Annotated in this window: 49 protein-coding genes (2 of these 49 running past the window's edge); 38 read left to right on the top strand and 11 right to left on the bottom strand. The window is 52.6% G+C overall.

What is annotated here, in order from left to right; genetic code table 11:
• The 6 genes from SY83_RS09995 to SY83_RS23645 all read left to right on the top strand — a co-directional run.
• On the top strand, positions 1-2 hold a 2-nt sliver of the coding sequence (locus SY83_RS09995) for an NAD-dependent epimerase/dehydratase family protein (protein WP_068606114.1). Its footprint begins 1,048 nt before the window's first position; a 2-nt sliver of its 1,050-nt coding sequence is all that appears in the window; the start codon falls outside the window, past its left edge; its stop codon straddles the left edge of the window (only 2 of its three bases are visible, at positions 1-2).
• Between the two features lie 215 nt (positions 3-217).
• Positions 218-1,426, top strand: coding sequence for a ParM/StbA family protein (locus SY83_RS10000; protein ID WP_068606115.1), 1,209 nt, complete (start codon positions 218-220; stop codon positions 1,424-1,426).
• A gap of 41 nt (positions 1,427-1,467) precedes the next feature.
• Positions 1,468-1,851, top strand: coding sequence for a hypothetical protein (locus SY83_RS10005; protein ID WP_068611025.1), 384 nt, complete (start codon positions 1,468-1,470; stop codon positions 1,849-1,851).
• Between the two features lie 257 nt (positions 1,852-2,108).
• Complete coding sequence (locus SY83_RS10010) at positions 2,109-2,543, top strand: DUF6526 family protein (RefSeq protein ID WP_068606116.1); 435 nt, start codon at positions 2,109-2,111, stop codon at positions 2,541-2,543.
• A gap of 156 nt (positions 2,544-2,699) precedes the next feature.
• Entirely contained in the window at positions 2,700-3,809 is a 1,110-nt protein-coding gene (locus SY83_RS10015; RefSeq protein ID WP_068611026.1) for an ABC transporter ATP-binding protein, read from the top strand.
• 12 nt (positions 3,810-3,821) lie between these two features.
• Entirely contained in the window at positions 3,822-5,390 is a 1,569-nt protein-coding gene (locus tag SY83_RS23645; RefSeq protein ID WP_068606117.1) for a glycine betaine ABC transporter substrate-binding protein, read from the top strand.
• On the opposite strand, the gene SY83_RS10025 is transcribed toward SY83_RS23645, so the two are convergent.
• Entirely contained in the window at positions 5,387-5,935 is a 549-nt protein-coding gene (locus tag SY83_RS10025; RefSeq protein WP_068606118.1) for a hypothetical protein, read from the bottom strand. The genes SY83_RS23645 and SY83_RS10025 overlap by 4 nt on opposite strands.
• Before the next feature lie 95 nt (positions 5,936-6,030).
• Between SY83_RS10025 and SY83_RS10030 the strand changes: the two genes are divergently transcribed.
• A complete protein-coding gene (locus SY83_RS10030; RefSeq protein ID WP_068606119.1) occupies positions 6,031-6,633 on the top strand; it encodes a TetR/AcrR family transcriptional regulator in 603 nt (200 codons plus the stop codon).
• 38 nt (positions 6,634-6,671) lie between these two features.
• Positions 6,672-6,962, top strand: a complete 291-nt coding sequence (locus tag SY83_RS10035) for a hypothetical protein (RefSeq protein ID WP_231891412.1) — start codon at positions 6,672-6,674, stop codon at positions 6,960-6,962.
• A gap of 650 nt (positions 6,963-7,612) precedes the next feature.
• Here SY83_RS10035 and SY83_RS10040 read toward each other — a convergent pair.
• Positions 7,613-9,289, bottom strand: a complete 1,677-nt coding sequence (locus SY83_RS10040) for a PucR family transcriptional regulator (RefSeq protein ID WP_068606120.1) — start codon at positions 9,287-9,289, stop codon at positions 7,613-7,615.
• A 208-nt stretch (positions 9,290-9,497) separates the two neighbouring features.
• On the opposite strand from SY83_RS10040, the gene SY83_RS10045 reads away from it, so the two are divergent.
• The 9 genes from SY83_RS10045 (at position 9,498) to SY83_RS10085 (ending at position 20,483) form a co-directional block, all read left to right on the top strand.
• A complete protein-coding gene (locus SY83_RS10045) occupies positions 9,498-10,778 on the top strand; it encodes an amidohydrolase family protein (RefSeq protein ID WP_068606121.1) in 1,281 nt (426 codons plus the stop codon).
• A 2-nt stretch (positions 10,779-10,780) separates the two neighbouring features.
• Positions 10,781-12,001, top strand: a complete 1,221-nt coding sequence (locus tag SY83_RS10050; protein ID WP_068606123.1) for an ABC transporter substrate-binding protein — start codon at positions 10,781-10,783, stop codon at positions 11,999-12,001.
• Between the two features lie 18 nt (positions 12,002-12,019).
• A complete protein-coding gene (locus SY83_RS10055; RefSeq protein ID WP_068606125.1) occupies positions 12,020-12,895 on the top strand; it encodes a branched-chain amino acid ABC transporter permease in 876 nt (291 codons plus the stop codon).
• Between the two features lie 24 nt (positions 12,896-12,919).
• On the top strand, positions 12,920-14,827 hold the full coding sequence (locus SY83_RS10060) for a branched-chain amino acid ABC transporter ATP-binding protein/permease (RefSeq protein ID WP_068606127.1): 1,908 nt from the start codon (positions 12,920-12,922) through the stop codon (positions 14,825-14,827).
• Positions 14,820-15,623: an ABC transporter ATP-binding protein gene (locus tag SY83_RS10065; RefSeq protein ID WP_068606129.1), complete on the top strand. Its 804-nt coding sequence runs from the start codon at positions 14,820-14,822 to the stop codon at positions 15,621-15,623. Before SY83_RS10060 ends, SY83_RS10065 begins: the two co-directional genes overlap by 8 nt.
• Complete coding sequence (locus tag SY83_RS10070; RefSeq protein WP_231891446.1) at positions 15,592-16,788, top strand: amidohydrolase family protein; 1,197 nt, start codon at positions 15,592-15,594, stop codon at positions 16,786-16,788. The genes SY83_RS10065 and SY83_RS10070 overlap by 32 nt, the downstream gene beginning before the upstream one ends.
• 220 nt (positions 16,789-17,008) lie before the next feature.
• Positions 17,009-17,968, top strand: coding sequence for a lysylphosphatidylglycerol synthase domain-containing protein (locus SY83_RS10075; RefSeq protein ID WP_068606133.1), 960 nt, complete (start codon positions 17,009-17,011; stop codon positions 17,966-17,968).
• Positions 17,958-19,160, top strand: a complete 1,203-nt coding sequence (locus tag SY83_RS10080) for a glycosyltransferase family 4 protein (protein WP_068606135.1) — start codon at positions 17,958-17,960, stop codon at positions 19,158-19,160. The genes SY83_RS10075 and SY83_RS10080 overlap by 11 nt, the downstream gene beginning before the upstream one ends.
• 201 nt (positions 19,161-19,361) lie before the next feature.
• Positions 19,362-20,483 carry an NADH-dependent flavin oxidoreductase gene (locus SY83_RS10085; RefSeq protein WP_068611028.1) on the top strand — a complete coding sequence of 374 codons (1,122 nt, stop codon included), beginning with the start codon at positions 19,362-19,364 and terminating at the stop codon, positions 20,481-20,483.
• A 54-nt stretch (positions 20,484-20,537) separates the two neighbouring features.
• Here the strand turns inward: SY83_RS10085 and SY83_RS10090 are convergent, their stop codons facing one another.
• On the bottom strand, positions 20,538-20,999 hold the full coding sequence (locus SY83_RS10090; RefSeq protein ID WP_068606137.1) for a hypothetical protein: 462 nt from the start codon (positions 20,997-20,999) through the stop codon (positions 20,538-20,540).
• A 215-nt stretch (positions 21,000-21,214) separates the two neighbouring features.
• Between SY83_RS10090 and add the strand changes: the two genes are divergently transcribed.
• Entirely contained in the window at positions 21,215-22,258 is a 1,044-nt protein-coding gene (add, locus tag SY83_RS10095; RefSeq protein ID WP_068606139.1) for an adenosine deaminase, read from the top strand.
• 593 nt (positions 22,259-22,851) lie between these two features.
• On the opposite strand, the gene SY83_RS22705 is transcribed toward add, so the two are convergent.
• Complete coding sequence (locus tag SY83_RS22705; RefSeq protein WP_197480013.1) at positions 22,852-23,766, bottom strand: transposase; 915 nt, start codon at positions 23,764-23,766, stop codon at positions 22,852-22,854.
• 297 nt (positions 23,767-24,063) lie between these two features.
• Here SY83_RS22705 and SY83_RS10110 point away from each other — a divergent pair, with 297 nt between their 5' ends.
• From SY83_RS10110 to SY83_RS10130, 5 genes are all read left to right on the top strand, one after another.
• The gene (locus SY83_RS10110; RefSeq protein ID WP_068606146.1) at positions 24,064-25,059 is read left to right on the top strand and encodes a 2-hydroxyacid dehydrogenase; all 996 of its coding nucleotides are present in this window, start codon (positions 24,064-24,066) and stop codon (positions 25,057-25,059) included.
• Positions 25,056-25,739, top strand: coding sequence for a hypothetical protein (locus SY83_RS10115; RefSeq protein WP_068606148.1), 684 nt, complete (start codon positions 25,056-25,058; stop codon positions 25,737-25,739). Before SY83_RS10110 ends, SY83_RS10115 begins: the two co-directional genes overlap by 4 nt.
• Positions 25,740-25,760: 21 nt before the next feature.
• Complete coding sequence (locus SY83_RS10120) at positions 25,761-26,750, top strand: aldo/keto reductase (RefSeq protein WP_068606149.1); 990 nt, start codon at positions 25,761-25,763, stop codon at positions 26,748-26,750.
• Positions 26,751-26,926: 176 nt separating this feature from the next.
• A complete protein-coding gene (gene cls, locus SY83_RS10125; RefSeq protein ID WP_068606150.1) occupies positions 26,927-28,378 on the top strand; it encodes a cardiolipin synthase in 1,452 nt (483 codons plus the stop codon).
• Between the two features lie 23 nt (positions 28,379-28,401).
• On the top strand, positions 28,402-30,189 hold the full coding sequence (locus tag SY83_RS10130; RefSeq protein WP_068606152.1) for an ABC transporter ATP-binding protein: 1,788 nt from the start codon (positions 28,402-28,404) through the stop codon (positions 30,187-30,189).
• 100 nt (positions 30,190-30,289) lie between these two features.
• Here SY83_RS10130 and SY83_RS10135 read toward each other — a convergent pair whose 3' ends face one another.
• Positions 30,290-31,504, bottom strand: a complete 1,215-nt coding sequence (locus tag SY83_RS10135) for a GAF domain-containing sensor histidine kinase (protein ID WP_068606154.1) — start codon at positions 31,502-31,504, stop codon at positions 30,290-30,292.
• A 212-nt stretch (positions 31,505-31,716) separates the two neighbouring features.
• On the opposite strand from SY83_RS10135, the gene SY83_RS10140 reads away from it, so the two are divergent.
• Both SY83_RS10140 and SY83_RS10145 read left to right on the top strand, forming a co-directional pair.
• Positions 31,717-32,109: a Fur family transcriptional regulator gene (locus SY83_RS10140; protein WP_068606156.1), complete on the top strand. Its 393-nt coding sequence runs from the start codon at positions 31,717-31,719 to the stop codon at positions 32,107-32,109.
• Positions 32,088-32,918 (top strand): winged helix-turn-helix domain-containing protein, encoded by an 831-nt coding sequence (locus tag SY83_RS10145; protein ID WP_082882448.1) that lies wholly within the window; start codon positions 32,088-32,090, stop codon positions 32,916-32,918. Before SY83_RS10140 ends, SY83_RS10145 begins: the two co-directional genes overlap by 22 nt.
• Positions 32,919-32,982: 64 nt before the next feature.
• Here SY83_RS10145 and SY83_RS10150 read toward each other — a convergent pair whose 3' ends face one another.
• Positions 32,983-33,480 (bottom strand): glutathione peroxidase, encoded by a 498-nt coding sequence (locus tag SY83_RS10150; RefSeq protein WP_068606158.1) that lies wholly within the window; start codon positions 33,478-33,480, stop codon positions 32,983-32,985.
• A 192-nt stretch (positions 33,481-33,672) separates the two neighbouring features.
• Between SY83_RS10150 and SY83_RS10155 the strand changes: the two genes are divergently transcribed.
• Positions 33,673-34,125, top strand: coding sequence for a MarR family winged helix-turn-helix transcriptional regulator (locus SY83_RS10155; RefSeq protein WP_068606160.1), 453 nt, complete (start codon positions 33,673-33,675; stop codon positions 34,123-34,125).
• A 62-nt stretch (positions 34,126-34,187) separates the two neighbouring features.
• On the opposite strand, the gene SY83_RS10160 is transcribed toward SY83_RS10155, so the two are convergent.
• Entirely contained in the window at positions 34,188-34,577 is a 390-nt protein-coding gene (locus SY83_RS10160; protein WP_082882449.1) for a VOC family protein, read from the bottom strand.
• A gap of 206 nt (positions 34,578-34,783) precedes the next feature.
• Here SY83_RS10160 and SY83_RS10165 point away from each other — a divergent pair, with 206 nt between their 5' ends.
• From SY83_RS10165 to SY83_RS10180, 4 genes are all read left to right on the top strand, one after another.
• Positions 34,784-35,245 (top strand): MarR family winged helix-turn-helix transcriptional regulator, encoded by a 462-nt coding sequence (locus tag SY83_RS10165; RefSeq protein WP_068606163.1) that lies wholly within the window; start codon positions 34,784-34,786, stop codon positions 35,243-35,245.
• Entirely contained in the window at positions 35,242-38,439 is a 3,198-nt protein-coding gene (locus SY83_RS10170; RefSeq protein WP_068606165.1) for an MMPL family transporter, read from the top strand. The genes SY83_RS10165 and SY83_RS10170 overlap by 4 nt, the downstream gene beginning before the upstream one ends.
• Before the next feature lie 72 nt (positions 38,440-38,511).
• Positions 38,512-38,889 (top strand): PH domain-containing protein, encoded by a 378-nt coding sequence (locus SY83_RS10175; RefSeq protein ID WP_068606167.1) that lies wholly within the window; start codon positions 38,512-38,514, stop codon positions 38,887-38,889.
• A 242-nt stretch (positions 38,890-39,131) separates the two neighbouring features.
• Positions 39,132-40,436: an MFS transporter gene (locus SY83_RS10180; RefSeq protein ID WP_068606169.1), complete on the top strand. Its 1,305-nt coding sequence runs from the start codon at positions 39,132-39,134 to the stop codon at positions 40,434-40,436.
• Here the strand turns inward: SY83_RS10180 and SY83_RS10185 are convergent.
• A complete protein-coding gene (locus tag SY83_RS10185) occupies positions 40,403-40,603 on the bottom strand; it encodes a hypothetical protein (RefSeq protein ID WP_068606171.1) in 201 nt (66 codons plus the stop codon). The genes SY83_RS10180 and SY83_RS10185 overlap by 34 nt on opposite strands.
• Before the next feature lie 189 nt (positions 40,604-40,792).
• Entirely contained in the window at positions 40,793-41,599 is an 807-nt protein-coding gene (locus SY83_RS10190; RefSeq protein WP_068606173.1) for a sialate O-acetylesterase, read from the bottom strand.
• A 130-nt stretch (positions 41,600-41,729) separates the two neighbouring features.
• Between SY83_RS10190 and SY83_RS10195 the strand changes: the two genes are divergently transcribed.
• The 8 genes from SY83_RS10195 to SY83_RS10230 all read left to right on the top strand — a co-directional run bounded on the left by SY83_RS10195 (position 41,730) and on the right by SY83_RS10230 (position 56,500).
• Entirely contained in the window at positions 41,730-43,193 is a 1,464-nt protein-coding gene (locus SY83_RS10195) for a glycoside hydrolase family 5 protein (RefSeq protein ID WP_068606175.1), read from the top strand.
• 139 nt (positions 43,194-43,332) lie between these two features.
• Positions 43,333-45,123, top strand: coding sequence for a sensor histidine kinase (locus SY83_RS10200; RefSeq protein ID WP_197480014.1), 1,791 nt, complete (start codon positions 43,333-43,335; stop codon positions 45,121-45,123).
• Positions 45,116-46,540 carry a response regulator gene (locus SY83_RS10205; protein ID WP_068606177.1) on the top strand — a complete coding sequence of 475 codons (1,425 nt, stop codon included), beginning with the start codon at positions 45,116-45,118 and terminating at the stop codon, positions 46,538-46,540. Before SY83_RS10200 ends, SY83_RS10205 begins: the two co-directional genes overlap by 8 nt.
• Positions 46,541-46,684: 144 nt before the next feature.
• Positions 46,685-48,400: an extracellular solute-binding protein gene (locus SY83_RS10210; RefSeq protein ID WP_068606178.1), complete on the top strand. Its 1,716-nt coding sequence runs from the start codon at positions 46,685-46,687 to the stop codon at positions 48,398-48,400.
• A 79-nt stretch (positions 48,401-48,479) separates the two neighbouring features.
• On the top strand, positions 48,480-49,370 hold the full coding sequence (locus SY83_RS10215) for an ABC transporter permease (RefSeq protein ID WP_068606181.1): 891 nt from the start codon (positions 48,480-48,482) through the stop codon (positions 49,368-49,370).
• An 18-nt stretch (positions 49,371-49,388) separates the two neighbouring features.
• Positions 49,389-50,276: a carbohydrate ABC transporter permease gene (locus SY83_RS10220; protein WP_068606183.1), complete on the top strand. Its 888-nt coding sequence runs from the start codon at positions 49,389-49,391 to the stop codon at positions 50,274-50,276.
• Positions 50,277-50,353: 77 nt separating this feature from the next.
• Complete coding sequence (locus SY83_RS10225; protein ID WP_197480015.1) at positions 50,354-54,280, top strand: carbohydrate binding domain-containing protein; 3,927 nt, start codon at positions 50,354-50,356, stop codon at positions 54,278-54,280.
• A 33-nt stretch (positions 54,281-54,313) separates the two neighbouring features.
• Positions 54,314-56,500, top strand: coding sequence for a hypothetical protein (locus SY83_RS10230; protein WP_068606187.1), 2,187 nt, complete (start codon positions 54,314-54,316; stop codon positions 56,498-56,500).
• A 32-nt stretch (positions 56,501-56,532) separates the two neighbouring features.
• Here the strand turns inward: SY83_RS10230 and SY83_RS10235 are convergent, their stop codons facing one another.
• Complete coding sequence (locus SY83_RS10235) at positions 56,533-57,057, bottom strand: hypothetical protein (RefSeq protein ID WP_068606189.1); 525 nt, start codon at positions 57,055-57,057, stop codon at positions 56,533-56,535.
• Between the two features lie 474 nt (positions 57,058-57,531).
• Positions 57,532-57,671, bottom strand: partial view of a multicopper oxidase family protein gene (locus tag SY83_RS10240; protein ID WP_231891413.1) — the end only. It continues 1,687 nt past the right edge of the window; only the last 140 of its 1,827 coding nucleotides appear in the window; the start codon falls outside the window, past its right edge — the gene reads right to left on this strand; its stop codon occupies positions 57,532-57,534.

The following is a 57,671-nucleotide window of genomic DNA, read 5'->3' on the forward strand; positions in this document are numbered from 1 at the left end:
GAAGCTATTCTCTTAGTGGTATGAACATATATGCCGGCCCCAAGACTTTTATTTCTTCTTTTACAACAAAAACAGCCAAGATTTCGCCTGATTTGACACAGTTTTGGTAACGATTAACACATAAATAGGGACGATGACGGGTTGAATAACCTTACTATGTATGGCAGAGTAATACCGTAACTAGATTTATAGTTGTACATAAAAGGAGGAAGACTTCATGAATTACCACTTTTTCGTAGGAAACGATAACGGAAACAGCGAGCACGATATGATTATTGACGGCCGGTTGGTTCAACAACCGAATGTAAATTGTACGGTGGACGAGCTTCCGTGGAGCGAAGAACAGACACCCGAGAGTTTTATCCGAAACCTGCAGGAACAATTGGTCGTGACCGTCGATTCTCCGGCAGCCCGTCCGGGTATGTATTATGTCGGTACTTTTGCATTAGAAAGCGGAGAGATTCTGGATAACTTGCAGATCGGCATTGATCTGAAATGTGATATGGATTTACCGGTTGTGAACACCCTGGCCCAGATCGCGGCCGTAGCGGTGCAGAAGGCATATGAGGAAGACAAGAAGGTGCCGGATCATATCGAAGTGGAAGTGGACATGGCGACAGCGTTGCCTGTAACCCAACACACGGACGAAACTTCGGCGAAATTCGAGAAGCGGTTCACGTCCGGCACACATCATGTGACGGTACACCTCGGCATCCATCGGGTAGCGGTGAAGATTGTATTCCCGTTTGCCAAAGTGGTGCCGGAAGCGACTCCTGTGATCTTTGCATTACAGAAAGATACCGCAGGTCATTGGAGAGAAGGCGAAATCTTTAAGGAGTTCGCGGAACAGTACGGGTTGGACAAGAAGTTTAACGGTAACTACTTCAAGGACAAGCGCATTCTGCATGTGGATATCGGCGACGGCTCGACAGAGTATCCGATTACGGAAGGCAATAAATTCCTGCGTCAATTCGTGCACGGCAGCCACCACGGGGCAGGTTACGCGATTGAAGAAGCGCTGGGTGATTTCAACCGTTTGATCCATCTGCCGGACAGCCCGCGCCAGTTCTTCAGCGATGTCATCAAGAATCCGAAGCACAAGTACAACGCGCGCGCGTTAAAGACGTTGAAGAGACCGATGGAAAGCCAATCCCGGCAAATTGTGCAAAATGTGAAACGTCAGCTCACCAAAGCCCGCAACGAGATCGATCTGATCTGCGTTTACGGCGGCGGCAGCATCCTCATGCGGTCCATGTTGTATCCGCAGCTGGAAGAGCTTTGTGTGGAGCGCGAGATCCAATTGCTCTACATTCCGGCCGATTACGCGGTGCAATTGAATGCGTTGGGGCTGGACTCCTTCGTCCGCGGCAAGATCTATGAAGCATTGAAAAATAAAGCGACGCTGCCGCAGCCCGTTCAAGCGTAACCGAAAGCGGCTGAGCAGGCGGAAACCGGAAGGTGACACGCGTGAAGAAACAGAAGCAACCCGGCGATAACATTTCTTTGAAGACGAAGAAAACCGAAGATCCCGCGGTCATGAGTTGGATCAATGCGCAGACGAACCTGATGGATTCGCTGCGTTATCTGATCGAGATCGAAGTCGTGCAGAATGGTGTCCGAAATCTGCAGACGTGTATTCCGATGGAACGAAATATTCTCAGTATGCAAGCTGCCGATCAAGAGCTTCGATCCGCTCGTGAAGAGGTTGCGGCGGGACAAGCTTCGGCAGCATCCGGAGGTGTCGACGCAGACGCATCTTCTGAGGATTTAGCCGAAGTTGAACAGGCAGCAACGCCCGAATTGGCGCCTGAAGACGATATTGACGAAGATGATATCGACTCATGGATCTAGCCAAGTCCTTGCGTGGTAAGGGTTTTAAGTGATTGCATCACTTGGTAATACTTTGTATTTCTTTGTCATATTAAAAGTAATGTTATAAAGAATGATGAAGTATTACCTAGTAATTTAATGGTTTATTATGGGAAGTTTGCGAATAGCAGACTTCCTTTTTTACATGTAGGAGGGTTGATTTTCTTTCCCTTTTATCAAGAAATATGTGGTAAACTTTGGGTCGTATGAGATCAGAAATCTAGAGGAGGTCTGTGAAAGTGAGCGGACAAGAGAAGGGAAAATTTTTAAGATTTGACAGCAGATATCATTTTGTAACCGTACCTTTAACGATCATCGTGTCCGTGTTCTCGGTTATACAGTTGGTTGATGCCATCGGAGATGAGAAACCGTTGAGACTGCCTTTGTTGATTTTGGGAATCAGTATATGTCTGGTTTTCGCGGTAGGGCTGATTCGTTATTACGCCACGAAAACACAAGACCGGATTATCCGGATCGAGGAGCAGTTCCGTCATTACCGTTTAACGGGGAAAGAATTGAATCCAAAGCTAACGAAATCACAGATCATCGCCCTGCGTAATGCCGGAGATTCGGAATTCCCGTCTCTGTGCGTACGCGCGGTAACGGAACAATTGGATCCGAAAGCGATTCGCGAAGCCATCCGGCAATGGCGGGAAGATCAGATGAGAATTTAACTTTATACCGCTGTAGAACAGGCTCTCCGCTTAGGGGAGTCTTTTTGTTTCTCAAAGGTTATTCAGATTCACTTCAGTAAATAATGGGTAGAATATGTAGCTAAAGCAACTTAGGAGAGAAGTTCATTCTAATCACTAGTAAACGAGGTGCGCAAGTTGATCCAATTCAAGAATGTTACAAAAAAATATAACGACGGATCCACCGCCCTGAAGGGAATTAATCTGGAGATTAAAGAGGGAGAGCTTGTGACCCTGATCGGACCCAGCGGATGCGGGAAAACGACTACGATGAAGATGATAAACCGGCTTGTTGAACCTTCATCAGGACAAATTTTAGTGGATGGCAAGGATATTTCCACCATCAATCCGGTTGAATTGCGCCGAAGCATCGGCTATGTCATTCAACAGATCGGATTGTTTCCGCATATGACGATTAAGGACAATGTAGCGATCGTGCCCAAGCTGAAGGGTATGAGCAAGCAGGATTACGAACAACGCATTGATGAATTGATGTCGATGGTCGGATTGGATCCGGACATATACCGCGACCGCTATCCTGCGGAGTTAAGCGGGGGGCAGCAGCAACGGATCGGCGTTATCCGGGCGATGGCGGCGGAGCCGTCGATTATACTGATGGACGAGCCGTTCAGCGCGCTGGACCCGATCAGCCGTGAGCAGCTTCAGGATGAACTCATCCGGCTGCAGGAAGAAGTGAAGAAAACGATTGTGTTTGTCTCTCATGATATGGATGAGGCTCTTAAAATCGCGGACCGCATTATTCTCATGAAAGACGGTGAAATTGTTCAGGCGGATACGCCTGACCGTATTTTGCGCAGACCGAAGAATGAATTCGTTCGCTCTTTTATCGGGGAAGGAAGATTGCATGATTCCGAGGTTCTCCATGTGGAGGACGTGATGATCACGAATCCGGTGACGGTATTCTTGTCGCGGGGACTTGCCCACGGGGCTAAGGTGATGAAGCAGAACCGCGTAAACAGTCTGATGGTCACGGACAAGAACCGTGTGCTCAAGGGAATTGTGACGAAGGAGATGCTCGAAGAGCAGTATCGCAACGAAGACTTGTCCGTTCAGGAAATTATGCGGGCTGATATTCAGACGGTCCCGGTGGGAAGCGGCGTAACAGAGGCCGTCGAGATGATGAAGCAATACGGTTTAAGCAATATGCCTGTAGTTAACCCTGAAGGACAATTGGTCGGATTGGTAACAAATTCAAGCTTAGTGGACGCATTGTTGAAGCAGATGTAATTGGAGGTCATCATGAATCTTTGGGAAGTCATTGTAGGTAGACAAGATGAGATTATTCAAGCTACCTTGGAACATATTCAAATTTCATTTATCGCCTTGCTGATCGCGATAGTAATTTCGATTCCGCTTGGCCTTTTATTGACGCGGGCGCCTAGATTGGCAGGTCCGGTCATCGGGGTAACTTCGTTATTCCAAACCATTCCAAGCTTGGCTTTGCTGGGTTTTATGATCCCGATACTGGGCATCGGTATGGCTCCTGCGATTGTGGCGCTTACCGTGTATGCGCTGTTACCGATTCTGAGAAACACGTATACGGGAATTATGAACGTGGACAAGCCGATTAAAGAAGCGGGAACCGGTATGGGGATGACGAGCTTGCAAGTCATGTTTAAAGTGGAGCTTCCGCTGGCGTTAAACGTCATTATGGCGGGCATCCGAACGGCTACCGTCATGCTGATCGGCGTCGCTACGCTTGCTTCGCTGGTAGGGGCCGGAGGCTTAGGGGATCTGATTTTCCGCGGAATCTCCACCGTTAATACGGAGCTGATCCTGGCGGGTACGATTCCGGCGGCCCTGCTTGCGATCGTATTCGATTATATGCTGGCCCGGATGGAGCAAGCGGTCACGCCTAAAGGCATTCGTAAAGGCACGAAGCCTTCCTCGAAATTCCGCAGAGGCGTTGAGCTGGCTTTTATGGCTGTGTTGGGCGTGCTGTTGGTGTTCAGTTTAGCCAAGGGGCTAGTCGGAAGCGGCGGTTCCGGAGAAAATTCGGTTGTCGTTGCAGGCAAAAACTTCTCTGAGCAAGACATTCTGACGCATCTCATGGCATCCCTCATCGAAGAGAAGACCGACCTGGACGTCGTGCGGAAGCCGTTTCTCGGCGGTTCTTCCGTAACCCATGACGCCATTGTAAGAGGCGATGTGGATGTGTATGCGGAGTACACAGGTACAGGATGGACCTCTGTTCTCCAGAAGAAGCCGATTATGGGACCTCCGGAGAAGACATACGATGCGGTAAAATCCGCATATGAGAAAGAATTCGGGGTTACATGGCTGAAGCCGTTAGGGTTCAATAATACCTTTGCGATGGCAATGGGAGAGGAACGAGCCAAGGAGCTGGGAATCGAAACCTTCACGGATTTGGCGAAGGCTGCACCGCAGCTGGTGTTCGGAGGTACACCCGAGTTTCTGGAGCGTTCCGACGGTTTCCAGGGCTTAAAGAAAGTTTACGATATGAACTTCAAGGCAATCAAGGGGCTGGATATCGGTCTCACCTTCAGCGCTGTTTCAGAAGGGACGACGGATGTGCTAAGCGCGAATTCCACCGACGGGCGTATTGCGAAGTTTAATTTAAAAGTTCTGAAGGATGATAAGCAGTTCTTCCCTCCATACTTTGTGGCTCCGATTATTCGTCAGGATACACTTGAGAAACATCCCGAATTGGCGGAGGTTCTTGATCTGTTGGCGAATAAGATCGATGACCGGACCATGGCGGAGTTGAACGGAAAAGTGGATCTGGATGGTCAGGATGCGCGGAAAGTAGCTGAGGATTGGTTGAAAAAAGCAGGCTTGATCTCCTAGGAGACGGCCTGCTTCTTTTCTTTACGAGGAAACAAGGTATAGCTGAAGCTGATGAAGAAATCAATGGCCAAGATGAAGGCCCATCGCTGGGAAGTGACGCCTAACGCTTCCGTGCGTTCCGCGTCGCCGACAAACCAGATCATCAGCAGGAGTAAAGCGCTGCCGATCGTCCAGGCCGCCAAGTGGCGGTACCAGCTGCTGCGCGCATGGCTCGCATGTTCCTTGCCGTGCTTCGGCGGCTTGACCGGAGGCGGACCTCCCACGAACCGATGAGCGAAGCGCTGGTCGGCCCAGGTAATCATCCGGTGTCCGTAGGCAACGGAAACACCGATATAGATGGCGGCTACCCCGTGCATAATATCCGCGGTAGCACCGTTCTTTAGATGAATGACCGTGGCGATCAACAGCACCAGGTCGACCAGCGGGGTACAATACAACAAGGCCGTTCCCAGCTTGCGGTATTGAAGTATATAACGGCAGAACAGACCTGCCAGAACGAACACCCAGAACCCGATCTCACAGGCGATAATGACGGCGGCAATCATAACCGATTTCAGCTCCTTTTAATAACACAGTTGTATTAGAACAAATTTATTATAATACAGTTGTATTGAAAAAACAACTATGGTAGGATGATTTTATGCCAAAAATCGTAGATCATGAACAACGTAAAATTGAATTAGCCCACGCCGCATGGCGAGTTATCCAACGAGAGGGACTTGAGGGAGTTACCGTGCGAAGTGTCGCTACCGAGGCGGGTATTTCCTTGGGTTCCCTGCGTCACTATTTCGATTCGCAGTCTGCGCTTCTTTCTTATTCCATGAATCAAGTATCCGAGCGGGTAAGAGGGAGAGTGGAAGCTTTACCGTTTACCGGGGACCCTAGGCAAGATATGCAGCAATTGTTGGAGGAAATGCTTCCGATGGATGAAGAGCGTTACCAGGAAACGAAGGTGTGGTTTGCCTTTTACGCCAAGACTATGGTAGATCCCGAACTATCCAGGCTGGGAGATGAGCTGCACAACGAGCTGTACAGTAACCTGTATGAATCCTTACAAAAGATAAAACGGGGACTCGGCCAAAGCGCGCCTTGGGATCCGGAAGCGGAAGCGCGTCGATTGCATGCCTTGCTCGACGGCCTGGCGATGCACGGTATTCGCCTTACCCAACCGCTCGAAGCGAATATGATGCGAAAGATTGTTCATCGGCACCTCGATGAAATGTTTAGAATGAATGATGCATAAAACAAGGCGCGCCTTCCCAAATTAAGACAGTTCATCAATTGAAGGAGGCGTTCGTCATATCACCGCATGATACCAGTCTGCAAGATCAGAATCGCGTTTCGCAAGCCCAGAATGCTGTACAGTCGGCGCACAATGCGATTAAACAGGCTCAATCCCATCCGTCCGAACAGATGATCGAGCAAGCGGAGAACGCGTTACAGTCCGCTGACAATGCCATTCATCAAGCGAGCGGCCAACCTTACATGGAACCGATCGAGCGTGCATCCGAGCTGTTGGAAGATGACCGTGAGTCATTGCACTCGTTAACGCCCATGGAAGAACAGAATTAATTGTGAGACAGCAGCCGGCGATTGCCGGCTTTTTTGATATGATAGAAAGTATTTAAAATTAGGGTGTTAACTAGGGATTGAAATGCATTAGGGGGTGTTCATTATTCTTATTTGAACTGGAATGCTGGGTTATCCCTAAAGCTCAGTTTTATGATAGAAAAAGGCAATGAAGTGATTTTTTTGTTTTGGTAAAGTATTTTTTTGAAAAGAACGGATATCATTTTCACCTGATTCTTGGGGATAACCCAGCATTGAAACGAAAATAATGTTCACCTGATTCTTCGGGATAACCCCAGCATTGTCGCTAAAATGGATTTAATACGTGGCAGTTGATCAAGCAACATAATCCAGCCTCGCGCCCACCCCGCGCGCTAACGAATCCTGGTAACGCTATTTGGCTCAAAACACACTAGTTTATTTTCTAAGGAATCCACATCACTCTATTTACCGATTTCTAACTTATATTTGTTCATTATGGTTACATTAGCGTTACCAGGATTCCTTACATATCCAAAGAGGGTGATTATGCGACTTTAGCGTTATGGGGATTCGTTAGAGCGATTTGCCCTTGCATCCCGCACCTCGCCCCCCGCCCCCCTGCTGCTCTGCCCTACAATCTTGATAGCAAGCCCCTCTGCTTCGACTAAAGCCTATGAAGGCTTCACCTTGATCAACGGCTCCAAAGTGAACGCGATTCGGAACCGCAAGCTCTCCATCGGATCCTTCAACCGGCGTCCTGTAAGCTTCTCGCATTTCTCCAGCCTGTAAATCACCGTGTTCCGATGCACATACAATTGCTTCGCCGTCTCCGCCAAAGCGCAGTGATTCTCATAGTAAACGCAGAGTGTGCGCAAGAGCTCGCTGTTCTCCCCATCATGGGAAGAGACTAATTCCCTGAACGTTTCCATATAAAATTGCTTCAGTTCATCATACGGAATCATGCGCAACAGCCGGCTGACCTCATGAATCTGATAGGAATGCACGAAACGGCCTTTGTTCATCCGCACTCCCGTTTGCAAGGCTTTCACGGCTTCCTTGTATGACAGCTCCAAATCCAGCACATTTGTCACCGGATTCCCGATGCCCATGGAGAAGTTAAGCCCGGAATCCGCGTGCATCTGCTCGGTCATGTCTTCCAGGCGTTGCAGCAAACCTTGTTCCTCCCATGCCGGATCCTTCAGAAACGTCAAGATCACGAACACATCATTCTTATTGAACATGACAAAAGGAAGCCCCAGTGCCGAGAATGCCCTCTTGATCATCTCGTAATGCGCATCACGCTCCGAATAAAGACGGTCTTCAGCCAGAGAAGCCCCCAGACGGTGCCGCATCCCCGACGCATCCGGTTCCGCATACTCATCTTGTTTGCATACCAGGATAATCGAGGTATCTTGGTTGTTTAGTCCGTACTTTTTGCCCCGATGAAGCGCTTCTTGCTCCGAAGTAATGTACCCCTCCACCAAATCCAGGAAAAACTCGTTCTTATAGCGGCGCGAGCGCTCCTTTACAGCCTGGCGTTTCGTTAACTCCAAACCGATGACATTAGCGGCTTGTTCCATGGCGAGCAGGGATAGCTTGGAGTCATTCTGCTCCGTGTGATAAGCGATGATATAACCTTCATGACGGTACGTGTGAATAGGGAAGAGCTCCACATGGCGGTTATTCCCAACACCTTCCTGCAGGAGGCACAGCGAAAGCGGCGCAGCAGGTTCAGAGAATAATGTCGGCAAGGTGGACAGGGTGGCAGCTATGAGCGCTTGCATGTCCGGATGATGAAAGTGCTGCGAACGCCCCGTCACCTGAAGCTTGGAATTGACCAGAAGTACCGGCACTGAAACCAGCTGGGTCAGCATGTCGATGATCTCGGAGATGCCCTTGCCGTGCATGATCATGGCCGAGAATTGCTTATGAATGGTCAGGGCGTAGTGGAGCTCGTGGCTTTTATTTTCCAAAATGGTGCTTGTGGACTGTTGAAAGATTTCACCCAGCGAATGCGTAACGGCGGAAAGTTCAATAATGGGAAACTGAAGGCGGTCGGCTTCGTCCAACACATGCCGGGGAATGTCCAGCGAAAAGCGCTTGGTCTTGATGGCAAGACCGGTGCAGCCCATGGCATGCATGTCGGTCATTAGCGTAATGAGCGCGTCCGGGCGATCTTTGACGAAGTATCCGTTCGTGAGCAACAGCTCGTCCTTCTTCAGATAGTTGATAATATCGGGAGCATCCATAATATTGACGGAACCCGCATTCCGGCGGAGCCCATGTTGGCCTGCGAGCACCTCGGCATGCTTAAATATCGGGATCCTCAACAGTTGTTCCAATAGCATGTCATCACATCCCGTCTTCGTTATATGTAAAAGAAGCTAACATAACCAGAAGAACCTGTAAAGAAACTTTGTGTAATTCGTACAAATGAACTGCGATCTTATTGTATAAATCGTACAATGACATTCACATAGCTTGAAATTACAATGAGGGTGACTACAAACAACAATGTCAGGTAAACTAACGCATTAAACGCTTGAGGGGGGTCCTATGCTCCAACTGCTGATTCGCAACTGTGTCATGCAAGGAAAAGTAATGCCCGTGGATGTAGGCGTACAGGGGGGACGCGTGGAATGGATTCTGCCCTCCGGACAGGTTGCAGACGCTCCGGCGGAGAGGACGGTTCACGCGAATGGTCAGTTACTGCTACCCGGGTTCGTTGAGCCGCATATTCACTTGGAAAAGGCGCATTTGTTAGAGCGAATGCAGGCGGAGCCGGCATCGTTGCAGGAAGCCATTCGAATCACGGGGGAGATGAAGCGGCAGTTTACGAAGGAGGATATGCGGGAGCGCAGTATGCGTGTATTGAAGCGGGACGTGGTGAACGGTGTAACACACTTAAGGTGTCATGCCGAGATCGACCCCGTCCTGAAGCTGACTGCCGTCGAAGTCATCCTGGAACTGAAGGAGCAGATGGCGGACGTTCTGGACATTCAGATCGTCGCTTTCCCGCAGGAAGGCATCTTTCAGCAGCCGGGCACCGCGGCGTGGATGGAAGAGGCTTTGCGCATGGGCGTAGATGCGGTCGGAGGCATTCCCTATAACGACAGGGACGCGGAAGAGCATTTGGCTTATGTGTTCGGACTGGCAGAAAAGTATGGTAAACCGTTAGATTTCCATGTCGATTTCTCTGATAATCCGGATGATCGCAACATTGTGCGTATAGCGGACATGACCATAGAGCGGGGACTCCAAGGAAGGGTGTGCGCGGGGCATGTAACCTCGCTTGGCTCGGTAATGTCAAGCGAATTGCCTGCTATAGCGGACCGTATTTCCGAAGCGGGGATCCATATTATCGCGTTACCCGCCACGGACTTGTACCTAGGCGGGAGAGGCGACATGGAAAGGCCCCGCAGAGGGCTGGCACCGGTTAAAACGCTTCTGGAACGGGGGGTGAACGTCATCTTCGGAACGAATAACATCCGGAACGCGTTTACGCCCTTCGGGACGGGAGACCCGCTGGATATGGCGTGGCTGCTGGCCCAGACGGCATACATGGGCACCGGGCAGGAAGCGGAGCAGTTGATTCGCATGGCCACCTATGGCGCGGCTTCGGCGCTGGGCCTGTCCGATTACGGACTTACGCCCGGTTGTCCGGCCGATATGGCCTTGTATCCCGTACGGAACGTGAGGGAAGTGTTACTGGACCGGCCGGAGCGTACGCAGGTTTGGAAGCGGGGAAAGTTGACGGCAGAGACGAGTAAGCGGGAACAGATCTATTGGGATCGTGAACATATCGATTGTGTAACCCATACCAAGGAGGTTAGATGAAGATGAGATTATGGAATCAGAAGTGGAGCGTATTGGTGCTGTCGTTGGTTGTCGGAGCAGGGGTATTGACCGGATGCGGAAAAGAGAATGAGGCGAATACGGTGGCCAAAGCCGAAGCCGAGGCAACATCGCCAATCCTTATCGGAATGTCCACGGAAGCGACGGGGTCCAATGCAGAGACGGCGGAGAACATCTACAAGGGCGCGCAAATTGCTGTTGATTTCGTGAATGAAGGCGGCGGAATTAACGGGCGTCCGGTGGAGCTGGTCGTAAGGGATACGGAGGAGAATCCAACCCGGGGTGTCAGTATCGTACGTGATTTCGGGCAAAAAGAGAAGGTGCTCGCGGCACTGGGCGGCTTTAACAGCACGGTGATGCTCGCGCAATCGCCGATCGTGAAGGAAGAAGGATTCCCCTTCATGATCCTGACATCCAACGTGCCCGCTTCCGTATTGAACGGATTACCGTGGACGTTCGGCGTGCGAATGAACGCGCAGATTACGGCGAAATACGCGTTGGGCTTTATTGAGAAGCATTTTGGCACGAAGAAGATTGCAATTCTCCACGAGAGCGGCGGTTACGGTAAAGGCGCCGTGGATGCCATGACGAAAGCGCTGGACGAAGCAGGCGCGAAGCCGGTGGCGACGGAATCCTTCAACCTGAAGGATCAGGATATGACGGCACAGGTTGCTCGCGCCAAGGAAGCGGGAGCCGAAGTCATCTATTTGTTCGGGATGGGCGCGTCCAACGGCTATGTTCTGAAAGCGATGGAGAAAGCTTCTTGGAAAGTGCCTGTCGTAGGGGAGAACGGGATGGTGTCAAAAGGCATCCTGGAAGTAGGCGGGCCGCTAACCGACGGTACATTCGCCATTCAGACCGCGAATTTCAACGTAGACCAGACCCGAGAACCCGCGAAGAAGTTTATTGAAGCGTTCAAGACGAAGTTTGGCGGGATCCCAACGACTTTTGCCTCCGCGGCTCAAGGCTTTGACGGCGCGATGATTCTCTTCGACGCGATAGGGAAGACCGAACTGACCGGTGACCTGAAGAAAGATCGCGATGCTCTGCGGGAAACGCTGGAGACGGATGCGGGACCTTACAGCGGTGTCATCAAGGACTGGGACACGGTCTATACGAAAGATAATCACGATGCGATTGATGTGAACTCTTATCTGATGAACATGTGGAAAGACGGCTTGTTGGTGCCTTCGGACAAACAATAGGAAAGAGGGGCGCAGCGAATGTCAGACTTCATTCAATTATTGCTTAGCGGTACGGCGATCGGGAGTTTGTACGCCTTAATCGCGCTTGGATACAGCCTTACCTATGTGGTGAACGGCACACTCAACATGTCGCAAGGCCAGCTTGTCATGCTGGGCGGGATGCTGATGTACAGCTTCACGTCCGGCGGCATGCCGTTCATCGCGGCGTTGCTGCTCGCAGGTGCAATTGTCGGTGTCGTTGGAATCGCCATGGAACGTCTTGCGATTCGCAAGTTTGCCAAGGATCCTTCCTCGGTAGGCTGGGTGTTAAGCACCATCGCGGCCGGTATTATCATTCAGGATGTAGCGCAATACTTCTGGGGACCCGATGAACGGGTTGTCGCTTCCCCGGCGGGAGAGAACATGGTGCGGATCATGGGCGCCGGCGTGTATTGGAAAGAACTCATCTTCATACCGCTGGCGGCATTATTCTTCGCGGGTTTGGCTTATTTCTACAAGTACTCCCACTGGGGACTGTGGCTGAGGGCCACGGCGGACAACCGCACCGCGGCGGAGCTGATGGGCGTGGGCACTCACCGTGTGGTGGCGGTAGCCTACGTGCTGAGCGGGATGCTTGCCGGTTGGGGCGGCGCGATGATGTCGACCAACTACGCCGTGTCGGTGTCTATCGGCCTCGCGCTCGGGCTGAAAGCAATCTCCGTCGCCATTCTCGCCGGATTAAACAACGCCAAAGGCATTGTCATTGCCGGTTTAGTGCTTGGGTTGGCCGAGGTGGCGGTCGCACAATATATTTCCACCGATTTCAGAGAAATCATTATTTACCTGGTCGTTATTCTGGTACTCTACCTCAAACCGACCGGACTGTTTGGTACCCGAATGCCGGTGAAGGTATGACTACCCAGAAAGGAGTGAAATAATATGGAATCGGAAGCGGCATTAACCCGGGGAAAGACATTCGGGTTCGGCAAACTCTCCTTATCCGTCTCCTTACTTGTGCCCGTCCTGAGTCTGTTGGCGGTCGCGCCGCTGTTTCTAAGCAGCTATTACACCAATATTCTCTATATGATTGGGATTTATGTCATGATCGCGGCAGGTATGAACATTCTGATCGGCTACTGCGGCATTGTCTCCATCGGTCATGCGGGACTGATGGCCGTGGGCGCCTATGTATCCGCCTATTTCAGCAATACCTACGGCTTAAGCTTCTGGGTAACGGGTCTCATCGGCGTGGCGGCGGCGCTGCTGACCGGGACGCTGTTCGCCATCCCCACACTGAGGGCGGGCGGGGTGTATCTCTCCATGGTGACCATCGCCTTCGGGATCGTCATTAACGAGATTCTGATTCGTTGGGACGGATTCTCCGGCGGTCCGCTGGGGATTTCCGGCATAGCCAAACCCTCCGCGTTGGGCTACACCTTTACGTTAACCTCCATGTATGAACTGGTGTTGGTTGGCGCTCTGACGGCGCTGTTCATCTTGCGCAACGTGAGGAGGTCGGCTTGGGGCCGGGCGATGATCGCGGTAAAGGAGAATGAAATTGCCGCAACTTCGGTGGGCATCAAGCCGTTCCGGGTTCAATACATCGCCTTTGCGCTCAGTTCCGTACTGGCCGGGTTGGCCGGGGCCATCTATGCGCATGCAAACAGTTTCATCAGCCCCGACACATTCGGCTTTCATATGTCGGTTCAACTGGTTCTCATCGTGATTCTGGGCGGCGCCGGCACGCTTCTGGGGCCGGTCATCGGTGCCTTGATTATCGTCATGCTGCCGGAGGTGCTGGAGCTGGAGAAGCTCCGGTTAGCCCTATACGGCAGCATTATGTTTCTGGTTTTGTATCTTTTGCCCAAAGGTATTGCAGGGACTGGAGGCGCATGGGTGAAGCGTTGGGTGCCCCTCAATCGCCGGCTTGCCCGAACAGAAGAGTTGCGGGGTCCTATAACGGCGACAACTACGTTGCCAGAGACAATAATACCGAAATCAACACGAACGCAAACACCGCGGTTGTCTTTAGACCGTTTGTTACCGGCGTTGCAAGCTAATGCTGTGACGGGGAAGGAAGCCGTGCTGCAAGTACGGGGGCTGAATAAAAGCTTCGGCGGACTGCATGTCGTCAAGGATGTGAGCTTTGATGTCGCCACAGGCACAGTTCACACCTTGGTGGGGCCGAACGGCGCGGGCAAGACGACGGTGCTCAACATGATCTCCGGCTTCTACCCGTGCGACGCCGGCGCCGTCACGCTCCAAGCCCGGCCGCTGTCCGGCCTGTCGCTCCAGCAGATCGCCGCCGCGGGCATCTCCCGCACATTCCAGCACACCCGCCTCTTCGGCGAGTTGTCCGTGCTGGAGAATGTCATGGCGGCGATGGCCGACAGCTTCCGGCCGGGACTGCTCGCGGCGCTGGCCCGTACCGGCGCCGCCCGGGCACACGAAGCCGACCTGGCGGTCCGCGCTCACGCGTATCTCGACCTGGTCGGCTATGCCGGCGATCGCTCGGAGCCCGCGACGGCGTTGCCGTACGGCCACCAGCGCATGGTCGAGATCGCAAGAGCGCTCGCGGTGCAGCCGCGGCTGCTCTTGCTGGATGAGCCCGCCGCGGGCATGACGGCGGGCGAGATCGAGCATCTGGAGAATGTCATAAGCAAGCTGAAGTCAGCCGGCTTGTCCATTCTCCTGATTGAGCACCACATGGATTTTGTCGCCCGAGTCTCGGACCGGGTGACGGTACTGGACTACGGCAGCATCATTGCCGAAGGGACGCCTGAAGAAATATGCCGGAACCCGCGCGTCATTCAGGCTTATCTCGGCGAGGAGGATGACGATGCTTAAAATCAACGATCTGCACGTCCGCTATGGCGCGGTGCAAGCGTTACGCGGCGTCTCCATGAACGTGGGCGAAGGAGAAATTGTAGCCGTCATCGGCGCGAACGGCGCGGGGAAGTCCTCCTTAATGAACGCGATTATCGGATTGGTAAAACCCGCGTCGGGCTCCGTTCTCCTGGAAGGAAAGGAAATCTCTGCTCTGCCCGCCCACCGCACATCGGCGCTGGGTGTGGCCTTGGTGCCCGAACGCAGGGAAACCTTCGGCGCGCTGACGGTAATGGAGAACTTACGGATGGGGTTAAGCATACACCCGGGGAAGATGCGCAAATCCGATCTCAGCCAAGAGCTGGAGCCGCTCTTCCTGCGGTTTCCCCGGTTGAAAGAGCGGCTGAACCAGACGGCGGGAACGCTCAGCGGCGGGGAGCAACAGATGCTGACGTTGTCGCGGGCTTTAATCCGCAAGCCGAAGCTGCTCTTGCTGGATGAGCCTTCGCTCGGATTGGCGCCGATCATCGTAAACGAGATATTCCGCATCATCCGCGGGCTTAAAGCCGACGGCGTCACCATCGTGCTTGTGGAGCAACTGGCTCGCAAGGCGTTGTCCGTGGCGGATCGCGCTTATGTGCTGGAGAACGGCTCCTTCGTCATGGAAGGCACGGCCGCGGATCTTCTGCGAGATGCCGACATTACGAAAGCATACCTGGGCGGAGCAACCGGTGGAACCGCAGCATCCGGAGCAACTGAATCTATTGGAGGACGAGAACATGAATATGATCATCAAGCAGGTGCGCGTAGACCGTGAATTGAAGGATCTGGTGCTGGAGCACGGAAAGATCAAGGAAATTGCGCCAAGCGGTACCGTTATGGACCAGAGTTTCACCAGTTGGGATGCAAAAGGATTGCTGTACCTACCGGCTCTGACAGACATGCATTGTCATCTGGATAAGCATTTTCTGGGCGAAGATTGGAGGCCGCTGCAACCGTTTGTGACGCTGGAGAAACAATTAAAATTCGAGAAAGAGATGCTCGCAAGCTTGCGCCATCCGGTGCAAGAAAGAGCGATGTTGCTCGCGCAGCTCCTGTTGAGTCAAGGCACGACCCGCATCCGGACGCATGTGGACGTCGATCCCGACATCGGATTAAGTCATCTCGAAGCGGTACTAGAGGTTAAGGAGCAATTGAAGGACCGAATGGATATCGAGATTGTGGCGTTCCCCCAACAAGGCTTGCTTCGTTCCGGCTCCGTCGGCGTCATGAAGGAAGCGTTGCGCCGCGGTGCTCAGTACGTGGGGGGCGTGGATCCGGCAGGTTTGGACCTAAGAGTGGAGGCCAGCCTGCAAGCCATGTTCGAGCTTAGCGCCGAATTTAACGCGGGGGTGGATCTCCATCTGCATGATGCAGGGCATCTCGGCTTATATACAATTGATCTTGTAGCGGATTATACAGCTCAAGGAAATAAACAAGGGAGAGTCGCGGTCAGTCACGCTTATTGCCTGGGGATGGTCTCTGAGCAGGAGGCGGCTTCTACTTTGGACGCGGTCAGAGAAGCGGGTGTAACCATCCTGTCCAGTGTACCGACAGACCGTCCGATGCCGAGTGCGGACGCCTTGGCTCGCGCGGGGGTGACCTTCCGACTGGGCACCGACAATATCAATGACGCATGGTCGCCTTACGGCAACGGAGACATGCTGCAACGCGCTTCGCGATTGGCGGAGAAGAGCGGGTGGGTAACTGATGAGCAATTGATTTCAACCTATGCGCTGGCGACGGAACGCTCCTTGACACCTTTGGTCGGTGAAGAAGCAAGTTTTATGCTGGTGGATGCGCTCAATGTACAGCATGCCATGGCTTCGGCCCCGCGCAGGGAAGCCGTCTTTTCCAAAGGGCATCTGGTTTATCAGCCCATGTCGCACACCCCCTCGACATCCCGCCTGTCTGCCGCAAGCACTCAGGAAATGGCCCGTTAAATACTGAAATTCGGAAACCTTATGTCATCGGACATAGGGTTTCTTTGCGGAATGACGTATTTTTCAAAAAGTGGACTAGTATACTAGCAAAGGCGGAGGGTTTATTTTGCGGGAAGAATGAGGATGATGTTGGGTAGGGACCAAATGTTTGTTGAGAGTTCGTAAAGCGGCCTTATCTTGAGGTCCGGCGAGCTATAATAGGTATATAGGCGGTGGTTAAATGCGATCAGTCCCGGTAAAAAAGGTGCTGCTTCTGACGCTGAAAGCGCTCCTGGCCGTACTCGTCCTTTATTATGTCATCCGCAGTATTCCTTTGGAGCCGGCCCAGGTCTCGAATTATTTGCGTCATAGCGGCATGTATTTCTATGCTTCGTTAGGGGTGTTTACGCTTTTCCTTGTTTTGCAGGCGGCGATCTGGGTCACGATCCTGAATGACGGGCAGCGCAGACTTCCTTACGGGCTTGGATTAAGAATTTATATCAACTCCCAATTCGCCAAGTATATTCCCGGCGGGTTCTGGAATTATGCGGGACGCGTGGCGCTCACAAGCCGCGAAGGGGTGAAGCTGGATGTGCAGATGACCACGATCCTCTACGAGAATGTATTGATTGTGCTTGCGGCTCTAGTTTATTCCCTGGGGTTGGCCATCAGTCTTCATCTGTTGCCCGCGGCGGTATTATTACCGGTAGGACTGTTCCTGTTGCTGGTCTATTTATATTATGAAAAAGGCACCGCCTGGCTTCGCAGGGGATCGGTCCGATGGATGCGGATGCGCCCGTTTCGCCGCTTTGCGGAGCGGTTGTCGCCCGGCAGCGCGTTTCACCTGAGCCGGGAAAAGTTCTTCCTCTATCTGGCCTACTTTCTCGGCAGCCATCTTGTGATGGGCGCGGCGTTCTGGCTGCTGTTGCGCAGCTTTCCCACCGAGGAAATCGGCATCGGCTACGCGGCCGGCACGTTCGCATCCTCTTGGCTCCTCGGACTGCTCAGTCCGTTGCCCGGGGGGCTTGGCGTACGGGAAGGATTTCTTGTCTACTTTCTATCTTTTCGGATGGACAAGGAGACCGCCGTACAAATTTCCGTCATTGCGCGGCTGTGGAATGTGATGAGCGAAATTCTGTTTTTTGCCTTGATGAACGGGGTTCATATTTTGAGAAAAAGGATGAGATTACATGGTTCGTAAAAAGGTTCTTCTGGTTACGGGCGTGTTTCCACCCGGCGTCGGCGGCATGCAGCAATATTATCATCACTTGTCCAGGCAATCGGGTCATGATGTCACGGTATTGGCGCCCAAGTATGCGGGAGACGAAGAATTCGACGCCTTGCAGCCTTATAAGATTATTCGGGGTCCTTTTATTCAAAATGAAGGGATTGACTTCACCTCCTGGTTTCGGCTGTTTCGCTATGTGCGCCATGCGATTCGACGGGAGAGGGCGGACGTTACGATCTATGGCTTCGTGCTGATCGGCATTATCGGGTATGTGCTGAAGCTGTTTATGGGGCATAAATATATGATTTCAACGCACGGGATGGATATGCTCATGTTTCGGCGGTTCGTCGGATTGAATTATGTGATTAAGTTGATTTTGCGCAATGCGGACGGCGTGTTGACGAACAGTCATTTCACGAAGCGGTATGTGGAAGAATACGGGGTCGATCCCGCGCGGATCGAGCTTGTGTATCCCGGTGTGGAGGACGTGTACGAGAAGCAGGGGAAGAATGCGGAGTTGATACGTAAGCATGGGCTTGAGGGCAAATACGTCATGCTGTCGGTTAGCCGGTTGGTGCTGCGCAAAGGGCATGACCGCGTGATTGAGTCGATGCCGGAGGTGATCCGGTTGATCCCGAACGCTGTGTATCTGATTATCGGTGACGGGCCGGAGCGCGGGCGGTTGGAGCAGTTGGCCCAGCAGCACGGGGTGGCGGACCGGGTCCAGTTCCTCGGCAACGTTCATGACAGCAAACTGTTGAATGCGTATTACAACACATGCGATCAGTTTCTGATGGTATGCCGTCAGCTCAGTAACCGGGATGCCGAAGGCTTTGGCATCGTGTATATGGAAGCCGCTTCAGCGGGCATTCCGGTGATCGCCGGGCGCTCCGGCGGCGCGGGGGAAGCGGTGCTGGACGGCGAGACCGGCTTGCTCGTGGACCCGAACTCGCCTGCGGACATCGCCGCCGCGGTGCACAGGTTGCGCGATGATACAGCACTGCGCGAGAAGCTGACCCGGCAAGGGTATGCGCGCGCGAAAGGGAAGTTCCGCTACGTGTTTCTGGCGGAAACGTTCGATCGCTATGTCGGCTACGTTTGCGCCGGCAAGCCGCATGTGAAGGTGAAGAAGAAACGCAAAGAGATTCGCAACGCGAATATATAGGGGCCGCGGCAGGGCAAGGCAAGGCAATGCAATGCAATGCGCCCCAAGAAAAAGGGCCGATCCGCGGATCGGCTCTTTGCTATGTTTACATCCTACGCCTAATGGGTAAATTGACTTCTGTCGGGAAAAAGGATAGTGTATAGCTTAAAGGTTTTATACAATTAAATCATACACAATTGAGGAGACGGAGAAGAGATGAATATGAATTCGAAATTTCAGCCTTTATTTGAGAAGTTAACGTTGCGCAATGGGCGCGAATTGAAGAATAGAGTGGTTATGGCGCCCATGACCAATTTTGCCTCCCATGAGGACGGGACAGTTTCGCAAGATGAGCTGAAGTATTACGCCCGCCGCTCAGGCGGAGCAGGCATGGTAATCACCGCTTGCACGTACGTGACGCCTAACGGCAAAGGGTTCCCGGGGGAATTCGGAGGTCACAGCGACGAGATGATCGAAAGCCTGCGGAGCTTGGCTGCGACGATTAAAGAGCAAGGCGCCGCAGCCGTGCTCCAGATCTTCCACGGCGGACGCAGCTGTCCCGCCAACCTCGTCCCGGACGGCGATGTGGTCAGCGCCAGCGCCATTCCGGCGGAAGCGGAAGGCGCGGTAACGCCGCGCGAGTTAACCGAAGCGGAAGTGGACGAGATCATTAAGGCTTTCGGCGACACAACACGACGCGCCATCCAGGCGGGCTTTGACGGTGTGGAAATCCACGGCGCGAACGGCTACCTGGTCCAACAGTTCTTCTCCCCGCATTCCAACCGCCGTACAGACCGATTCGGCGGGAGCTTGGAGAAGCGCATGACCTTCCCGCTGGCGATTGTGGAAGAGGTGAAAAAGGTGGTCGCGGCCGAAGCCGATCCATCCTTCATCGTGGGTTACCGGTTCTCGCCGGAAGAGCCGGAAACGCCGGGAATCACGATGGAAGATACAGCGGCGCTGGTGAACGCGTTAGCGGAACAACAACTGGATTATCTCCATATCTCCCTGATGGAGATCGATTCGAAAGCACGTCGCGGTGCGGATCCTTCCCGCACACGTCTCGAGCTCGTGCTAGAAACGATTGCGGGCCGGACCCCGCTCATCGGCGTTGGCTCCATTCATACGCCGGACGAAGCGGTTGCGGCGCTGGAGTCAGGCTCGGCGATGGTAGCTTTGGGCCGTGAACTCATTATGGAACCCGACTGGGTGGAGAAAGTGCAACAAGGCCGCGAGGCGGAGATCCGAACGACCGTAAGCAAGGATGATCAAGCTGAGCTGGTTGTGCCGGATGCGCTGTGGGCAGCCATTATCAACTCACCAGGTTGGTTTCCGGTGAAATAAACAGTAGAAGACATGACCCTTGGGCCATGTCTTCTTTATTTTGCACATATTCAATTACTCCACAGGCACATTCACAGCAATAATCCCATATTTCTGCGGTTGATCCGTAGTCGCGCCGAACCACACTTCGCCGAGCCCCGCCATCACCCCTTGTTCATTGGCAAAAAGAGACTCCGGTGTCCCGGCCGTAATAACCCCCTTCATTTTGTCCGAAAACACTTGCTTATATTGGGCCACTAAGGCTTCTTTGTCGCTGATTTCCGTGACCGCGCCGCCGTTTACTCTCATCGGGTAGAGAATGTGTCTCGCGAGCTTCTCCGCATCATCCGCTGCAACCGCGACTTGCACCTCCGCCACCATTTGCATAAATGCCTGTTGATCCCGGATGCCCGCGACTTCATAGGCAGTGTTTTTTTGACGTGCGGCTTTCTCATGTGCTGTTTCCGCGTTTCCGCAACCTGATGCTATAACCAAAGTGAATGCCAAAACGGCAAGTCTCAACAAATATGTTCTCATGATAATGATGTTCCTCTTTTCTGAATAAGGATGTAATAGTAAACGCCGCGCCGACTCGTAATGTTGCATGTAATTAATGGAAGGAAAGCTTACATAGCCTATTGACAACCCTTTTACACGCCGCTAACATAAATTGTTAAATACGTATAAGACTTGCTGCGATGTGGTGGATCCGATTCATGATGAGTGGATGTGACAAAGAGGAGGAAGCTGGCATGCAAGAAGAACGGATCAAGGATTGGATTCACGAGATGCCGAAGGTGGATTTACACCTTCATCTGGATGGCAGCCTGAAGCCGGAGACCGTGTTGGAACTGGCCGGGGAGCAGGGGTTAGCACTGCCAGCGCGGGATGTGGAGGGCCTGATACCTTATATGCGGGTAACGGATGCGTGCAGCTCCTTGCGGGAGTATTTGTTAAAGTTCGAATTTACAACGCGGTTCATGCAAACGGGTAAAGCGCTGGAAAGGCTCGCCTACGAGGCGGTTGAAGAAGCGGCTGGGCACAAGTGCGTGTACGTGGAAGTCCGGTTTGCGCCGCAATTGCATCGAGCCGGCGGGTTGTCCGCGGAGGATGCGATTGGTCATGTCATCGCCGGGCTGCGACGGGGGGAGCGGGATTATGGGGTCAAAGCCCGGGCCATTGCGATCTGCATGCGGCACCATACCGGCAAGATGAACATGGAAGTGGTGGAGGCGGCTGCTGCTTTTATCGGGCATGGGCTGGTCGCGGTGGATTTAGCGGGAGATGAGGAGGCTTATCCGGCCTCGGGCTTTCGCGAATTGTTCGCTGCGGCGGATAAAAGGGCTTTGCCGGTCACCATTCATGCCGGGGAAGCTGCGGGAGCGGATAACATCAGGGAAGCGGTGTCCAATTTGGGCGCGACGCGTATTGGTCACGGCGTAAGGATGAACGAAGACCCGCGGGTTTTGGCGTTGGTAGCGAAGCGAGGCATTCCGCTGGAAATGTGCCCGGTGAGCAACATCCAGACGAAGGCGGTCGCGGGCTGGAGCGCCTATCCGATACGAGAATATATGGAGCAAGGCGTCAAAGTGACGATCAATACCGATAATCCCAGTGTGTCGGGCACGAATCTGACCAGGGAGTTTCTCATGTTGAGGGAGAAGTTGGACTTTTCAATTCGTGAGATGACAGCCTTGGTGCTGAACGGGCTGGACGCGGCTTACCTCGAAGATAGTGAGAAGAAGGCGTTGAAGCGGGAAGTGCGGGCGCGTCTGAGCGCGATGGGAGTGTTGTAGGGCGATGTCATAACAGATGCCAAAAATAGCCCCTCCGTGAATTACGCGGCGGGGTTTGTTGTGTAAACAGATCAAAGCGATAATTCTAGAACATGTTTTTGGGCTAGTATGCACCCAGTTATGCACTCAGGTATGGACCAGTTATGAACTCAAGTATGCACCAGTTATGAACTTAAGTATGGACCCGGTTGTGCACTCAAGTATGCACCCAGATTGGGTAAATTGATGAACATGAATTAATGGGCTCTCCCGTAGAGTCAGTTTGGGGGCGAATAAGTTGGTGCTATGGTGGGCGGACGGCTATTTTTGGGGACGAATAAGTTGGTGCGGGGTGGGTGGCTATTCCTTTTTGGAGCCACGTGTTGGGGTCTCCCGTTGACTCAGTTTTGGGGTGGGGGCATAAAAAAGAACTTTGGAGTAGCTAAATACATAAATAATGGAATTAATTTGTGTCAGTCACATGATTTGAAAATCTACCTCATAGTTCTTTCAGTCCAGTAATCAGCAAAGGCCAGTAATTTCAGCAATTGAAGAGTGTACGTTACAGCAATCTACAAATAACGAAAAAACTGTCCAGGTAAACAATAAACACATTATGCAGCCGAAACATGCGCTATGGTTGGTGCAGCAGAAGCGATGAGCTGCTTGTATGTAATCGTGGGTGTAGAAATGAACAATCTAAATAATCGGCTAACTGCGCGGTTAGGTCGCAGAGAATGATTCAAACGGAAACTGGTTTCATCCAGATAAGCTTGAAGGTGTTTCCCGCTCACCCCAAAGTATCGCTGATTAATTCGTTGGGTCACGGAGTCGCTGATCATGTTCAAGGTATCACTGGCTTTGTGGTGATTAAATTGATTATGTACAAAAGGGAACTTCACTGTCGAATGAACGTGTTCATGGAGAAAATGAGCAAAGTCAGAGTGATCCATGGCTCTGTTACGGTGTTGAGGCGAAGTATAAACTTGTTTAAACTTCACATAACTGACGCCGCCATAAAAGCCCGCTCCAACAATAACAGGGTGCTGATGCTTCTTAGGCTTACGCTCCGTCCATCTAAAGAAAGAGTCACGAGGATTATAAACAGAGGATATGACTTCAACAAGTCCCGTAAGGAGTTTAGTTGCGTCTCCATGTCGAATAGCATGACGGAGTTTGTGCAGAATGAGCCAGGCTGTCTTGTAAGTGACCGAGATTAATTTAGATAGTTGTACGGCATTAATGGAGCATGTAGGACTTCCAATCAGAAAAAGAGCTTGAAACCATTTATGTAATGAAGTTCGGCTGCCTTCTATCACCGTACCGCGCAGGAGCGATGACTGATACTTGCAACCTCTGCATTCGTAAAGAGGTAAACGCCGAGTCGTAATTACAGTTACGTGTCGGCAGGCGCAACGGGGGCATTGAAAGCCGTTAGGCCATTTCGCGGCATGCAGCACAGAAACACAAACAGACTCACAGTGATATTTTTTCTTAAACTGTTCAAAAGTGATTTCCGCGTCCGGCATGTGCAACCCCCTAACAAAAGTAAGAACACCTGTTCTGACATAAGAAAATATTACCAAACAAGTGTTCTTAATGCAAGTCTTATTTTGCCAAATGATCATAAAATTTAAAAAATCCGCAGGGAGTCAGGAAACTGAGTCTTCGGGAGATCCCAACACGTGAGGCTAAAAACGATGTTTGTATTGAGTTATCCCGAGCATATGTACGCTGCACAAAGGGAATCCCAAGCCGCCCGTTGAAACCATAGAGACGGCTTCGGCGTCAGTTGGGTATAAAGATACAATGGGGAGGCGGTAGTCATGACGAAATGTAAACGGATGGTCATCTTAACCGCGCAAGGCAGGAATACCTTCACGGAAGAGCAAGCGCTGCGGCTGGAAGCGGCGGGTGACGTGAGCTTTGTCACGGCTACCTACGCGTTACCAGACACCGAGCTCGTCCAGATGCTCGGCGACGCCGAGATCGCCGGATTAACGCCGCGCTCGGTGCCGGTCATCGGCGCGTCGTGGCTGGACCGCGCGCCGCGGCTCCAAGGCATCGCCGTCTTCGCCACCGGTGTCGATTACATCGACACCGAGCTGCTTCGCGCACGCGGCATCGCGCTCAGCCACCTGCCCGACTACTCCACCGTGTCCGTGGCCGAGCACACCATGGGGATGCTTCTCACCATGTCGAGGCGTATCCACCTGAGCCAGGACCGCGTCCGCGGCCGGGTGCCCGCATCCACGTCCGTGCAAGGCTGGGAGCTACGCGTCAAGACGCTCGGTATCGTCGGCCTCGGCCGCATCGGAAGCTACGTCGCGAAGCTCGCTTCCGCATTTGAGATGCGCGTGCTGGCCTATGACCCGGCACCGCGCACAAGCGAGTACGCACAGCTTGTGACGAAGGAGGAGCTTCTGAGCTCCTCCGACATCGTTTCGCTGCACTACCCGAGCTACTGGCAAGCGCCGCCGGATTTCGGCGCGGCCGAACTGAGCCGCTTCAAGAGCGGGGCATGGCTGCTGAACGCGTCCCGCTGGGCGCTGGTCGATTCAGAAGCCGTTATTGCCGCGATTGAAGCGGGACAACTGAGAGGATACGCGCTAGATGAGATCTTCCCGTTGCCGGACAGGGCGGCAAAGCTGATCGAGGAGGGGCGTATCCTGCAAACGGGTCACACGGCGTGGTATTCAGCCGAAGTGATTGCCCGGGGCTACGAAACCTGGGTGGATAACCTGGTGGGTCTTGCCACGGGGGAGCCCAGGAACCTCACACAGCCGGTCGGCACAGAGGGCAAAGGAGGACACCGCTTATGAGCGAACATCTGTATTCCCGGTTCCGCCGGGTGGAACAGCTGTGGATCGGCGGTTTGTTCGGCTTCAGCGCCTTGTTCATCCTTGGACTCATCATCGGCAAATGGCCGCGCTACTGGGCCTATATCGCCTCAGAGATGACCCCGATGACCTGGTGGGAAAGCGTGGTCTTGTTCACGTGTTTCACTGTCACCTTACTTTGCGCCGCCCTCACCTATATCGCTAAAGGTTGGGGACGCGGCACAGTCGTCTATGCCATCCTCTCGGGCGCTTTCCTATTCCTAACGTTGGATGAACGCTTTGCGCTGCATGAGCGGATCCGCGACGGATATCTGGCGCCGCAGAATATCAAGCCCTTGCCCTGGGTAGGCGCCGGCGATTTTCTGGTCATGCTGTACGCTGCCCTGGGCCTCCTGTTTCTGCGTTATGTATGGCGGGAGCTTCAACTCCGCCGCGGCGCGCAGAAGTGGCTGCTCGCAGGTATCGTGCTTTCCATCGCCGCCGTCGGCGCGGACTCGTTCGATGTGTCCCGCATGACACTGGACGCCGAGCGGTTAGAGCAGACGATCGAGGAGATCCTCGAAACCGGCGCGATGCTGTGCTTCTTGGCGGCTTTCTCGCTGGCGGCTTCCGCCATCGGGCAGAAACTGATTATAATGAAACTTGCAGAGTTTAAGCAGTAACCTATGAGAGGAATGAAGCGCATGTCTACTCCAATACAGCCCGTTGTTCTTCGGAGATTTGGAAACTCCGAGCTGCAATGGTCGCCGCTGGGACTGGGATGCTGGCAATTCAGCAAAGGCCGTGGGATGGTCGGAGGATTCTGGCCGAACCTGGACAGCAAGATCATCCAGGATATTGTCCGCACCAGCATCACAGGAGGCATCAACTGGTTTGATACAGCTGAGGTTTACGGCAAGGGAGAGTCGGAACAAGCGCTTGCCGCTGCCTTAAACGCCCTCCATGCTTCGGAAAAGGAAGCCCATATTGCCACGAAATGGTGGCCGGCCTTCCGTACCGCCGGGAACATCCCCGCCACCATTGAGCAGAGAATCCAGGCACTAAGCGGCCGGACTATAGATTTGTATCAAATTCATCAGCCGTTTTCCTTCTCCACCGTCAGCGCGGAGATGCGCGAAATGGCCAAACTGGCTCAGGCCGGCAAGATTCGCCATGTCGGCGTCAGCAACTTCAACGCGAAACAGATGATTCAAGCGGACAGGACATTGAAGGAATTCGGTCTTCGCCTTGTGTCCAACCAAGTCAAATACAGCATGCTGGACCGCAGAATTGAGCGCAACGGCGTCATGGATGCGGCCAAGGAGTTGGGCGTGGCCATTATCGCCTATTCACCGCTTGAACAAGGCATCCTGAGCGGTAAATTCCATAAAGATCCTTCCTTGGTGAAGAATATTGTCGGGCCCCGCAAGTGGTTCTCGGGCTTTAAGGCGGAGCGCATGCAACAGACACGTCCGCTGATTGATCGTCTGGATGAACTGGCGAGCACCTACAACGCTTCGGTCAGCCAGGTCGCGCTCAACTGGACCGTGCACGCCCACGGCGAAACGGTATTCGCGATTCCCGGCGCATCTAAAGTGTCCCATGCGGAAGATAACGTAAAGGCGATGCGTTTCCGGCTGACCCGTGAAGAAATCCAGGAATTAAACGAGATGTCCCTCTCTTACGGAAAATAGCAATCTAAATCACAACCCCAATCTCATTCTGTAACTCAATCATTTTGTACCAACTACAACAGCCGCGGTCATCCGCGGTTTTGTTGTGTCTTGCCCGGTTTATTTATACAATAGAAGAAGGCGGAGACCAGATCATCCAGGACCGAATTCAATCTCAAAGAAACGGGTGTAAATCGATGACGCTTTGGAACCAATTGTCCACCTATCTACCGATTATCAATATCGTGTTTGCGGTCCCCATCATCTTCCTGGAACGCCGGAATGCCGCGGTTACCTGGGCGTGGTTAATGGTGTTGTTCTTTATTCCGTTCTTTGGGTTTATCCTGTATCTACTGTTCGGTCAGAACCTCAGCCGCCGCAAAATCTACAGAATCAAGAAGCTGCAACGCCTCCTTATCGAGAATTCCGTAGAGCATCAGAAGGTGTCGATCAAGAGCGGAGAAGCCGAATACAACGATCCCGCCATGCAGGATTACAGCGACATGATGTACATGAATCTGGTGAAAAGCCAGGCCATCTATTCCCAGAATAATGAGGTTGAAGTGTTTGTGGACGGGAAGACGAAGTTTAGCGCCCTGTTCAGAGACATGGAGGCCGCGACGGATCATATTCACATCATTTATTATATTATTCAAAATGACGACCTCGGACGCAAGCTGACCCGCGCCCTGGAGCAGAAAGCCCGAGAGGGCGTGGAAGTGCGTCTGATGTATGACGCCATCGGAAGTCTCAGCCTGCCGAAACATTTCTTCGACGATCTGAAAGCCGCGGGCGGACAAGTTGCCGCCTTCTTCCCATCGAAAATCCCTTATTTCAATCTTAGATTAAACTATCGGAATCATCGTAAAATCGCTATTTTTGACGGAATAACTGGTTATATCGGAGGTTTTAACGTCGGGAATGAGTATCTCGGCAAGGATGAATACTTCGGATTTTGGCGGGATACGCATCTGCGCGTGCAAGGGGGGGCGGTGCATCAGCTGCAGACCTTGTTTCTTATGGACTGGAATTTAGCGACACCCGGTATGAACAGCTTGGAGAGTCGATATTTCCCGGCCGTGGATGTGGACTCGGAAGGAACAACAGGTATGCAGATCGTTTCCAGCGGGCCGCACTCCGAAACCGAGCAAATCAAGAACGCGTATATCAAGATGATCCACTCGGCGAAGAAGAGCATTTATTTGCAGACGCCTTATTTTATACCCGATGAGAGTTTGATTACCGCGCTTAACATAGCCGCCGCCTCGGGTGTCGATGTGAAGATTATGCTGCCGAGTCAGCCGGACCACAAGTTGGTTTATTGGGCTTCGTTCTCATATTTGGGGGAGTTGCTCAACGCGGGGGTGCGGTGTTTCCTGTATGAAAAAGGCTTCCTTCACGCCAAAACGATGGTCGTAGACGGCAAAATCGCCTCCGTCGGAACCGCGAATATCGATATTCGCAGCTTTAAGTTAAATTTCGAGGTGAACGCGTTGGTGTATGACACGGAAATCGCGGGGAATTTGAAGGCGATCTTCGAAGAGGACATGACGCATTCCGTGGAACTGTCCGCTGAAGCTTACGGAAATCGTTCACACGGGGCGAAGATTAAAGAATCCTTCGTCCGGTTGCTGTCTCCGATCCTATAATCATGAAAATAAGGTGATTCTACATGCAAGACGATAATCAACAGCTCGAGCAGATGCCGAAAGGAGCGACCGGCCGATTTATCCGCTTGGTCCGGCAGGCCAAGCCTTCAGGCTGGCTGATCGCCGCCGCGGCGACATTAAGTCTGGCGGGAACGGTCGCCAGCTTGTTCGTGCCGATGTTCACGAAGGATCTGATTGACGGTTTCTCGATGGACTCCATCAACCGGACACAGGTCATCATCCTGGTTTCCGCCGCATTGGCCCAAGCGCTGGCGGCGGGTTTCTCCATCTACCTGCTCAACCGGCTAGGTCAACATGTCGTGGCGAACATTCGCGACCGGCTGTGGAAGAAGCTGCTGGTGCTGCCGATTCCCTACTATGACAATCATCAGACCGGCGATACGATCTCGCGAATGACGAATGATACCGCAGTTGTCAAAGGGCTCGTGTCCGATCATACGGCTTCGTTCCTGACCGGAATCATCTCTATCCTCGGTTCCGTAACGATTCTGCTGTTTCTCGACTGGCGCATGACGCTAGTGCTGTTAGCGGCCGTTCCGCTCACGATCGGCATCATGGTGCCCCTCGGCCGCCGCATGGTGAAGATTGCCCGCAGTACACAGCACGAAACCGCAAGTTTTACCGCGGTGCTCAGTCAGGTGCTGTCAGAAATCCGGCTGGTGAAATCGTCCGGGGCGGAGGATATTGAGTATCGGCGCGGTCATGAAGGGATATCGAAGCTGTTCGGGTACGGTGTGCGCGAAGGCAGGGTGCAAGCGATGGTAGCGCCCCTCATGTCGTTCGTGATCATGATGCTACTGGTCGTCATTATCGGCTACGGCGGCGTGCGCGTCGCTTCCGGCGCTTTAACGGCGGGTGAGCTGGTGGCGTTCCTGTTGTACTTGTTTCAGATTATCTTCCCGATCAGTCAGGTGAGCACCTTCTTCACCCAGTTGCAAAAAACCGTAGGCGCGACCGAACGCATCATCGCGACGCTGGAAGTGCCCGAAGAGGATCCCCATGCCGGGAAAGAAGTGTTGGATGCCTCGCAGCCGATCCGTGTGGAGGGACTCTCGTTCCGATACGCCGAAGAAGGCGAGCCGATTGTGAGCGACCTCACATTCACCATTCCGACAGGGAAAGTGACCGCGATTGTCGGTCCGAGCGGCGGCGGGAAAACGACGTTGTTCTCGTTGCTCGAGAGGTACTACACGCCGACGCAGGGAGTGATTCGACTCGGTGCGGACGCGATCGACACCTTCTCCCTGAAATCCTGGCGTTCGCAGATCGGGTATGTGTCGCAGGAGAGTCCGATTCTGGCCGGAACGATTCGTTATAATATCGCTTATGGCTTGGAGCGCGAGGTTAGTGAAGAGGAGCTGCGGAGAGCGGCCGAAATGGCTTACGCGGACCTGTTTATCCGCGAGTTGCCGGAAGGCTACGAGACCGAAGTGGGCGAACGGGGCATCAAACTGTCCGGCGGGCAGCGCCAACGGATCGGGATCGCGCGGGCGTTGTTGCGGAACCCCAACATCTTAATGTTGGACGAGGCTACATCCGCGCTGGACAGCCAATCCGAAGGCGTGGTGCAGCAGGCGCTAAGCAATTTGATGGCGGGCCGGACGACGTTGGTCATCGCGCACCGATTGTCGACGGTCGTGGATGCGGACCAGATCATCTTCATCGAAAAAGGACGGATTACCGGTTCCGGCACCCATGAGCAATTGTTGGAGTCGCATGACTTGTACCGGGAATTTGCAACTCAGCAGCTACGGCTGAATGAGATTGGCAATGAAGCGGATAGCCAATGAAGTGGATAGCCAATGATGCGGCTAGCCATGAGGGCAGCTGAAAAAGGACCTGGGAAGATTCCCGGTCCTTTTTGTATTTAAGCTTCCGCTTTTAAAGTTATCATGCAAGTACAGGAACGTGTACGCGTATGGAGAAGGTGAACTCCGTCCCTGGGCCGACCTTTTCCTGAAGCTGGATTGAGCCGGACATACGCTCTACGAGTCGTTTGCAGATGGCTAGTCCGAGGCCGGTTCCTCCATAATCCGCTTGCGAATGAAATTGCGCGAACGGTTCAAATAATCGGGGCATGGCGGACGGCGGGATTCCGATACCCGTATCAGACACGGAAATTAACAGCTGATTCTCGTTTTCATTCCGTTGCCAACTCACCGAAACCCTAATTTCGCCGTTCTCCGTAAACTTGACAGCGTTGCCCAGGAGATTCGTGAGAATCTGTCTTAGCTTATTCACATCCGCAGTAAGAACGTCCGGCATGTCCGGCGCAACCGTGCAGTTCAGATGAATTCCCTTACGCTGCGCCTCCTTGGCAAATAGCTGCATTAACTCGTTCAATTCAACGCGAATATTCAGCTCAATCAAGTCAAGTTCCATTTCCGAAGCGTCTATTCGGGAGTAATTCAACAGATCGTTCATGACGGACAGCAGTGAATCGCCGCTCTTCAGTAAAAGCTTCGTATACTCGCTTTGCTCTTCATTTAGTTCCGTATCGTTCAACAGAGCAGCCATTCCCATGATCCCGTTCATCGGATTCCGGATCTCGTGGCCCATGAAAGCTAGTAAATTGGCCTTTTCTTGTAAAGTGCGGCTTGCTTCCGCTTCCGCTTTCTGAAGCTGAACAATTTGATTATCCATATCCACCGCATAGCTGAAATACACGGCAAGGGAACCCAGAAGCTCAAGATCCTCTGAAGAGAATGGGTAATGATTGTGGTCAAAAGCACATAACGTGCCGAATACTTGACCTTCTTTATTCACAATAGGAACGCCAACGAAAGATAAGCTCCCTATGGCTTGCGTTACGTTCATGTCTTTCGTATAAGGATGCAGAAAATTGTCTTCGATATGGAGAATGCCTTTTTTCTTTTCGATGACCAGATGACAATAGGCTTCATTATATGGAAGTACAGCGCCCTCATCGATAATCGATACATCCCGATTAAACGACTTGAACACATGACTGAAAATGGTATCATTGCTGGCTACACAAAACGTATTTGCTCTAATCAGCCTGCTCGCGGTTGTCAAAATCCGTTCAGCCGCTTCAAATATCGTTTCGGAATTTTTCATAATGTCCGTGTGTATATTAGCGTTCATGTTCAATTACACTCCATTTCATAAGGATACGATCGAACAACTACTTACAAGTATAAACTAATTCAGGTGTCAATGCTGCTTTAGTTATATTTTCTATACGAATTGTGCATAAGAAAAGTGTCAATAAGATACCAACTAGCAGGAAATTGACTTCAAACTCTACAACATTTATACTTAGTCTAAATACTATGAGTTCAAAGGATGATTCCTTTATGACCAAAATCAATCTTACCAGCCAACGCAAAGCAATCCTAGAAGTCATTCAGACCCGTCACGATCATCCTACCGCGGCTGATATCATTGAGGGTTTGCGGGAGCGCGGGTTTAATTTTGCATATGGCACCATTTATAATTCGCTCCGTTACCTGACGGACACAGGCTTGATCCGGGAACTGAAGCTGGGCGAAGCGGTCAGCCGCTATGACGGACGGACGGAAGACCACCACCACATCGTGTGCAGCAGCTGTGGACGGGTGGATGAAGTGTTGTGTGAACCGCCGGCCGCTTGGCTTAAGGCGGTATCTGCCGAAACGTCGTATCAAGTGCGCGAAGCGCAAGTGGTGTTCGAGGGGGTGTGCGAACCATGTTCCAAGACGAAGCAATGAACGATGATGCAATGAATGATGTTACGGCACCAGCGGCAGAAGCTCCGTTTGCGCAGGGAGCCGTGTGTGTGCAGACGAGCCGTATCGTTGTCGTGACGCCGTTTCCCGAGCGATTGCAGCCCCTGATCGCCGCGTTATCCGCGAGTTGTTATGATGTGCTGCTGTTTCATCGATTTGAGGCCTCCGTGTTATCGGATTTTCCGGTGGACGGATTCATCCTGGATTTTACCGCTCCTGAAGCGGCGGAGGGGATGATGAAGCTGCAGGCTATGGCGCCGGACGCGAACAGGACGGCACGCACATTGATGCTGGTGAACGGGGAGCTGAATGAGGAAGCCAGCCGGTCCCTGGCCGCATGGGGTGAGCTTAACCTGTGGCCTTCCGGCATAGACGAGATGATGGGGCAAGTGCTGCGTAGAATTGGGGCCGGAAGGAGTGACGGCGGCGACGGACGCGAACAACAACGCAAGGGCACCGTTACGGTGAATCCAGCGACAGTTGCCACGGAATCCGTTAGGATTTTCAAAGACATCGAGCTCGACCCGAAGAAAATGGCCGTCTATCTGCAAGGCAAGCGTATCGACCTGACAAAGACCGAGTATGAGCTGCTTTTGCTGTTCTTGGAGTCGGAGGGAGCGGTACTTTCAAGGGAAGATGTCATGGTGCGGCTATGGGGCGATCAGTTTTTCGGCGGCAGTAACGTAGTCGATGTTCATGTGAAGAGTTTACGCAAAAAGCTGGGGGATTCCCCCTCATCGCCAACCTATATCGTCACGGTGCGCGGAGTCGGGTATCGTTTGGCGGATTAAAGAAGAAGCCGAGTTCCCATGTGGGAATCCGGCTTTTTTTAGCTAGAACAGGTTAAACAGTAGTTTACACAGTCGTTTTTAACCCCAACAGTTTTTGCAGATGGGCTTCGATCTGTTCCGGTGTATCGGTGGGTTTGAAACGCTTCACAATGGTGCCGTTGCGATCCACAAGGAACTTGGTGAAGTTCCACTTGATGGACTTGGAGCCGAGAAAACCGCGCTTTTGGCTCGTCAAGTATTGGTAGAGCGGGTGCGCGCCGGGGCCGTTCACATCAATTTTGGCAAAAAGGGGAAACGTAACGCCATGATTCAATTCGCACGCTTGCGCCACTTGAGCATCATCGCCGGGCTCTTGCTTCATGAATTGATTGCTTGGGAAGCCCAATACGGCAAGCCCTTGGTCTTTGTAAGTTTTGTGGAGCTTCTCCAACCCCTTGAACTGGGGAGCAAAGCCGCACTTGGTAGCCGTATTCACAATCAGCATCACTTTACCTTGATAGTCGGACATGGGCTTGGCTTCGCCTCGAATCGTCCTGACGTTAAAATCGTATAAAGATGGCATCGGGGTGCTCCTTTCAGCATTTTAACTTCTCGTTAACTTAGTTATGTTAAATTTAATTTTATACAATAGAGTTGGTGACGTCAATATATAGTAGTGTAACCGCAAACCTTTTGACATAAAACAGGGTGGATGATATACTTAGCGGACGAATTGCATGCAATTGAATTGTGCGGATTAATTATAAGAGGGGGGATGAAGAGGGTGGAGGACGATGTGCTGAAGTTGGAGAACCAGCTTTGTTTCTCGGTGTATGCTTGCTCGCGTGAGATTATTAAGCTGTATCGGCCGATTCTGGATGAGTTGGGCTTGACCTATACGCAGTATGTCACGATGTTGGCGCTGTGGGAACGCGATGGTGTGACGGTGAAAGAGCTGGGTCAGCAGTTATATTTGGATTCGGGGACGTTGACACCGCTGCTTAAGAAGCTGGAAGGCATGGGCCTCGTTACCCGTACTCGGGAGAAGGCGGATGAGCGGAATGTGAACATCGGGTTGACCGAGAAAGGCGCGGCCTTGAAAGCACAAGCGCAGGAAGTGCCTGACAAGCTGTTTGGGATCGCGGGGATTGAACTTAAAGAAGCGCTTGAGGTGCAGGCTAAGGTGAAGAGCATGCTGAAGAAGATGCAGGATTTTCAAGGAAAATGATCGGCTGAATAGGAAAGCCCCTCGCTGAATGAAAAGTGTCATTCTGAAGGGGCTTATTTATATTAACCCTTCACAACCTCGCCCCGCAGAGCCTGGAGATTGCCGTCCGGGTCCTTGAAGAACGCCAGCCACACTTCCACGGACCCCAAATCCCCCACCTTATGCGGCGCGCCGACCACAGACACATCCTGCGAACGAAGCCCCTCGAACGACGCCTGAATGTCACTCACATTGAAATAAAGCGTAGACCCCGCACCTTCATGCTCTTCATTCTCCGGCAAGCTGAGAAGCAGATGAATCCCGCCGCAGTCCAGAATCGCCATATTATGTTGAGCCATAAGCACAGGCAAACCCAGCACATCCCGATAGAATCCGAGCGAAGCCTCCAAGTTACGAACAGGAACGGAAACTTGGCCGATGCCTTGAATCAAAATCTGGTTGGTCATAGTCATCAGAGAACAACTCCTTCAATTTTTGTATAAAGTATCCATTCGGCAGACAGAGATTACATACCTTTTTTTGCAAAATATTCACAATTACGCCGTTGACGCTCCGCCGTGCCCGCTGGTATAGTTCACCTATAGAACTGTTTTAGAGTAGAACTAACTCGTCCGTTTGGAATCGCAACACTTTACATATTAGATAAGGAGCGCCACCTATGGATACCCACTTGCTCAACCAGATCATCGACCGGTATTTCACATCCACGTTCACGGTGAACCGGATTATGAACTCCCTGATTACGGACCGGATGCCCCAGAATCTGACCGCAGACCAATACTGCATCCTGAAATATATTGGGGAGCAGCAGAACTGCACATCATCAGAGCTGTCCGAGGTCTTTCTCGTAGGCAAAAGTTCCATCACCGCCATGGTGAACCGGCTCAAGGACAAAAATTTGCTGACTCGCACTCCCGATGAGAAAGACCGCCGCGTAATCTATCTGTCGCTGACGCCCGAGGGTGAACGGCTGGCGGTAGGGCTTAAGGAAACGATCGAAGATTTGCTTCGCAAGTATATGGTGCATTTTGAAGAGGGGGAGGCGCTGGCTTTCATTAAAACGTTCGAGAAGCTGGAGCGCTTGCTGTCCGAAGATGAGGGAGGAACGAATACAAGATGAGAATGATCATTAAGTTAAGATGGCTGATGTTGGTGTTGTGGATCGCCGCGGCGGCGGGCCTCATGATGTCCGCGCCGAATATGGAAGAACTGGTGCGGGACAAAGGGCAGATTACCGTGCCGGACGGCTACTCTTCTTCTGTAGCGAATGAATTGCTTCAGAGCAATAAAGAGGTAAGCAATGCTAAGGAGGGCGCGGAGGAGGAGGCTTCCGCCGTGTTGGTGTTCCACCGGGACGGGAAGCTCACAGAGGCCGACCAAGCCGAGATGAAACGAGGCATTGAAGCGCTGAAGGGGAGCGCTGAGATTGGGTCGGTGACGAACCATTTTGACACGAAAGAGTTGGAAGATCAGCTCGTATCCAAAGACGGCACAACCGTGCTGGCGCTGGTGAATGTGAAAGGGGAGGGCCGCACGCCTGCCGAAATGCGCGATGTGCTCTACAGTAAGCTGGATGGCATCAAGGTGGATCATTATTACACGGGCGAATGGCTCATTAACGAGGACGTCATCCAGAGCTCGCAAGAGGGATTGAAGAAAACGGAGTTTATTACGGTCGGCTTTATTCTCGTCATTCTGTTGATCGTGTTCCGGTCGATTGTGGCGCCTCTGATTCCTTTGCTGGCGGTCGGTTTGAGCTATGTGGTGTCCCAGTCGGTGGTGGCGATTCTGGTCGATCAGGTCAACTTCCCGCTATCCAACTTCACACAAATTTTCATGGTGGCGGTGATGTTCGGGATCGGGACGGACTACTGTATTCTGCTGATCAGCAGGTACAAAGAGGAGCTGGCGAAGACGAGCGACCGTACGGAAGCGATCATCAACACCTATCGGACAGCCGGAGGGACCGTTCTGTTCTCGGGGCTGGCGGTTCTGGTGGGCTTCAGCTCGATCGGATTCTCGGAATTTTCCCTGTATCGCTCCGCGGTGGCGGTGGCTGTCGGGGTCGGCGTGCTGCTGCTGGCGTTGATCACGTTGGTGCCGTTCTTTATGGCGGTGTTGGGGAGGGCATTGTTTTGGCCGGCTAAAGGGGAGCTCAAGCACGGATCCAGCGGTCTTTGGGGCGCGATGGGCAGCTTTTCCTTAAAACGTCCGGTCTGGGCGATCGCGCTGATGGCTGTGCTGATCGTTCCGTTCCTGACAGCCTACAAAGGCGCGGTGTCGTTCAACTCGCTCGAGGAAATCGGCGATAAATACGATTCCGTGCGCGCGTTCAACTACATCGCGGACGGCTTCGGGCCGGGCGAGTCCATGCCGTCGAAGGTCGTTGTTCAAGCGGAGCAACCGCTCGATACGCCGGAGGGACTGGCGGCGATCGAACAAGTGACGCGCGAACTCGCCGGAGTCGACGGCGTGGACGCGGTGCGGAGCGGCACAAGGCCTACGGGCGTGCCGCAGGAGGGTTTTGCCGTGGCCGAGCAGGCGGATAAGCTCGGGCAAGGCTTGGGTGAAGGCGGCGACGCGATTGGGAAGATCGGCGCCGGTTTAGCCGAGGCGAGCGCCTCGCTCAGCGAGAGTGAGCCGAAGCTGCAAGAGGCCGCAGCGGGCGCGGGCGAGCTCGCCAAAGGCACAACCGCGCTGAAAGCGGGCGTTGTGCAGCTGGGCGAGGGGCTGGCGCGCATCGAGCGCGGCTTACGCGACGGCTCTGCCGGAGCGAAGGAGCTGAGCGCGGGGCTGCGCCAGGCTCAGGCGAGCGCGAAGCAGCTGGCGGCGGGCGCGTGGAAGCTGCTCGGCTCGTATGAGCAGCTGGGCGGCGGGCTGGCGCAGCTTGCGCGCGGCTACAGCGCGTCGGCGGCGGATGCGGCGGCGCTGGCGGACGGCATCGGCGGCGTGGGCGAGAGCTTGCGCGGCTTGGCCGCCAAGTATCCGGAGCTGGCCGCCGACGCCGAGTTCCAGCGCGCGCAGGACGCCGCGTCGCAGCTGGGCACGGACGCGGGCGCACTCTCGCGCGGCCTCGCCGAGCTGAAAGGCAGCCTGACCGGAGTATCCGGCGGGCTGGCGCAAGCGAACGCGGGCCTGAAGCAGGCCGCGCAAGGGCAAGCCGCGCTCGCTGGCGGGCTGTCGTCGATTGCCGCGGGCATCGACAAGCTGCAGGCGGGCATCGCGAGTGCGGCCGGCGGCCAAGGGCAGATCGTGGATAAGCTGCCGTCCGTGACGGCGGGCTTTGATCAGCTGGCCGCGGGCCAAAAAGAGCTGCAAAACGGCTTCGCGCAGCTAAACGGACAGCTCGGGGAGCTGACGGACGGTTTGGCGCAAAGCGCGGACGGGCTGAAGCAAGTGAACGGCGGCTTGGCTTCCGCGGGTACGTACCTGGAAGGCTTGTCGGCGGGGCCGAACAAGCAGCTGACCGGCTGGTATGCACCGGCGGAAACGCTGGAGAACGCGGAGTTCCAACAAGCGCTCGACATTTACCTGTCGGAAGACGGGAAGACCGCAACGTTTGATGTGGTGTTCCAAGGCAATCCGTATGACGTCGCCACTTTGGCCAAAGTCGATGAGCTGAACGCGGCGGTGGAACGCGCGGTTCAAGGCACGCCGATGGAAGGCGCGAAGTACGCTGTCAGCGGGATCACCAGTATCAACAATGATTTGAACACCGTGTCCGCCGGGGATTATGCGCGTACGGTCATGTTCATGCTGATCGGCATAGGGCTGATCTTGATGGTTCGTTTCCGTTCCATCGTCATCCCGATTTATATTTTAATCTCACTTTTGTTGACCTACTACTCTTCGCTCGCGATCGCCGAAGTCATCTTTGTTCGTATCTTGGGTTATTCCGGGATTTCATGGGCGGTGCCGTTCTTCGGATTCGTGCTCTTGATGGCGCTGGGCGTGGATTACAGCATCTTCCTGATGGACCGCTTCCGAGAGTATCGTCATCTGGAGCCGCGGGAAGCCATTTTGCAGGCGATGAAGCACATGGGCGGTGTTATTATTTCAGCGGCCGTAATCCTGGGCGGAACGTTCGCGGCGATGCTGCCTTCCGGGGTCATGTCGTTGCTGCAGATTGCCACCATTTTGCTGTGCGGGCTGTTCCTGTACGCGTTGGTCATTCTGCCGTTGTTCATCCCTGTTATGGTGCGGATGTTCGGTCCGGCCAACTGGTGGCCGTTTATGGGGGACAGGGCGGACTCCTCACCCGCCAATTCCTCTGGTAGTCGCTCGGTAGACGAGCGTCCATCGTTATCGCATTAATATATGAAACGAATCCTTCTCCACACCGTATAACGGATATTACTAAAAAACGCAATTATTAGGAGGACGAACATGGGATTTTTGGACGGATTAATGGGGAACGCGTCAGAGTTGAGGGTGGAAGAGGTCAATAAGGAGTTCGGGCATCTGCTGGCAACGGGCGAGCGAGTAGAAAAGGCGTACCAAATGATTCGGGACATGTTCATCTTCACGGACAAAAGGTTCATTCTAGTCGACAAACAAGGCATCACGGGGCGCAAGCTGGAAATCAAGTCGGTTCCCTACAAGAGCATCACCCATTTCTCGATCGAAACCGCCGGTTCGTTTGACTTGGATGCGGAGCTGAACATTTGGATTTCCGGTGTGAGTCTGCCGATTCAGAAGAAGTTCAACAAGAGCTTGAACATCTACGAGTTGCAGAGTGTGTTGGCGGGGTACGTGGCGAGATAAACGGTTCATGGCAAAATCATACGAAAACCGCAACCATCAGGCTGCGGTTTTTATTTTGAGCTAGAGCAGAGGTGATTATACCTCTAAAACCAGCAAAAGGGCGATATCCCATTGACTCAGCCCCCGAAGCATGGATATCCATCTCAGGTTATTCGCCAATCCGCCCCCGGAAGGATGACACCTCCTAAGGATTCCTATATTGTACTATGTAGATGTCATTATATAAATTCCGGAGGAACCTCATGCAACAGCTATTCCGCAATCCCACCTTCACCAGGCTGTTCCTGGCCACTTTCGCTTCCCAATTGGGCTCAACGATAGGCAGCATGGCTTTCGCGTTCTACATGCTCGACCGTTTCTCCACCCAACCCGTTTACGCCACGGTGGCTGAGTTGATGTACTCGCTGCCCACGTTAGCCGTGTTCTTTATTGTGGGGGTGTGCGCCGATCGGTTCGATCGCCAACGTATTGCGGAGTACACCGGATGGATTCGCTTGGCGCTGTCGGTCCTGTTGTTAGGTGTCATAGAGTTGGACTGGGTGCCCGTCATGTTCGCGATTTTGTTCACCCGGAGCGCGGTAACGAAGTTCTATTGGCCAGCGGAATCGTCGATGCTGCAAGGGGTGTTGGACAAAGAGCAATATATCCGCTCCTCAGGTCTGAATCAGATGATTATGGGTGTATTTATGCTTTTTGGGATGAGTCTGGGCGCGATCGCTTATAACTTTCTTGGCATACAAGGAGCAATTATGCTGGATGCTTGCGGGTTCCTGGTTTCGGCGCTGCTGATTCGTTCCTGCCGTATTGCGCTTGAGGTTCGCCAGCCTAACGGCTACTCCCGTGTTCGAGACTTGAAGCTTGGACATGTATTGCATGATTTTCGGGATGGGATTGGCTATATTTTGAACCATAAATTGTTGTTAACCATCATTGCGGGCTATGCGATCTTCGGCTTAATCGACGGTGCCTTCATTATGCTCCCGATGTTCACGATGAAATATAAACTCGCGCCCGATGCGTATGAGTGGTTCCTTTCTATGTTCGCGGTCAGTTTAGGCTTGGGGATTCTGCTGGGAAGTGTCATTACCGGTCGTCTGGTGCAAAAGTTCAAGCCCCACCAAGTACTGCTCACGGGGCTTATGATGTCAGGACTGCTGATTCTGGGATTAGCTTGGGTGGAGCATCCTTGGGTGTATGTGTCGCTCGTGTTCGTTACAGGCATGGTGCTCACGCCCATTAACATTGTGTTAGGCGGCTGGATGCCGGAGTTGGTGGAGCCGACCAAGATGGGCCGTGTTATGGCGTGGATTGATCCGGTGATGATGGCGGGGCAGTCTTTGACCCTGGGATGTATTGCGCTGTTCTATCCGTCCGTGATTTCCCTCTTTATGCTATATGTGTTTACCGGCGTGCTCCTGCTGGGGGTATTCACGATTTATGGATTGACGTTACCCCGGTTGATCAGACAAGGGAAGGGGGAGGAGGGTGTACCTGCAATTGGTCCAAAAGAGCGTTATCCCTTTGACTCAGCTCCGAACAACTTATAAACCGTATAAGTCGCCATGACGGCTGTCAAGATCGCAATCGAAATGACGATGTATTTCAGAGTACCTGTTTGTAAGCTGCCGATCAAAAGTAAAGCCGTTATGGCCAGCGCTTCTATCGTGATCGTGAGAATGATGTTGAACCATTTATATTTGAGTAAGCTTTTCATCGTCGTCACCTGTTCTCGGGATTATTTTGGCGGCAAAAACCTAAATCGCAATGAAAAATACATTGATAGCATTCCATAGGGAATGAAAATAGATCGAGGATCTCAACGTCCCTGTGATGTACAGCAACAGCGAACTAAATACACTCATAAAAAGCAAAGAAGAAGGCGTCATGGTTCATGCATGCAAGTTCAGTCTACATTCCTGCCCAAAATATGCACAGCCGTGTTCGCCCCAGCCTCTGCGCCTACTTCGTTGTAAGCCTGTTGCACGTAGTGGAATGCGTCCTTCATAAGCCCTCTGGCCGCCATGTCCGCAAACTTGGTTGAGACAAGCGCCGCATGCTGGTATGTAATGCATAGTTCGATCTGAGCCTCGGCGATAGGACGGAATTTATCCGGATCATCGCGATGGCGGCCGATGCCTACGATATAGCAGGTTTCCATGCCGGCGCAGATCATAGCATCCATGACGGAGGTGAGTTTGGTCGTGTACTCCGCAGGGGACATGCCGTTCTCCGCATCCGTCTCGCCTTGGCACCACACCATGAATGCATGCCGGACGGTACAGCCATTCGCGCCAAGCCAGTCGCTGGCTGCCTGAAACCGGTCAATCGCATCGTTCAAAAAAGCCCCGCCAGGCAGCCACAAGTTGATGGAGGAACCGCCTTTGGAGCACGAAACGGCTACAACAGGCGTGCCTGTAGTTCGCTCATATTCAATGACAAAAGAGGATACCATGGACCCCGTTTTGTTGGACTCCGCAACACCGCTTATCACGTTATTTTCTTCTACCCCAAAAGGCTCAACGATCGGATACAGCCTTGTGGGGGCCGAGATCGCTTTAAACTCATATCCCGTTCCCTCAGCCACTACAGGCGCTTCAGCCGCCGAACCTCGACCCGCCATATTGGACTGTCCTGCAAACAGGACGAGGTCTACTTCTTTTTTATCTTTTTTGGCCGGGAAATGGTTGTTATCGCTGTTAGAATGGGTCATCCTTGGCCTCCCTGAGCTATTGTTTTAAACCGAATCACGTGTATCTAAAGACCGTTTTCACCTGTTAGCAGTAGATCTCTCCTATATAATGATAAAGCAAGCAATCCAAATCATAAAGGGGATGACTTTAATGAGAAAGCGAAGCAGTTGGAAAGGGGTAGCGGTTTATGTATTACTTTTGGCGTTGATGTTTGGGACGGTTAATTTTGCAAGCGTTACCACAACGGAGGCAGCCGGGGACAGCTATACGGTATCGGGAACGAAGATCATGAAAAACGGGACGGAATTTATTCTCAACGGGACGAATGTGAACGGTCCGCAGTGGTGCTGGGGCTCCAATACGGTAAATGACGCGAATCTGATCGTAAACAAATGGAAGTTCAACTCGATCCGGGTAAATACACATATTCTTGCAAAAGGCTGCGATTTTCAACCCACGCTGCAACAGATTGTGGACACCTACACGCCGCTGGGCGCGGTAGTGATGATTGAGGCGCATGAGGATGCGCGCATCGGCAACTACTACACATCAACTACATCGCCTACGCTGACAGAGTTAAAAAACTATTGGATTAACCTAGCCAATCAGTTCAAAAACAACAGCAACGTCTGGTTTAATATTGCGAATGAGCCGGGAGACTGGAATCTGGACGCGCAGTGGAAGACGATGCACAAGACGGTCATTGAGGCGATCCGCGGTACGGGTGCGACGAATATCATCGTTGTGGACGGCGGCACATTCGGTCAAGATTGCGGGTATTCGCAAGCCGGGAATGTGGTGGACGGAGACAGTGCGGTGATCAGCTGGGGGCAGGAAGTGAAGTCGTATGACACGACGGGCAATACGATCTTCAGCGTGCACAACTACGGCTGCTGGGATTGGAGCGAATCGAAACTGACCGATTACGTAAATCGTGTGCATGCGAAGAATCTGGCTTTGGTATTCGGCGAGTGGGGAGCCCAAACCGGCGGTGAGCACCAAACCGCGGCGCAGAACACGGTGAATGTGTCCCAGGCGAAGAAGGTCGGCAAGATGGTTTGGCATTGGGACGGCGGCGACGCGTTCGATCTGACCAACACCGGCGGGGGCTGGGGCGGCGACATTAACCGTACGGACGGTACCAAACCGACCAACCTGACTTGGCTGGGTTCGAAGGTATGGGACGCGAACCGTTACACAGGCAGTGTTGCGGCGAAGCTTTCGGGTACGTTATATGGAACCACGCCTGCTTTTAATGGGACGGATACTTTTCATAAAGCAATGGACGGCAATACGGGGACGTTCTTCGATTACGCCAATTCGGACGGAGGATATGTAGGACTGGATCTGGGTGCGAGCGTAACGAAGCAAATTACAAAGGTTCGTTTATATCCCCGTTCAGGCATGGCTTACCGTATGGACGGCGGTAAAATTCAAGGCTCCAACACAAGCAGCACTTCTGGATTTACCGATCTAGGAACGGTTTCATCAGCACAGAATGCCGTTTGGCATGAAGTAACGGTAACGAATACAACCAAGTATCGGTATGTCCGATATTTGTCTCCAAGCGGAAGTCACTGTAACGTGGCCGAATTGGAGTTCTGGGGCAAATAAGGCAGTAAGACAGTAAGAACAAAGGGCCGAGCGCTTATTCCGTCAGTTGCGGAGGGGCGTTTGGCCTTCTTTTGCCAGTTAAAGGGACAGTTAAGGGTTATGTCGAAATAAGTCGTATAATGAACATATAAGCATGCGAATGAAAGGAAGTACGGATGTGCTCAACACATGGAAGCGGTGGATGTGGCCCAGCTCGCTGAAGGCCAGGTTGACGATTGTGATTCTGCTGAGCTCGGCGATCCCGTTGCTGCTGATCGGCATCATCTCCAGCTACGCGATAGATAATGTGGAATCGAACGTCCGCGACGGGGTCATCAGCACGCTGAAGCAGGTGCGCATCGATACGGAGAAGACGCTTGAAATGTTGGATTTCGCGTCAAGGCAGTTTGTCACCATTAACGGCACGGTAGGCGGGGGACTGCGGGAACTGTTCGAGGCGGAGCGGAATAATACGTATTTTGAGTTTTTTCGGGAAACGAATAAAGTGCGGGAGCGCTTTACGCTGGTCGGTTTCACCAATCCGAATGTCGGCGTGATGTTCTACCATATGCCCGATCAGGACAAAATCATGTTCGAAAACCGCACTATCGGCACCGATTTCCAACCGGACCGCATGCCGATGTTAACGGATCGCAAGGTGTATCAGAACTTCGGTCCGCATCCGACAGTAAGCCAGGGTCAGGACGCGCTGGTGCTCTCCATCTACCGGGAAGTGGAGCAGATTGACAGCAAGCCTGTGTATATCTATATTGAGACGCATCTGGATCTATTGAAAGAACTGTTTCGGCGGGATAAATACGGAGTGGATACGATTCATATCCTCACGGACGCCGCCGGACAGGTCATGTACAGCGACGACAGGGAAAGGTATCCTACGGGATCGCTTCAGCCCCGTTTCTTGAAGGAAGCCGCATCGGATGACCACTACGATTTCTATTACGAGAAGAGCCGTCAGGGCTGGCAAGTCATTGCCGGTGTGCATAAAGCGGGCTTCAACCAAGCCAAGACCGGTTGGACGATCCGCTACGCGTTGGTAGGCATATTCACCTTGGCGGTCAGCCTCTTACTGGGATGGGCGATCTGGCGCACGGTGTACCGGCCGCTGATTCAATTCAGCCGCGAAATTAAGGCGATGGGCACCAATATTCATCATGAATTGAGCGATCAGGATCGGATGGCGGAATTCAATGTATTGTTTGTGCAATTCGACCAAATGCGGCGTCAGGTGCTGGAGCTGTTCCTTGAGGTAGAGCGGAAAGAACGTCGCAAGCAGGAGCTTGAAGTCGAGAAGCTGCTGGTGCAGATTAACCCGCATTTCCTGCATAATACGTTGAATACGATTCAATGGCTGGCCCGTATGCAGGGCAATGACGATATCGATAAACTAGTTTCCGTGTTCACCCGCGTGCTGCATTACAACCTGGGCAAAGAAGGCGGCATCGTGAAAATCAAGGAAGAAGTGCAGGCGCTGGAAGACTATGTTTCGTTGCAGCGAATCCGCTATGATTATGAATTCGACGTCCGCATTATCGTCACGGCGGAAACGCTGGAGGTGCCGATTCCGAGATTTGTGCTGCAGCCTCTGGTGGAGAATGCCCTGTACCACGGGTTAAGGGATGAAGGCGGCATGATCGAGGTTCATATCCGGCACAGCCGGAACGACATGGTGGAAGTGACCGTGAGGGATAACGGCGCGGGGATGAGCGAAGAGACCAAGGCCAGGCTGTTGCTGCCCGATACAGGGGAACGCCGCAAGAGCGGGCTGGGCATCGGACTGCGGTTTGTGGACCGCATGATGAAGATGCATTATGGCGAAGCCTTCGGATTGCAAGTGGAGAGCGAGCTTGGCGAAGGAACGACGATGAGGCTGCGCATTCCGACAGGAGAAGGGAAGCTTGAACAACCGCAAGGAGGGGAACAACATGATTAGAGCCATCATCGTGGATGATGAAAAGCTGGTGCGCAAAGGGCTGATCAGTATGATGCCTTGGCAAGCGTTCGGCATCGACATTATTGCGGATGCGCCAAGCGTCGCCAAGGCGTTAGAACTGTTACAGCAACAGGAAGCCGACCTGCTGATTACCGACTTGACGATGCCCTCCATGAGCGGCTTCGAGTTGATGCGGGAAGTCAGGCAGCACTATCCGCATATGCGTGTCGTTGTGCTGACATGTCACCAGGACTTTGATTATATTCAGGAAGCGCTGCGTTTAGGCGCCATCGATTATATAGTGAAAACCCAGCTGGAGAAGGAGAAGACAGAGGATGTGCTGGGCCGCATCGTGAACCGGATGTGTGAAGAGAACACCAGAGATCCGAAACTTCCGGCTACGGCTGTGATGCAGGCGGAAGCGAAGTCCGAACGCGGCTTTCTCCTGTGCGGCACCGGCAAATCAACCAAAGTTGCCGATTTGTACGCCATTCCTTGGGTGAGGACAGGTTCCTTGTACGAGGTGGAGCAGGGCACCTGGCTGGTACCCCGACCTTCGGATGCGGTTGTTGCATCGGATATACAGGCTTTTTTGGATGCGGACGTGCCCGAATGGATTTTGGTTGAAGTGGAAGGCATGCGTGGGCTGCCGATCGGGGAAGTTTGCCGGTTATTGAAGGAATATAAACAAGGGGAATTGTTCTACGAATGGCAGAGGGACACAAGGGTTTACAACGTATCCGCTTCGGCCATTGAGAAGGAGCATGCCGATCAAGAGGACACGCAAATCAGCCGGATCAAAGAACGCTGGTCCATGCCCAACTGGGTGTTGGATGATAAGCTGTACGGCGAATTATTGGCGGATATCGAGCTTCAGCGGTTACCGTCGATTCATGTGAAGCGGTCTTTTTATGCCGCGATGGCGTTATGGGAGGTATGGTTTAAGGACCGGAAGCAGCTTAACCAGTGGAATGATCAGGTGGAGGATCTGCTCTATTGGGAAGACTGGAGTGAGTGGCTGGACAGTACCCGCAAACATTTACGCACGGTGCTCGGCGCGGTACCGCATTCGGAGGAAGTCGTTCGCAGCATCTACAAAGCGGTGGAATATATGAAAACCCACGTCGGTAAAGAAGTGAACCAGCGGGAAGTAGCTAAAGCGGTGAATATGAGCCGAAGCTACTTCAGTCAGTGCTTCAAGGATATTACGGGGCTGGCGTTTGGCGAGATGCTCAGGGATGCTCGGATTGAATCGGCCAAGACGCAGCTGCTTCAGACGCAGCAACCGATTTACTGGATTGCCGAACAATCGGGCTTTCAAGACGAGAAATATTTCCGGCGCATCTTTAAAGAACAGACAGGGATGACGCCTACCGAATATCGCGCCACCTCCATGAGGGGGAGTTCGGTTCGTTAAACGGGTGAAAAAGGTTCACTGCACAGCAACCATACAGGATGCCAAAACCCCCCTATCGTCCGACCGTATTGAGTCCTTTCGGGGGCTTTTTTCTTTGTATAATAACAGTGTAGTTAACAAGCTGAGTAAAGGGGATATCACAATATGACGCATGCCACATGGAACAAGAGCTGGATCGCAGGTTTGCTGGTCCTGATGATGCTGGTGATTACAGCTTGCAGCGGCAACGGAAACACAGAGAACGCCGCGCAAGGGAACGGAAAGAATAACGGAAATCAGGCGGAGACGCCAACGGAACCCGCTGAAGTGCCGGAACCGTTCGGGATGTACAAAGAACCGGTTGAACTAAAGATCGGTAAATCCACGATCGCCGAACCGAAATTCCCGGAAGGCGAAACATGGGCGGATAACGAGTATTACCGCCACCTGCAGAAGACGTTGAACATCTCCGTCAAGCATGCGTGGGAAGCGGACGGCAGTTCTTCCGCTTACAAGGATAAAGTAAACCTGTCGATCGCAAGTAACGATCTGCCGGACGCGTTCTCTCTGGTAAACCGTGATCAATTGGCGGAGCTTGTGAAGAACGACATGATCGAAGATTTAACGGAAGTGTATGAGAAATATGTTTCTCCGGAATACAAGGCTGTCATTGATTCCACGAACGGTCAAGCGATTGCGGAAGTGACTGTGGACGGCAAGATGTTCGCCATCCCAACTGCGCGTGAAGTAACACCGAATCTGGTGTGGGTTCGCCAGGACTGGTTGGATACGCTGAAGCTGCAAGCTCCGAAATCCGTAGATGATGTGCTTGCTGTTGCCAAAGCTTTCAAGGCGGCTGACCTGGACAAAACAGGAAAAGCTGTAGGCCTTACGGGCGTAGAGAAATTCGTTTCTGACGGTAACGAGATGCACGGATACGAGCTGCTGTTCAACGCATATGAGCTGTATCCGATGCAGTGGACGAAAGGACAAGACGGTACGATCGCTTACGGCGGTATTCAACCCGGCGTGAAAGACGTGCTGGCGAAGCTGGCCCAAGCGTTCAAGGACGGATTAATCGACCGTGAGTTCGCGACGAAAGACGCGGGTAAAGCGAACGAAGTGCTGACAAGCGGTCAAGGCGGCATCGCGGTATTACCTTGGTGGGCACCGGGCTGGCCTCTGCAAGACTCGGTGAAGAACAGCGGCGGCAAAGCGGTATGGAAAGCATATCCGATCATCGGCGCTAACGGGAAATATAACGGTGAGCAGAACGGTATTCTGAACTCCATGTATGTAGTGCGTAAAGGCTATGAGCATCCCGAAGCTTTAGTGAAGCTTGTAAACTGGGAGTTCAAGCTGAAACAACGCGGCTATCCAGAATTGAACGAGCTGATGGACAACGGCATCTACAAAGAAATCAAGCGCCGCGGCACGCCGTTTGAAGTAAACGCGGCGCGCATGGATGAAATCCAATTCCTCGCGGGTGTAATCCAGCAAGGTGTGAAAGGTGAAATTACGAAAGAAGAAGCGGCGAAGCTGCATCCGGAAGCTTGGGATAAAGTGGAGCGCATTCAGAAATACCGCGCGAATCCGGACCCGATGGCAGATACGGCTTTATGGGCGGATGATACGCAATGGACGATCGGCGCGCCTGCCTTGGTTGCGGCTGAACAGAATGTTCACTTCAACGTATTCACAGGCATTACCAAAGGAATGGAGAACAAGAAATCCATTCTGGACGATCTTCTGATTCAATCTTACCTGAAAATTATTTACGGTGAAGAAAGCGTAGATTACTTTGACACCTTCGTGGAGCAATGGAAATCGCAAGGCGGAGATGAAATTACTAAAGAAGTTCAGGAACAAGTCGCTAAGTAATTGAAGCAATTGTGAGAGGGCGGTGGGTCCTATTCCGCCGCCCTTATCATTTTGGAACCGTAAGAAAGGAAGAAGCAGCATGAAGAATAACGGATTTTCGACGATATATCATCTGATGCTGTTGCCTGGGATCATCCTCCTGCTGATCTTCTCCATCTATCCGATGCACGGCATTCTCATGGCGTTTCAGGATTTCAACCCCGCCAAGGGTGTGTGGGAGTCCGAGTTGATCGGGTTGGATAATTTCAAGTACATGTTCACCCTGCCGGATGCCAAGGATGTATTCGTCAACACCATTACCATCTCCGCCATGAAACTGACCGCCAATCTCTTGTTCGCACTTGTATTCGCGTTAATGCTGAACGAGATCCGGCAGCGTTTTGTGAAGAAATCGATTCAAACCGTCGTCTACCTGCCTCACTTTCTCTCCTGGGTGCTGGTTGCGGGGATCTTTAAGGACATGTTCTCGCTGGACGGCTTCATCAACCAGATCGTCTCCTTCCTGGGCTTTCAGGAAATTATGTTTTTCAGCAGCAACACCTGGTTTCCCGCGATTCTGGTAGGTTCCGAGGTATGGAAAGAGTTCGGCTTCGGCGCGATTGTGTTTCTGGCGGCGTTGACCGGCATTTCACCGTCCTTGTATGAAGCAGCCGCCATTGACGGGGCATCCCGGACCAGACAGCTGTGGCATATCACGTTACCAAGTATCGCATCTGTCATTGTGTTGCTGGCGGTCTTGTCGCTGCGAAGCGTGCTGGATGCGGGGTTCGACCAAGTATTCAACATGTACAATAAGCTCGTTTACCCTTCTGGGGATATCATTGATACCTATGTATACCGGATCGGTCTGGTGAAATTGCAATTCGAGCTAGCCACGGCGGTGGGGTTACTGAAGTCTGTAGTCAGCTTTATTCTCATTATCATATCGTATCAACTGGCTTACCGGTTTGCGAATTACCGTATTTTCTAGGACAGGAGTGACAGCACCATGGTCGTTTCCAGAACGGCAGGATCCAAAATCGCGGACGGAATCATCCTGATCGCATTGCTCCTTATGGCTTTTCTATGTATTGCCCCCTTGTTGCACGTCGCTGCAATTTCTCTGAGTGACTCGGCTAAAGTAAGCGCGGGACTGGTTTCCTTCCTTCCTCTGGGCATTAATTTCGATTCTTATATCAAAATCATGAATGACAGCCGCTTTTACGAAGCTTTCGGCATTTCGGTTCAGCGTGTGCTCCTGGGCGGATTGATTAACTTCGTGCTCTGCGTCCTCATGGCGTACCCTTTGTCGAGAGAGAAGTCGGAGTTTAAACCGCGGAATCTATATATGTGGTTCCTGATCTTCACGATGATGTTTAGTGCGGGTCTGGTGCCTACCTATATTACGATCAAAAGCTTGCATCTCATGGATACGATCTGGGCGCTCGTTCTACCCGGCGCGGTGCCGGTGTTTAACCTGATCCTGCTCGTGAATTTCTTCCGAAATTTGCCGAAGGAGCTTGATGAGGCCGCCTATATGGACGGCGCGGGTCCGCTCTATCTGTTGTTTTACGTCTATATCCCGCTTTCGCTGCCGGCGATCGCGACGATTACGTTGTTCAGCATCGTCGGGCATTGGAATTCGTTCTTTGACGGGTTGATTTACATGAATTATCCCGAGAATTTCCCTTTGCAGACGTACATCTCACAGGTCGTTATCAACATTGACCCCAACAACATTACCAATGTAAACGATGTGTCGGCGCTTGCGGCGATATCGAACCGTACGCTCAGCGCCGCGAAAATCTTCTTATCCATGCTACCGATTCTCTTGATCTACCCATTCTTACAGCGTTATTTCATTACAGGCATCACGCTCGGTTCCGTCAAAGAATAAGACGGGGCCGCGTGCTGCGGCGTGTGATGATACAGTTTAAATACTCATATAGAGGGATGTGATCGTTTATGAAAAAGATGAGTGCAGTGCAACGTACGTTCAGCAAAATATTGGTTCTATGTCTACTGGTTACCGCGTTTGGGCAACCGGTATTTGCCGCGGAGGGGGCGGAAGGCAATGTGGTGCCGGATCCGGGATTTGAATCCGGAACGCTTCAGGATTGGAACGATGCCGATCCGGTGAAGAATGCGGTTGTAGCCGACTCGGTATACAGCGGTGTATACTCGCTGAAACAATCGGGGACTTGGGCGGCCATATATCGGAATATTACCCTAGAACCCAATACCACTTATTCATTAAGCGGCATAGGTAAAGCGGTGAACGGGTCAGGCGTGCTTAAAGTGAAAGTGGTGAACGGCGATTGGGCAGAGGCGCCTGGAGCCGAGCTCACATTCCGGGACGCCGATTATACGGCGTTGTCCGGCGAGTTTACAACACCGGGCTCGATTGCATATGCCCAGGTGCAGATTTATACGCCGCAGTCTGACGCGTTCTATATCGACGATATTGAAGTCAAGAAAGCGCAGCTCCCTGCAGTAGACTTGCCGACGCTTGAAGACGGCGTCTTTCAGGTGAACGGAACCGAGATTACGGGACCGGACGGGGAACCTTACGTGATTAAAGGGGTGAATGTGAACGGACCGAACTCGTGGTGGCCGCGGGAAATTACGCAGGATGCCGATCTGATCGAGAATTGGGGATTCAACTCGGTACGTGTGAATGCTTGTATACACAATTGCGGCTGGCAAAATAACAACAACACCGACCGTATTGTAAGCGCATTCACATCAAAGCGCATGGTCGTGATGTTTGAAGCGCATGACCAGACGGGGGAATTCTTCACGGAAACATCAACGCCCTCGTTGGCAGAATTGACGGCGTGGTGGACGGATCTCGCTAACAAGTATAAGAACAACCCGTATGTCTGGTTCAACATTATGAACGAGCCCGGTACGGATACGCTGGACCCGCAATGGTTGTCGATGCATCGGCATGTGGTGGAAGCGATTCGCGCCACGGGTGCAACCAATGTGATTATGGCGGACGGCATGACTTGGGGGCAAGACAGCGGCAAGTCCAAGGCCGGCGATGTACAGGTAGCAGACAGCGCCATTCTGTCTTACGGATCGGACTTGAAAGCAGCGGATCCGCTTGGGAATATGGTGTTCTCTATCCATACCTACGGCGGATGGGAATACAGTAACGATAAGTTTCAGCATTTCGTAGAGGCTGTTCACGCCAAGGGTCTTGCGTTGATCGTCGGGGAATACGGAGCAACGACGAAAGGACAGTTCCTGGAGGGGACCAAGAATGTGTTCAAATATGGCATTCCGAACGGCATCGGCCGTATGGTCTGGTCTTGGGACGGCGGGGATGACTGGGAGCTGACGACGAACGACGCCTCGGGCGGCGGAGGCTGGGGCATCAATACGGACGGCACCGTGAAGCCGACGAACCTGACTTGGTTCGGGGAGAAGGTATGGAATGACAACCACAACATTCCGATGACGATGACGGACCGCGACGTCTCCGTGGAGCGCGTTCTGGTGTCAAAGGCCGATTTCGCGGCAGGCGATACGGTGCGCTTCCAAGCGGCGTTGCGCAATCGCGGCGACGAGCTGCTGGAAGGCGATGTTGCCGTGCGCTTTGAGGTGAACGGCGCGGCGGTGGAAGGCGGCACGACGGATGCTCCGGTTACGATTGACGGCTATGCTTCCGCGGTGTCCGGCGAGTTCACTGTGCCTGCGGATGTGGAAAATCTGGAAGTTAAGGCATGGATCGACCGGGATTCCAGCACCTATGGAAACGATGCCGTAGCTGCGAACGATGAAGAAACGGTATCGTTTCAAGGCGCATTAGAGCCTTATGAGGGCGTTGATCTGGTGGTGAGCGACATTCAGGTGAGTCCCGAGAATCTGGAATACGGCTCCCAGGCCGAATTTCAGGTGACCGTGACGAACCGCGGAACCGAAGACGCGCGCAACGATTGGATCGCGGGAGCATTCTACGTCGACGGCTTGAAGGTAACTTGGGGCGGCGAGGAGACTGCGCTTGCGGCAGGGGAAAGCGTGACTTTAACATCGGTCGCGAAATATAAAGTGAAGGGGCCGATGCAGGTCTCGTTCCAATTGGATCCGTCGGTGCATGACATCGATACGAATCTGACGAACGAAGGGATCTTCGCGTCCATTGCTGTGAAGGAAGCCAACTACGGCAACTTGCTGCCGAACGGCCAATTCGAGACGGGTCTTGAGGATTGGACGCTGTGGGCGAATACCGAAGGATCTTCGGCGGATGCGCATACGGGTGCGCAATCGTTGAAGGTCCGCAACGGCGGAGCGGGAGGCGGCGGAAGCTATGTAGACCTGGAGCCGAATACGACTTATGTGCTCAGCGCATGGGGCCGCAATTCCGGCGCGGCAGGCGCAACGAGCGATGTCGGCTTCCAATACAAGCCGAACGTGTCATCGGAGCAGACGAAGTTTTTCCTGCATTTTGAGGAGAAGGCATGGACACACAAGCAAATCATGTTCACGACGGGACCCCAAGTGCTGGAGGGCTCGGGCAATGTATTCGTCTGGAAGCAGGATGCGGAAGTTGAGTTCTACCTGGATGATATCGTGTTGGCGAAGGTGCCGAATCTGTTGTTAAATTCCGGCTTCGAAGCGGGAGAGGAAGATTGGATGAACTGGGCGGGACGCACGATCGACAGCGCCGCGCCGCGTACAGGCGCGAATGCATTCAAGATCGCTTCCGGCGGCGCGGGCGGAGGCGGGCAGGAGCTGACGTTGAAGCCGAACACAACTTATATGCTGAGCGCCTATGGAATGAACAGCGGAATGCCGGACGGCGGACCGACCGATATCGGTGTGAAGTATAAGGTGATGCGCGGGGGCGTGGAGAGCGTGCCGCATCATTTCATTCATTTTGACCGGGACAACAAAGGAATTTATGAATACAACCAGGTGATGTTCACAACACCGGGGGACTTTACGAACGCCCAATTATTTATCTGGAAGCAGACGCCGGGTGTTGAATTCTTCGCGGATGATCTCGTGTTGACTGAGGTGCCGAATCAGCTTCTAAACGCGGGGTTTGAGGAAGGCGAGACGGGATGGAGCAACTGGAGCAACCGTACAATTGCGGAAACGGGCGCACTGTCCGGGGATAAAGCGTTCAAGGTCAGCGCGGCAGGCAGCGGCGGAGGCGGGCAGGACATACAGCTCGAGCCTGAAACCACCTATGTGCTGGGGGCATGGGCCAAACATAGCGTGGCATCGAACGATGTCACCGAAATCGGGGTGCAATACAAAGACGCCGGCGCGCAGCAGATTAAGCATCTGATGACTTTTTCGGGCACAGCGTACGAGTATAAGGAGATCCTGTTCACGACACCAAAGTATATGAACGGTACGAATGTGTTCATCTGGAAGAACGGACAGCAGGCGGAGTTGTTGGCGGATGATCTGATCCTGACGAAGGTGCCGAGCACGCATTCGAATCCGGCGCAAGAGGCTGTTGCGGAGCCGGAGCCGGTGGCGATTGTCGTGGAGGGTATCGAGGACAACGGACTATATAATGCGGCGAAGACGATCTCGTTCAACACAGGTACGGCTGCATTAAATGGGGAGAATTTCGTCAGCGGCACTACGGTGAGCGCAGAAGGAACGCATACGCTGGTTGTTACAGGGAATGTCACAAAGACGGTAAAGTTCACGTTGGATTTCAAGCCGCCTATTTTGACGGGAGTACTTGAAGGGAATATGTATAAAAAATCGGTCGCACCGACCTTCAGCGAAGGTACGGCTCTGTTAGACGGTGTTGCTTATGCGAGCGGTACGCCTATTCAAACGGATGGGCTACACCGCCTTGTGTTGACGGATGCCGCGGGTAACGCGACGACCGTGAACTTCACCGTAAAGGGCAAGAAAGACAAGAAATAACATAAAGAACACATATAGAGAAGAGGAATTTCTATGCAACGCCACTCGGATAGGTGGATTGAAATTGATTTAAGCTGGTTTCACCCCGGTCATACGGAGCAGGAAGCCGCGTTGCTGATGCGCCGTTTGGAACCGTTGTACGAACAGGTGAAAGGCGACAGAGGTATAGTTTTGAACTGCGGATGGGTCATTGATCTGATCACGGAATGGAATGGCAATGGCGGTCAGAAGCTCCCTTTTCGAACCAAATTATTGAGTGCATGGAAGGATGCCACCTATGAGGATCTGCGGGAGTTGGTGGGTCATCTGCAACAAAGCGCAGAGAGCCATGGATGGTTCCAGTTCAAGGTAGGAGTCATGTTTGTAGGCTGGGGGCAATTCGTCGCGTTGGACGATATTTATGATATCTACAGCGACTGGTATGAACGCCACCCGGAAATGTACCCGAAGACGATGCGGGGGTTAACGGACTTAAATCCTTCTGTGTTGTTAAAAGAGGATAGAACCACTTACGCTGCTTTCCCGGAAGGAATCGCGGAGGGAATGTCATTTCCGGTGTTCCTTGGCGGACAATGGGGGAAGCTTTCCCGTTACCTGAACCTTGCGGCTATACATCTGCGGGATCAATTTCTGGGCGCGCTGGTCTATGACCGGAGAGGACCGTTCGGCACAGCGGCGCCAGAGGATCCGGCCGTCGCGTTGGAGTACTCGAACGGGTTTGTAGAGCTGTACCGGGAAGTGAAGCAAGGCAATCCCGAGGCGCTGGTGATGGGGTATTCCTCAGCGATCAGCGCGGTCGCGGAATGGCGGGTCGGCTGCGTCGATCTGGAAACTCTGGTAGCGGACGGTCATATCGATATCTGGATTGACCAGACGTGGGGCGGCGCTTGGCAAGACTGGTGGTCCACGGAATGGAAAGGCTGGACGTTCCAGTTGGCCAACCTGCTTTCGCACCGCGGGATTGTCGCGGGCGGCAACAAGCATCGCGTGAATCCCTGCAAACATTATCATCTCATTGAAGCATGGGATTCATGGGAGCCGTGGGACACGCTGCATCAGGTGCCAGATAAGCTGAAATGGGCGATCTGGGCGTTTGCGCACGCGGCACTCAAAACCCCGAACGGGCAGCTGATGACCAGCGACGGGTCTTACTTATCCTGGGCCAACAATCGTTCAGGGGAGTTGTGGAGCGAAGAAGATGTGGCTTTCCTGGCAGGTCATCTGAACGCCGCGGAGAAGAGCGCGGAGCAATTGGAAGAGGTGTACGGCCCGACCTTGATCTACAACCGGAGTATGTTGGAGGCATTGGTGGCACACTCACCTAAAGAGAATGCCAGCGAATGGATTGACGATCAGGCTGCGCTGCTGATGAAGTGGGGCGTTCCCTGCTTGAGTGTCTCCCGGATGGAATGGATTGGGGAGCTTAGCGAAAGCGTTGAATCCGCGATCATTCAGGTGCCGGGCAAGCTGAGCGAGGGGGAGCGGCAAGAGATTTTGGCTTGGAATGAGAAGGGTGTGCCGATGTTGATGACAGGGCGGGCTGATCTGCTGGACACGGAAGTGTTGCGAGTGGCAGGTGCGGATTCAGCTGGAGAGGTACTGCCGACAGGCTATCACCCTTACAGGGCTTCTTGTAGTGAAATCAACGCCGCCTTTAAGTATACTCTGCCGATCGTACATCTGCCTGCCCATGCGGCGGTGGAAGCTGACCCGAAGCGGGTGCTCGCCGTGGCTGGTGATACGCCCGTCCTGACTAGGGGCGCGCGCAATAGCGTGTATTGGCAGCCGCTGGATTGGAAATTTGCCGATTCGCCTCATTTGACCATCTCCCAATTGGGTGACCTGTATCCGTATGTGCACACGGCATCGGTATGGGGAGAATTGTCCGCCTCGGCGGGGCAATCTTACGTAAGCGGGATGGAGGAACACACGCCGGCGACGTTCCATCACTGGAAGAGCGGCGGCACGCATTATGTGCTGGCGGGCAACCTGGAAACGGGTGTGGCGGGAGATGCGCGTTTTCCGCGGGAGTTCAACATCCACTTGAGCCGAAGTCAGTTGGAGTTACAGGAAGCTGAATCCTATGCTCTCGTTAACGTGGACAGCGGCGCAGAAGTTGTGGGGAGCTTGGACGGGAATGAGATGGTTTTCCGGGTTTATTTCGAACCGGAAGGATCTGCTGTGTTTAGGCTTGTGCGTAATATAAAAACCGCCCACTAAAAAGGGCGGTTTTTCAACTTTTGCACAACATATTAGTTCGTAAGCTTTCCCAATCCTTTTAATGCCTTAAAAATATCCTCGTTAGACCTAGGATCTTCCTGATTCTTACCAATGACTATTTTGTAACTATGTTTACTATTAGATCCTTTTTGCCACAAAGTATAAATCACTGGAATCTCAGGGATATGTAAAGAGGAAAAAGGGGACCAGAAGGCGCCTAAATATATTCTCCGATGATTCACCACTACAACAAATGGCTTACCATTTAACGGTACATTTCCTTCTAACTCTTCCTCTAGGCTGAATCCATCGCTTAATGTGAATTCATGTCTTATCCAATTGTAAGTTTTAATATTCTTGTCGGTTAACATTGGCATGTTTTCTAATGGAAGATCATCAAGATTTTTACCCATGGCTTCCGTTGTAGATAAGTCTTTAACGAAATAAATTGAGATATCTTCTTCAACAACTTTTTCCTTATCGACCTGATTACATGCAACAAATAAAAGAAGAATAATATGCAAAATGATATAAAGTTTTATCTTTGATAGATTCATAGAAAAACTCCCTTTTGACTATATGGTACTAGGAAAGGATTGGTATTTCAACGGAAAACGATTAGGTCGCTTTAAGAGCTCTGTTTCCTTGTGCCGTCCTGCGGTGTAATCCGATTGAAAGCATAGCCAGAACCAACCCCAGCCCGCACTTGGCTCGGAATACGTTTGTAGAATATTAGGCGAGCCGCTTTATGCTGTCGAAACCATAGAAAAAATGTGTGAGTGTTGTAATAATGAAATGGAGTATCTAGCTACTATTTGTAGTGAAAATTATGATTCCATTGGTTTAGTTCATGAGCGCTTTTCTTTTAACTTCGGAGAATCAAATATTTACTTTTACATCTGTAAAGAATGCAATATTATAGAGACGGAAATGCAAAGTACTTAAACATTTCGGGGTTTTCAACAATCTGCATGACTAAGTTGTAGAGAAAAAAAAGGTGCCACACTAAACGCGTGTGGCACCTTATTATTTTATTCCGGATGATTGCCCGACTGTGTACCCATCGTATACGGTGTGACCACACCCTCGTACATGAGATGCATTGTCATGCCGGCTTTGGCGTGCACCAGGTTGTGGCAGTGGTCCATCCAAATTCCCGGATTATCCGCGC

The organism is Paenibacillus swuensis (genome assembly GCF_001644605.1).
Lineage (GTDB): Bacteria > Bacillota > Bacilli > Paenibacillales > DY6 > Paenibacillus_N > Paenibacillus_N swuensis.

What these genes read in the sequence shown, in the direction of transcription:
- SY83_RS10155 (WP_068606160.1), top strand. Translation starts at nt 33,673, where the DNA reads ATGAAGAGGGTGGAGGACGATGTGCTGAAGTTGGAGAACCAGCTTTGT.
- SY83_RS10200 (WP_197480014.1), top strand. Translation starts at nt 43,333, where the DNA reads ATGAAAGGAAGTACGGATGTGCTCAACACATGGAAGCGGTGGATGTGG.
- SY83_RS10055 (WP_068606125.1), top strand. Translation starts at nt 12,020, where the DNA reads ATGTCAGACTTCATTCAATTATTGCTTAGCGGTACGGCGATCGGGAGT.
- SY83_RS10185 (WP_068606171.1), bottom strand. Translation starts at nt 40,603, where the DNA reads ATGAAAAGCTTACTCAAATATAAATGGTTCAACATCATTCTCACGATC.
- SY83_RS10135 (WP_068606154.1), bottom strand. Translation starts at nt 31,504, where the DNA reads ATGAACGCTAATATACACACGGACATTATGAAAAATTCCGAAACGATA.
- cls (WP_068606150.1), top strand. Translation starts at nt 26,927, where the DNA reads ATGACGCTTTGGAACCAATTGTCCACCTATCTACCGATTATCAATATC.
- SY83_RS10080 (WP_068606135.1), top strand. Translation starts at nt 17,958, where the DNA reads ATGGTTCGTAAAAAGGTTCTTCTGGTTACGGGCGTGTTTCCACCCGGC.
- SY83_RS10150 (WP_068606158.1), bottom strand. Translation starts at nt 33,480, where the DNA reads ATGCCATCTTTATACGATTTTAACGTCAGGACGATTCGAGGCGAAGCC.
- SY83_RS10110 (WP_068606146.1), top strand. Translation starts at nt 24,064, where the DNA reads ATGACGAAATGTAAACGGATGGTCATCTTAACCGCGCAAGGCAGGAAT.
- SY83_RS10030 (WP_068606119.1), top strand. Translation starts at nt 6,031, where the DNA reads ATGCCAAAAATCGTAGATCATGAACAACGTAAAATTGAATTAGCCCAC.
- SY83_RS10195 (WP_068606175.1), top strand. Translation starts at nt 41,730, where the DNA reads ATGAGAAAGCGAAGCAGTTGGAAAGGGGTAGCGGTTTATGTATTACTT.
- SY83_RS10210 (WP_068606178.1), top strand. Translation starts at nt 46,685, where the DNA reads ATGACGCATGCCACATGGAACAAGAGCTGGATCGCAGGTTTGCTGGTC.
- SY83_RS10190 (WP_068606173.1), bottom strand. Translation starts at nt 41,599, where the DNA reads ATGACCCATTCTAACAGCGATAACAACCATTTCCCGGCCAAAAAAGAT.
- SY83_RS10215 (WP_068606181.1), top strand. Translation starts at nt 48,480, where the DNA reads ATGAAGAATAACGGATTTTCGACGATATATCATCTGATGCTGTTGCCT.
- SY83_RS10075 (WP_068606133.1), top strand. Translation starts at nt 17,009, where the DNA reads ATGCGATCAGTCCCGGTAAAAAAGGTGCTGCTTCTGACGCTGAAAGCG.
- SY83_RS10090 (WP_068606137.1), bottom strand. Translation starts at nt 20,999, where the DNA reads ATGAGAACATATTTGTTGAGACTTGCCGTTTTGGCATTCACTTTGGTT.
- SY83_RS10205 (WP_068606177.1), top strand. Translation starts at nt 45,116, where the DNA reads ATGATTAGAGCCATCATCGTGGATGATGAAAAGCTGGTGCGCAAAGGG.
- SY83_RS10025 (WP_068606118.1), bottom strand. Translation starts at nt 5,935, where the DNA reads ATGATTGCCGCCGTCATTATCGCCTGTGAGATCGGGTTCTGGGTGTTC.
- SY83_RS10180 (WP_068606169.1), top strand. Translation starts at nt 39,132, where the DNA reads ATGCAACAGCTATTCCGCAATCCCACCTTCACCAGGCTGTTCCTGGCC.
- SY83_RS10115 (WP_068606148.1), top strand. Translation starts at nt 25,056, where the DNA reads ATGAGCGAACATCTGTATTCCCGGTTCCGCCGGGTGGAACAGCTGTGG.
- SY83_RS10175 (WP_068606167.1), top strand. Translation starts at nt 38,512, where the DNA reads ATGGGATTTTTGGACGGATTAATGGGGAACGCGTCAGAGTTGAGGGTG.
- SY83_RS10225 (WP_197480015.1), top strand. Translation starts at nt 50,354, where the DNA reads ATGAGTGCAGTGCAACGTACGTTCAGCAAAATATTGGTTCTATGTCTA.
- SY83_RS10160 (WP_082882449.1), bottom strand. Translation starts at nt 34,577, where the DNA reads ATGACTATGACCAACCAGATTTTGATTCAAGGCATCGGCCAAGTTTCC.
- SY83_RS10065 (WP_068606129.1), top strand. Translation starts at nt 14,820, where the DNA reads ATGCTTAAAATCAACGATCTGCACGTCCGCTATGGCGCGGTGCAAGCG.
- SY83_RS10050 (WP_068606123.1), top strand. Translation starts at nt 10,781, where the DNA reads ATGAGATTATGGAATCAGAAGTGGAGCGTATTGGTGCTGTCGTTGGTT.
- SY83_RS10085 (WP_068611028.1), top strand. Translation starts at nt 19,362, where the DNA reads ATGAATTCGAAATTTCAGCCTTTATTTGAGAAGTTAACGTTGCGCAAT.
- SY83_RS10130 (WP_068606152.1), top strand. Translation starts at nt 28,402, where the DNA reads ATGCAAGACGATAATCAACAGCTCGAGCAGATGCCGAAAGGAGCGACC.
- SY83_RS10170 (WP_068606165.1), top strand. Translation starts at nt 35,242, where the DNA reads ATGAGAATGATCATTAAGTTAAGATGGCTGATGTTGGTGTTGTGGATC.
- SY83_RS10145 (WP_082882448.1), top strand. Translation starts at nt 32,088, where the DNA reads ATGTTCCAAGACGAAGCAATGAACGATGATGCAATGAATGATGTTACG.
- SY83_RS10235 (WP_068606189.1), bottom strand. Translation starts at nt 57,057, where the DNA reads ATGAATCTATCAAAGATAAAACTTTATATCATTTTGCATATTATTCTT.
- SY83_RS10165 (WP_068606163.1), top strand. Translation starts at nt 34,784, where the DNA reads ATGGATACCCACTTGCTCAACCAGATCATCGACCGGTATTTCACATCC.
- SY83_RS23645 (WP_068606117.1), top strand. Translation starts at nt 3,822, where the DNA reads ATGAATCTTTGGGAAGTCATTGTAGGTAGACAAGATGAGATTATTCAA.
- SY83_RS10060 (WP_068606127.1), top strand. Translation starts at nt 12,920, where the DNA reads ATGGAATCGGAAGCGGCATTAACCCGGGGAAAGACATTCGGGTTCGGC.
- SY83_RS10230 (WP_068606187.1), top strand. Translation starts at nt 54,314, where the DNA reads ATGCAACGCCACTCGGATAGGTGGATTGAAATTGATTTAAGCTGGTTT.
- SY83_RS10045 (WP_068606121.1), top strand. Translation starts at nt 9,498, where the DNA reads ATGCTCCAACTGCTGATTCGCAACTGTGTCATGCAAGGAAAAGTAATG.
- add (WP_068606139.1), top strand. Translation starts at nt 21,215, where the DNA reads ATGCAAGAAGAACGGATCAAGGATTGGATTCACGAGATGCCGAAGGTG.
- SY83_RS10140 (WP_068606156.1), top strand. Translation starts at nt 31,717, where the DNA reads ATGACCAAAATCAATCTTACCAGCCAACGCAAAGCAATCCTAGAAGTC.
- SY83_RS10120 (WP_068606149.1), top strand. Translation starts at nt 25,761, where the DNA reads ATGTCTACTCCAATACAGCCCGTTGTTCTTCGGAGATTTGGAAACTCC.
- SY83_RS10040 (WP_068606120.1), bottom strand. Translation starts at nt 9,289, where the DNA reads ATGCTATTGGAACAACTGTTGAGGATCCCGATATTTAAGCATGCCGAG.
- SY83_RS10220 (WP_068606183.1), top strand. Translation starts at nt 49,389, where the DNA reads ATGGTCGTTTCCAGAACGGCAGGATCCAAAATCGCGGACGGAATCATC.
- SY83_RS10000 (WP_068606115.1), top strand. Translation starts at nt 218, where the DNA reads ATGAATTACCACTTTTTCGTAGGAAACGATAACGGAAACAGCGAGCAC.
- SY83_RS10070 (WP_231891446.1), top strand. Translation starts at nt 15,592, where the DNA reads ATGATCATCAAGCAGGTGCGCGTAGACCGTGAATTGAAGGATCTGGTG.
- SY83_RS22705 (WP_197480013.1), bottom strand. Translation starts at nt 23,766, where the DNA reads ATGCCGGACGCGGAAATCACTTTTGAACAGTTTAAGAAAAAATATCAC.